This is a genomic window from Bradyrhizobium sp. F1.13.3 (assembly GCF_040548265.1).
GTDB lineage: Bacteria > Pseudomonadota > Alphaproteobacteria > Rhizobiales > Xanthobacteraceae > Bradyrhizobium.
This window is the reverse complement of the sequence record NZ_JBEPRI010000002.1, coordinates 1-54,631: the sequence shown is the minus strand read 5'-3', so window position 1 is coordinate 54,631 and position 54,631 is coordinate 1. Positions and strand designations below refer to the sequence as shown.

Annotated in this window: 60 protein-coding genes and 3 pseudogenes (1 of these 63 cut by a window edge); 34 read left to right on the top strand and 29 right to left on the bottom strand. The window is 59.9% G+C overall.

All coding sequences use genetic code 11. The features are described from left to right. The 3 genes from ABIB66_RS05045 to ABIB66_RS05035 all read left to right on the top strand — a co-directional run. A protein-coding gene (locus tag ABIB66_RS05045) for a phage holin family protein (protein WP_354206310.1) crosses the window boundary here: on the top strand, positions 1–378 show its 3' portion. 39 nt of this gene lie to the left of the window's left edge; the window shows 378 of its 417 coding nt (coding positions 40–417); its start codon lies beyond the left edge, outside the window; its stop codon occupies positions 376–378. Beyond that, positions 375–1,100: a hypothetical protein gene (locus ABIB66_RS05040; RefSeq protein WP_354254323.1), complete on the top strand. Its 726-nt coding sequence runs from the start codon at positions 375–377 to the stop codon at positions 1,098–1,100. Before ABIB66_RS05045 ends, ABIB66_RS05040 begins: the two co-directional genes overlap by 4 nt. A 403-nt stretch (positions 1,101–1,503) precedes the next feature. Next, a complete protein-coding gene (locus ABIB66_RS05035; RefSeq protein ID WP_354254321.1) occupies positions 1,504–1,689 on the top strand; it encodes a hypothetical protein in 186 nt (61 codons plus the stop codon). 48 nt (positions 1,690–1,737) lie between these two features. Here ABIB66_RS05035 and ABIB66_RS05030 read toward each other — a convergent pair whose 3' ends face one another. From ABIB66_RS05030 to ABIB66_RS05015, 4 genes are all read right to left on the bottom strand, one after another. Next, on the bottom strand, positions 1,738–2,865 hold the full coding sequence (locus ABIB66_RS05030) for a YihY/virulence factor BrkB family protein (RefSeq protein WP_354254318.1): 1,128 nt from the start codon (positions 2,863–2,865) through the stop codon (positions 1,738–1,740). 205 nt (positions 2,866–3,070) lie between these two features. After that, positions 3,071–4,201, bottom strand: coding sequence for a PAS domain-containing sensor histidine kinase (locus ABIB66_RS05025; RefSeq protein ID WP_354254316.1), 1,131 nt, complete (start codon positions 4,199–4,201; stop codon positions 3,071–3,073). Then, positions 4,201–4,992 carry an alpha/beta fold hydrolase gene (locus tag ABIB66_RS05020; protein ID WP_354254314.1) on the bottom strand — a complete coding sequence of 264 codons (792 nt, stop codon included), beginning with the start codon at positions 4,990–4,992 and terminating at the stop codon, positions 4,201–4,203. The genes ABIB66_RS05025 and ABIB66_RS05020 overlap by 1 nt, the downstream gene beginning before the upstream one ends. 102 nt (positions 4,993–5,094) lie before the next feature. Further along, positions 5,095–5,460: a response regulator gene (locus tag ABIB66_RS05015; protein ID WP_354254312.1), complete on the bottom strand. Its 366-nt coding sequence runs from the start codon at positions 5,458–5,460 to the stop codon at positions 5,095–5,097. Positions 5,461–5,562: 102 nt separating this feature from the next. On the opposite strand from ABIB66_RS05015, the gene ABIB66_RS05010 reads away from it, so the two are divergent. From ABIB66_RS05010 to ABIB66_RS04975, 8 genes and pseudogenes are all read left to right on the top strand, one after another. Beyond that, positions 5,563–5,775: a hypothetical protein gene (locus tag ABIB66_RS05010; protein WP_354254310.1), complete on the top strand. Its 213-nt coding sequence runs from the start codon at positions 5,563–5,565 to the stop codon at positions 5,773–5,775. Between the two features lie 693 nt (positions 5,776–6,468). Further along, the gene (locus tag ABIB66_RS05005; RefSeq protein WP_354254308.1) at positions 6,469–7,698 is read left to right on the top strand and encodes an ABC transporter substrate-binding protein; all 1,230 of its coding nucleotides are present in this window, start codon (positions 6,469–6,471) and stop codon (positions 7,696–7,698) included. Positions 7,699–7,829: 131 nt separating this feature from the next. Next, positions 7,830–8,144: a hypothetical protein gene (locus ABIB66_RS05000; protein WP_354254306.1), complete on the top strand. Its 315-nt coding sequence runs from the start codon at positions 7,830–7,832 to the stop codon at positions 8,142–8,144. A 466-nt stretch (positions 8,145–8,610) separates the two neighbouring features. Continuing rightward, positions 8,611–8,829 carry a hypothetical protein gene (locus tag ABIB66_RS04995; protein WP_354254304.1) on the top strand — a complete coding sequence of 73 codons (219 nt, stop codon included), beginning with the start codon at positions 8,611–8,613 and terminating at the stop codon, positions 8,827–8,829. 315 nt (positions 8,830–9,144) lie between these two features. Next, positions 9,145–9,306 (top strand): annotated as a pseudogene (locus ABIB66_RS43545) (oxidoreductase); the annotation flags it as partial. Positions 9,307–9,668: 362 nt separating this feature from the next. Beyond that, a complete protein-coding gene (locus tag ABIB66_RS04985; RefSeq protein WP_354254302.1) occupies positions 9,669–9,887 on the top strand; it encodes a hypothetical protein in 219 nt (72 codons plus the stop codon). Between the two features lie 188 nt (positions 9,888–10,075). Beyond that, positions 10,076–10,519 carry a low affinity iron permease family protein gene (locus ABIB66_RS04980; RefSeq protein ID WP_354254300.1) on the top strand — a complete coding sequence of 148 codons (444 nt, stop codon included), beginning with the start codon at positions 10,076–10,078 and terminating at the stop codon, positions 10,517–10,519. A 2-nt stretch (positions 10,520–10,521) separates the two neighbouring features. Further along, positions 10,522–11,037: a DUF1003 domain-containing protein gene (locus ABIB66_RS04975; protein ID WP_354254299.1), complete on the top strand. Its 516-nt coding sequence runs from the start codon at positions 10,522–10,524 to the stop codon at positions 11,035–11,037. Between the two features lie 104 nt (positions 11,038–11,141). On the opposite strand, the gene ABIB66_RS04970 is transcribed toward ABIB66_RS04975, so the two are convergent. Both ABIB66_RS04970 and ABIB66_RS04965 read right to left on the bottom strand, forming a co-directional pair. Continuing rightward, entirely contained in the window at positions 11,142–12,497 is a 1,356-nt protein-coding gene (locus ABIB66_RS04970) for a carbohydrate porin (RefSeq protein WP_354254297.1), read from the bottom strand. A gap of 720 nt (positions 12,498–13,217) precedes the next feature. Continuing rightward, entirely contained in the window at positions 13,218–14,087 is an 870-nt protein-coding gene (locus tag ABIB66_RS04965; protein WP_354254296.1) for a transglutaminase family protein, read from the bottom strand. A 176-nt stretch (positions 14,088–14,263) separates the two neighbouring features. Here ABIB66_RS04965 and ABIB66_RS04960 point away from each other — a divergent pair, with 176 nt between their 5' ends. Together ABIB66_RS04960 and ABIB66_RS04955 are read left to right on the top strand one after the other, a co-directional pair. Next, complete coding sequence (locus tag ABIB66_RS04960; RefSeq protein ID WP_354254294.1) at positions 14,264–15,145, top strand: transglutaminase-like domain-containing protein; 882 nt, start codon at positions 14,264–14,266, stop codon at positions 15,143–15,145. A gap of 625 nt (positions 15,146–15,770) precedes the next feature. Continuing rightward, complete coding sequence (locus ABIB66_RS04955; protein WP_354254724.1) at positions 15,771–15,947, top strand: DUF3606 domain-containing protein; 177 nt, start codon at positions 15,771–15,773, stop codon at positions 15,945–15,947. A 351-nt stretch (positions 15,948–16,298) separates the two neighbouring features. Here the strand turns inward: ABIB66_RS04955 and ABIB66_RS04950 are convergent, their stop codons facing one another. Then, a complete protein-coding gene (locus ABIB66_RS04950; protein WP_354254292.1) occupies positions 16,299–17,090 on the bottom strand; it encodes a YsnF/AvaK domain-containing protein in 792 nt (263 codons plus the stop codon). A gap of 362 nt (positions 17,091–17,452) precedes the next feature. Here ABIB66_RS04950 and ABIB66_RS04945 point away from each other — a divergent pair, with 362 nt between their 5' ends. The 7 genes from ABIB66_RS04945 (at position 17,453) to ABIB66_RS04915 (ending at position 21,384) form a co-directional block, all read left to right on the top strand. Further along, entirely contained in the window at positions 17,453–17,653 is a 201-nt protein-coding gene (locus ABIB66_RS04945; protein WP_354254290.1) for a hypothetical protein, read from the top strand. 499 nt (positions 17,654–18,152) lie between these two features. Further along, on the top strand, positions 18,153–19,073 hold the full coding sequence (locus tag ABIB66_RS04940; protein WP_354254288.1) for a sensor histidine kinase: 921 nt from the start codon (positions 18,153–18,155) through the stop codon (positions 19,071–19,073). Between the two features lie 107 nt (positions 19,074–19,180). Continuing rightward, positions 19,181–19,489, top strand: coding sequence for a hypothetical protein (locus tag ABIB66_RS04935; protein ID WP_354254286.1), 309 nt, complete (start codon positions 19,181–19,183; stop codon positions 19,487–19,489). Between the two features lie 523 nt (positions 19,490–20,012). Next, positions 20,013–20,219 (top strand): hypothetical protein, encoded by a 207-nt coding sequence (locus ABIB66_RS04930; protein WP_354254284.1) that lies wholly within the window; start codon positions 20,013–20,015, stop codon positions 20,217–20,219. A 14-nt stretch (positions 20,220–20,233) separates the two neighbouring features. Further along, on the top strand, positions 20,234–20,653 hold the full coding sequence (locus ABIB66_RS04925) for a hypothetical protein (RefSeq protein ID WP_354254282.1): 420 nt from the start codon (positions 20,234–20,236) through the stop codon (positions 20,651–20,653). Between the two features lie 68 nt (positions 20,654–20,721). Beyond that, entirely contained in the window at positions 20,722–20,943 is a 222-nt protein-coding gene (locus ABIB66_RS04920) for a hypothetical protein (protein WP_354254280.1), read from the top strand. Positions 20,944–20,958: 15 nt separating this feature from the next. Continuing rightward, the gene (locus tag ABIB66_RS04915; RefSeq protein WP_354254279.1) at positions 20,959–21,384 is read left to right on the top strand and encodes a hypothetical protein; all 426 of its coding nucleotides are present in this window, start codon (positions 20,959–20,961) and stop codon (positions 21,382–21,384) included. A gap of 444 nt (positions 21,385–21,828) precedes the next feature. On the opposite strand, the gene ABIB66_RS04910 is transcribed toward ABIB66_RS04915, so the two are convergent. Beyond that, entirely contained in the window at positions 21,829–21,975 is a 147-nt protein-coding gene (locus ABIB66_RS04910) for a hypothetical protein (RefSeq protein WP_354254277.1), read from the bottom strand. Between the two features lie 274 nt (positions 21,976–22,249). Here ABIB66_RS04910 and ABIB66_RS04905 point away from each other — a divergent pair, with 274 nt between their 5' ends. After that, positions 22,250–22,654, top strand: a complete 405-nt coding sequence (locus ABIB66_RS04905) for a hypothetical protein (protein ID WP_354254275.1) — start codon at positions 22,250–22,252, stop codon at positions 22,652–22,654. Positions 22,655–22,772: 118 nt separating this feature from the next. Here ABIB66_RS04905 and ABIB66_RS04900 read toward each other — a convergent pair whose 3' ends face one another. Next, positions 22,773–23,036, bottom strand: coding sequence for a hypothetical protein (locus ABIB66_RS04900; protein WP_354254272.1), 264 nt, complete (start codon positions 23,034–23,036; stop codon positions 22,773–22,775). A 621-nt stretch (positions 23,037–23,657) separates the two neighbouring features. Beyond that, the gene (locus ABIB66_RS04895; protein ID WP_156526997.1) at positions 23,658–23,822 is read right to left on the bottom strand and encodes a hypothetical protein; all 165 of its coding nucleotides are present in this window, start codon (positions 23,820–23,822) and stop codon (positions 23,658–23,660) included. A 280-nt stretch (positions 23,823–24,102) separates the two neighbouring features. Between ABIB66_RS04895 and ABIB66_RS04890 the strand changes: the two genes are divergently transcribed. Both ABIB66_RS04890 and ABIB66_RS04885 read left to right on the top strand, forming a co-directional pair. Further along, entirely contained in the window at positions 24,103–24,276 is a 174-nt protein-coding gene (locus ABIB66_RS04890) for a hypothetical protein (RefSeq protein WP_354254270.1), read from the top strand. Positions 24,277–24,551: 275 nt separating this feature from the next. Further along, the gene (locus ABIB66_RS04885) at positions 24,552–25,163 is read left to right on the top strand and encodes a PAS domain-containing protein (protein WP_354206346.1); all 612 of its coding nucleotides are present in this window, start codon (positions 24,552–24,554) and stop codon (positions 25,161–25,163) included. 786 nt (positions 25,164–25,949) lie between these two features. Here ABIB66_RS04885 and ABIB66_RS04880 read toward each other — a convergent pair. From ABIB66_RS04880 to ABIB66_RS04870, 3 genes and pseudogenes are all read right to left on the bottom strand, one after another. Beyond that, entirely contained in the window at positions 25,950–26,141 is a 192-nt protein-coding gene (locus ABIB66_RS04880; protein WP_354254268.1) for a hypothetical protein, read from the bottom strand. Positions 26,142–27,455: 1,314 nt separating this feature from the next. Beyond that, positions 27,456–27,789, bottom strand: a pseudogene (locus tag ABIB66_RS04875) (arylsulfatase); the annotation flags it as partial. A gap of 321 nt (positions 27,790–28,110) precedes the next feature. Continuing rightward, positions 28,111–28,344, bottom strand: coding sequence for a DUF6894 family protein (locus ABIB66_RS04870; protein WP_354254266.1), 234 nt, complete (start codon positions 28,342–28,344; stop codon positions 28,111–28,113). Between the two features lie 338 nt (positions 28,345–28,682). On the opposite strand from ABIB66_RS04870, the gene ABIB66_RS04865 reads away from it, so the two are divergent. The 3 genes from ABIB66_RS04865 to ABIB66_RS04855 all read left to right on the top strand — a co-directional run bounded on the left by ABIB66_RS04865 (position 28,683) and on the right by ABIB66_RS04855 (position 29,552). Then, positions 28,683–28,808 (top strand): hypothetical protein, encoded by a 126-nt coding sequence (locus tag ABIB66_RS04865; RefSeq protein ID WP_354254264.1) that lies wholly within the window; start codon positions 28,683–28,685, stop codon positions 28,806–28,808. Between the two features lie 295 nt (positions 28,809–29,103). Next, positions 29,104–29,298 (top strand): sulfatase-like hydrolase/transferase, encoded by a 195-nt coding sequence (locus ABIB66_RS04860; protein WP_354254262.1) that lies wholly within the window; start codon positions 29,104–29,106, stop codon positions 29,296–29,298. Continuing rightward, positions 29,283–29,552, top strand: a complete 270-nt coding sequence (locus tag ABIB66_RS04855; protein WP_354254259.1) for a hypothetical protein — start codon at positions 29,283–29,285, stop codon at positions 29,550–29,552. Before ABIB66_RS04860 ends, ABIB66_RS04855 begins: the two co-directional genes overlap by 16 nt. Before the next feature lie 466 nt (positions 29,553–30,018). Here the strand turns inward: ABIB66_RS04855 and ABIB66_RS04850 are convergent, their stop codons facing one another. Then, positions 30,019–30,525 (bottom strand): SgcJ/EcaC family oxidoreductase, encoded by a 507-nt coding sequence (locus ABIB66_RS04850; protein ID WP_354254257.1) that lies wholly within the window; start codon positions 30,523–30,525, stop codon positions 30,019–30,021. 132 nt (positions 30,526–30,657) lie between these two features. Here ABIB66_RS04850 and ABIB66_RS04845 point away from each other — a divergent pair, with 132 nt between their 5' ends. After that, positions 30,658–31,590: a LysR family transcriptional regulator gene (locus tag ABIB66_RS04845; RefSeq protein WP_354254255.1), complete on the top strand. Its 933-nt coding sequence runs from the start codon at positions 30,658–30,660 to the stop codon at positions 31,588–31,590. A gap of 330 nt (positions 31,591–31,920) precedes the next feature. Here ABIB66_RS04845 and ABIB66_RS04840 read toward each other — a convergent pair whose 3' ends face one another. The 8 genes from ABIB66_RS04840 to ABIB66_RS04805 form a co-directional block, all read right to left on the bottom strand. Next, complete coding sequence (locus tag ABIB66_RS04840) at positions 31,921–34,488, bottom strand: DNA-primase RepB domain-containing protein (RefSeq protein WP_354254253.1); 2,568 nt, start codon at positions 34,486–34,488, stop codon at positions 31,921–31,923. 25 nt (positions 34,489–34,513) lie between these two features. Continuing rightward, positions 34,514–34,816: a hypothetical protein gene (locus ABIB66_RS04835; protein ID WP_354254251.1), complete on the bottom strand. Its 303-nt coding sequence runs from the start codon at positions 34,814–34,816 to the stop codon at positions 34,514–34,516. Beyond that, a complete protein-coding gene (locus ABIB66_RS04830; protein ID WP_354254249.1) occupies positions 34,813–35,454 on the bottom strand; it encodes a DUF3102 domain-containing protein in 642 nt (213 codons plus the stop codon). The genes ABIB66_RS04835 and ABIB66_RS04830 overlap by 4 nt, the downstream gene beginning before the upstream one ends. A 16-nt stretch (positions 35,455–35,470) precedes the next feature. Then, entirely contained in the window at positions 35,471–35,854 is a 384-nt protein-coding gene (locus tag ABIB66_RS04825; RefSeq protein WP_354254247.1) for a helix-turn-helix domain-containing protein, read from the bottom strand. Positions 35,855–36,053: 199 nt separating this feature from the next. Next, positions 36,054–36,554, bottom strand: a complete 501-nt coding sequence (locus ABIB66_RS04820; protein ID WP_354129931.1) for a hypothetical protein — start codon at positions 36,552–36,554, stop codon at positions 36,054–36,056. Further along, positions 36,544–37,812 carry a tyrosine-type recombinase/integrase gene (locus ABIB66_RS04815; protein ID WP_354254244.1) on the bottom strand — a complete coding sequence of 423 codons (1,269 nt, stop codon included), beginning with the start codon at positions 37,810–37,812 and terminating at the stop codon, positions 36,544–36,546. Before ABIB66_RS04815 ends, ABIB66_RS04820 begins: the two co-directional genes overlap by 11 nt. 422 nt (positions 37,813–38,234) lie before the next feature. Continuing rightward, the gene (locus ABIB66_RS04810; protein ID WP_354254242.1) at positions 38,235–38,759 is read right to left on the bottom strand and encodes a PaaI family thioesterase; all 525 of its coding nucleotides are present in this window, start codon (positions 38,757–38,759) and stop codon (positions 38,235–38,237) included. 5 nt (positions 38,760–38,764) lie between these two features. Continuing rightward, positions 38,765–39,736, bottom strand: a complete 972-nt coding sequence (locus tag ABIB66_RS04805) for a quinone oxidoreductase family protein (RefSeq protein ID WP_354206396.1) — start codon at positions 39,734–39,736, stop codon at positions 38,765–38,767. Between the two features lie 152 nt (positions 39,737–39,888). Here ABIB66_RS04805 and ABIB66_RS04800 point away from each other — a divergent pair, with 152 nt between their 5' ends. Beyond that, positions 39,889–40,434, top strand: a complete 546-nt coding sequence (locus ABIB66_RS04800; protein ID WP_354206398.1) for a TetR/AcrR family transcriptional regulator — start codon at positions 39,889–39,891, stop codon at positions 40,432–40,434. A 262-nt stretch (positions 40,435–40,696) separates the two neighbouring features. On the opposite strand, the gene ABIB66_RS04795 is transcribed toward ABIB66_RS04800, so the two are convergent. Further along, complete coding sequence (locus ABIB66_RS04795) at positions 40,697–40,921, bottom strand: hypothetical protein (protein WP_275172819.1); 225 nt, start codon at positions 40,919–40,921, stop codon at positions 40,697–40,699. A gap of 228 nt (positions 40,922–41,149) precedes the next feature. On the opposite strand from ABIB66_RS04795, the gene ABIB66_RS04790 reads away from it, so the two are divergent. Further along, positions 41,150–41,635 carry a hypothetical protein gene (locus ABIB66_RS04790; RefSeq protein ID WP_354206401.1) on the top strand — a complete coding sequence of 162 codons (486 nt, stop codon included), beginning with the start codon at positions 41,150–41,152 and terminating at the stop codon, positions 41,633–41,635. Positions 41,636–41,797: 162 nt separating this feature from the next. Here the strand turns inward: ABIB66_RS04790 and ABIB66_RS04785 are convergent, their stop codons facing one another. After that, on the bottom strand, positions 41,798–42,007 hold the full coding sequence (locus ABIB66_RS04785) for a hypothetical protein (protein WP_354206403.1): 210 nt from the start codon (positions 42,005–42,007) through the stop codon (positions 41,798–41,800). 232 nt (positions 42,008–42,239) lie between these two features. Here ABIB66_RS04785 and ABIB66_RS04780 point away from each other — a divergent pair, with 232 nt between their 5' ends. The 3 genes from ABIB66_RS04780 (at position 42,240) to ABIB66_RS04770 (ending at position 47,215) form a co-directional block, all read left to right on the top strand. Beyond that, positions 42,240–44,393 carry a GumC family protein gene (locus ABIB66_RS04780; RefSeq protein WP_354254241.1) on the top strand — a complete coding sequence of 718 codons (2,154 nt, stop codon included), beginning with the start codon at positions 42,240–42,242 and terminating at the stop codon, positions 44,391–44,393. 98 nt (positions 44,394–44,491) lie between these two features. Beyond that, entirely contained in the window at positions 44,492–45,556 is a 1,065-nt protein-coding gene (locus ABIB66_RS04775) for a glycoside hydrolase family 5 protein (protein ID WP_354206407.1), read from the top strand. A 78-nt stretch (positions 45,557–45,634) separates the two neighbouring features. After that, positions 45,635–47,215 carry a hypothetical protein gene (locus tag ABIB66_RS04770; RefSeq protein ID WP_354254239.1) on the top strand — a complete coding sequence of 527 codons (1,581 nt, stop codon included), beginning with the start codon at positions 45,635–45,637 and terminating at the stop codon, positions 47,213–47,215. A gap of 8 nt (positions 47,216–47,223) precedes the next feature. On the opposite strand, the gene ABIB66_RS04765 is transcribed toward ABIB66_RS04770, so the two are convergent. The 4 genes and pseudogenes from ABIB66_RS04765 to ABIB66_RS04750 form a co-directional block, all read right to left on the bottom strand. Beyond that, on the bottom strand, positions 47,224–48,300 hold the full coding sequence (locus tag ABIB66_RS04765) for a M48 family metallopeptidase (RefSeq protein ID WP_354206411.1): 1,077 nt from the start codon (positions 48,298–48,300) through the stop codon (positions 47,224–47,226). A gap of 28 nt (positions 48,301–48,328) precedes the next feature. Further along, positions 48,329–48,793, bottom strand: coding sequence for a DUF2846 domain-containing protein (locus tag ABIB66_RS04760; RefSeq protein WP_354064140.1), 465 nt, complete (start codon positions 48,791–48,793; stop codon positions 48,329–48,331). A 130-nt stretch (positions 48,794–48,923) separates the two neighbouring features. Next, positions 48,924–49,942: pseudogene (locus tag ABIB66_RS04755) on the bottom strand (LLM class flavin-dependent oxidoreductase). Between the two features lie 30 nt (positions 49,943–49,972). Next, positions 49,973–50,902 (bottom strand): LysR family transcriptional regulator, encoded by a 930-nt coding sequence (locus tag ABIB66_RS04750; protein WP_354206442.1) that lies wholly within the window; start codon positions 50,900–50,902, stop codon positions 49,973–49,975. Positions 50,903–51,009: 107 nt separating this feature from the next. On the opposite strand from ABIB66_RS04750, the gene styA reads away from it, so the two are divergent. Together styA and styB are read left to right on the top strand one after the other, a co-directional pair. After that, entirely contained in the window at positions 51,010–52,260 is a 1,251-nt protein-coding gene (gene styA / locus ABIB66_RS04745; protein WP_354254237.1) for a styrene monooxygenase subunit StyA, read from the top strand. Between the two features lie 45 nt (positions 52,261–52,305). Then, complete coding sequence (styB, locus tag ABIB66_RS04740) at positions 52,306–52,791, top strand: styrene monooxygenase NADH-dependent flavin reductase subunit StyB (protein ID WP_354206418.1); 486 nt, start codon at positions 52,306–52,308, stop codon at positions 52,789–52,791. A 579-nt stretch (positions 52,792–53,370) separates the two neighbouring features. Here the strand turns inward: styB and ABIB66_RS04735 are convergent. Continuing rightward, positions 53,371–54,069: an outer membrane protein gene (locus tag ABIB66_RS04735; RefSeq protein ID WP_354254236.1), complete on the bottom strand. Its 699-nt coding sequence runs from the start codon at positions 54,067–54,069 to the stop codon at positions 53,371–53,373. Positions 54,070–54,631: the final 562 nt, after the last annotated feature.

Here is a 54,631-nt window from a genome sequence, read left to right as displayed (position 1 = left end):
CTTCGGACCATCTCCACGCTGGTGGCGGACGCAATGGGGCAGTTCGCCAAGCTGTTCCAGAACGAGATTGACTTGGCCAAGGCTGAACTCAGCGACAGGGTGCAGAAGATAACGGGAGCAGCAGGCCTCATTGCCGGTGGCGCCCTTCTGGTGATCCCCGCCATTGTAATGGCGCTGTTCGCATTGTCGGCCGCGTTGATCTCCGCGGGATGGTCGCAACCGCTTTCCTACCTCACATCGGCGATTCTCGCTGGCGCCATTGCGGGCGTGCTGTTTGCGGTCGGCATCAACCGGCTGGACGCCCGTAATCTTGCGCCGCGGGAGACCATCCGGCAGCTGGAAAAGGACAAGGACACTGTGAAGGGAATGGTCCGATGAGCAGCACGCAAACTGGCTTTTTCGACAATCTGGTCGCAGCGGCCAAGGAAAATCCCCTTGCCGCCGTCCTCATTGGAGGCGGCGCGCTGTGGCTTATGGCTGGGGACGACAGGATCAACGGCGCGGCTCGGTCCACCGCGACGGCCGCCTCCGGTGTGGTCGATGGCGGGATCAGCACGATGCGGACTGCGGCATCGACGCTCCAGCGCACTACGGCCCCTCCCACGGCGCCTGAGATGGATCACGAAGGGTCACTCGATGGCGGCGATACGTTGCGGTCAGCAAAGGACGACGCAGCGGGCATTCTGTCAGGGACGGCGGAGAAGATGAAGGCTCAGTTCGAAGATGGGGTAGATATGGTGCGGGACAGCTTCGCCAAAGTGGGCGGCCAGATTCCGGGCGGCGACGCCGTCTCCAAAGCAAAGTCGACATTGTCTGATGTGCTTGAAAAGCAACCGCTGGTGCTTGGCGTAGTCGGCTTGGCCATCGGCGCCGCAGTCGCAGGGGCATTTAGAACAACCGACATCGAGAATGAGTATGTCGGAGAGACCAGCGATGCTGTGAAGGCCGATCTGAACAGCCGTGTTGGTGCCGTCTCGCAGGCGTTGCGCGAAAACTCCGACACGCTGTTAGCAGAGGTCTCCGATACCGGCGCCGAGGCTCTCGATCGGATCAGGCAGACCGGGATGGATGCAGTCGGAGCAGTGGCCAAGTCGCTGTAATGTTTGTGAACTCGGAAGAAAGTCGTCGCGACGCCCGCGGCGACTCTTCCGAATTTGTCCGCGTACAACATCGGCGCATCATCTAGGTCGCGGTCCCCAATACGTGCTCAGCGCTGCTCGTAGCAGTGCATCGAAGCAGAAGATTTGCTTCGGCGAGCGTGCGCGCCCTCAACGCTCCACCAAGAAGTGGTCATCGCGATGACCGCTTGGGGTCACAAGCCGCAGAACTGGCGGCCGGCCGCAAGCTTCCGTTACCCTTGTGAGCCGACGCGCAGCAAAACCGCCCCAACGGAAGCGAGTGCCAAGAAGCGGCGGTCCGGCCGTATCGCCTGTCAACTAAGCTATCGACCGGGGAACCGCATGGGTCTACCAATGTCGAAACGGAGATTGGCGGAGTCCTCCGGTGAGGCTGCTGACCGAGTACATCGAACGCGCTCTTCAGTTCGAAGAGTTGGCGAAAAGCGAAGCCGATCCAACGTTCAAGTCGGAGTTGCTGAAGCAAGCGACGGCCTACAGGAAGCTGGCGGCTCAGCGAGCGCAGAAGTATGGCCTCCCGGCGCCAAGCCTACCCACGAAGGATGAGTCCTAGCGCACTTTCGTCTCCTGGTCTTTCCGGCTTTGGGCTGTCGTACCCGTTTCATCTTTGTGCAGAACCTACCGTGTCTGCCGCGCGCGCTCCTCTGGCGCCGAGCGGCTTCGAGGCGCCGGTCGTGGTGTCGCGAACGGTCTGGTGCTCCATCTCCGCGTCGATCTCCGCGCCTACCAGAACGACGATGGCCGAGATCCACAGCCAGGTCATGAAGCCGATGATGGCGCCGAGCGAGCCGTAGGTTTCGTTGAACTTGCCGAAGTTCGCCGCGTACCAGGAGAAGGCGCCGGAAACTCCGATCCAGAGCAGAGCGGCGATCGCGCTGCCCCAGGTCACCCACCGCCAACGCGCCGTCTCCCGGCTGGGCCCATAGCGATAGATCACTGCGAGCGCGAGCGTCAGGATGAGAAACATCGCCGGCCACCGTCCAATCCGGAGCAGCAGGTCGCCTGCGGCGGACAACCCAACATAGCTCAGGATGACGGGCAGGACGACGATGGACCCAAGCGCCGCGATCACGAACACGATGCCGCCGAGCGTGAAGCCAAGCGAGACGGCGTTGAGCTTGACGAAGCCGCGTTTCTCGTCCTCGCCATGGACGATGTTGAGCGTGTCGAACAGGGACTTCATGGCCGCATTGGCGCTCCAAAGCGAAGTGCCCAAACCGATCGCGAACGTGATGCCGAGGGTATGAGAACCCTTTGAGGACACCCTGGTGAGTTGCTCGCGTGCAACGTCGACCGCGCCGCCGGGTAGGAACCCGCCCAGCTGATCCAGGTGCCGGGTCATGCTGGTAGGATCGGCGAATAGGCCGTAGACGGCGACCAGCGCTGCGATGGCTGGAAATATGGCCAGGATGCTGTAGTAGGTCATGCCCGCGGCGAGTGCCAGAACGCGATGCTTCGAGATGTTCGCGTAGACCCGCAGAAGGATGTCCTTCCAACCGCGCGCCGGGATCTCGGAAGGGGTGGTCGCCTGACGTCCCCGCGCTTTTCCTTGAGCGTCAGCCTGAGGGCTGGACTGGGGGACAATGGACGGACTTTCGGATCGCTCCTCCCAAAACTGCAGCAAGTGGTCCGAGATGAGCGCGATCCCCACCAACGCCAGTGTCGACGCCACTGTGCGGCCTGTCGGCTGCGGCCTCGAAACTTCGCTTGCTTCCTTGCGACCGAACATCCGGATCCTCATGGGCTTGGAAAAGACCCGATAACAGGCTTACAAGTCGGAACGTTCCTCGCGCGGGAGGCAGTTCGGCAGGCCACATGCGAAGAATGTGGCGCGCTTAGTACGGCCGAGGGGAGATGCCGCTACTTAGCCCGAGGGACGAATGGCCTCGCGCGGGGACAGGAACCGGCCGCAATGATCGCAAACTGGCTCAAAATCATTCAGAGGCGTCCAGCGGCATCGAGAACGTGAACCGGGTTTCCTCCGGAGTCGACGTCACCGACAGCGTTCCTTTGTGAGCTTCTGCGATCTGGGACGCGATATAAAGGCCCAACCCGAGACCCTGACGGCTGGCGCGGGCCTTTCCCCGAAAGAATGGCTCGAACAGCTTGTCCATCGCGTCCGGCGGAATGACATCCCCTGCATTGGAGACCCAAAGTTCGAACTTGGTCGCGGTCGTCTCGGCATGGACCACGACGGGCTTGTTCGCGGACCCGTGCGTCAGCGCATTACCCAGCAGGTTGGATAGGAGCTGACCTATCCTGGTGCGGTCGCAATTCACCGGTCGATCGATGTCAAATTCGGCTTCGATCACCCGTCCGGGCGTCGCCAATCTGAGCTCATCGACGACTTGAGCGAGAGTGCGCTCCAGCGGTTCGGTTGCATTGCGGTCGAGAGATATTCCACCGCCGAGCCGGCCGCGCGCGAAGTCGAGCACGTCGTCGATCAGCGCGGACATCCGCATCACGGTCGTCTGCATCATCGCGATGATTCGGCGCTCCTTCTCGCTCTGGACGGTGCGGTCCAGGATGCGGGCGCCGGCGCTGATCGAGGCAAGCGGATTGCGGAGGTCGTGACCCAGGACCGCAATGAACTGCTCGCGCAGCTCGGAGGCCTGGTTCTCGCGCTGAAGCCGCTCCTCGATCGCCTTTTCGGCCGCTTTGGCCAACTCGCGCGCCGCAAGCAGCTCCTGTTCGTACCGCCGCCGATCGGTCGCCTTGATCAGTGCGAGCCGTATCAGCAGCAGCTTGCCGTCAGCATCCCGGCGCTCGTTGGCGTTCGCGATCATCTGCAGCGGGGTATCGTCCGCGGCAAGCATGTCGATAGCGAATTCCTGAAAGGACCCCTGCATACGCAAAAGCGGCGCGATGTGGGTTTCGTAGTAAATGCGGCCCGGCATGGTCAGGAAGTCGCTGAAGCGCTTACCGACCATCTGCTCGGCCGAACGTCCGCTCCAGTCCAGGAACGTCCGGTTCACCTGATCGACGCGGCCGTTCGCCTGCAGGGTGATGTACCCGCACGGTGCGTTCTCGACCAAGTCCTGGAAATCGGGGCGGGAGACGTCCACTAGACGAATGTCCGCATCGCCTCAACCACTTCATCGGGCGCGCTGAGGTTGGGACAGTGGCCTGTCGCCTCCAGGACAATCATCCGACTCTTGGGAATGTTGCGGTTCACGTAGTCGCCGACCTCCTGCGACGCGATGATGTCTTCGGTACATTGCAAGACCAGGGTCGGGACGCTGACGCCCGGAAGATCGTTGCGATTGTCGGACGTGAAGGTCACCCGGGCGAACGCCTTTGCGATCTCGGGGTCCGTTCGGCAGAAGCTGTTGGTCAGCTCCTGGCCAAGCTCCGGCCGATTCGGATTGCCCATGATCGCCGGCGCCATCTGGGCGGACCAGCCCATGTGGTTGGATTCCAGAAACTGCAGCAGCTCCTCGATCTGCTTGGCGCTGAAGCCCCCCACATAGCCCTCATCGTCGATGTAACGGGCGGAAGGGCCGATGAGCACCAGCTTTCCGAACATGCCCTCTGACTTTTGCTCGGCGAGCACACCGATCATGCTGCTGACGGAATGCCCGACGAACACCGCATCTTTCAGCTCCAGTTCGCGGCCGATCTCGACCACGTCGTCGGCATAACCCGCGAGGCTCGAATACTTGGTGCGATCGTACGCGGAAAGATCCGAACCGCCGGCGCCGACGTGATCGAACAAGACCGTCGTGAACTCCTTTTCGAAGGCCGCCGCCACGAAGCGCCACATGTTCTGGTCGCATCCGAAGCCGTGGGCGAAGACCATCGCCCGATCGCCCTCGCCGCGGACGTGCACATTGTTGCGTTCGATCACACCTGACATAGGCACTCCTGACTCGTTGCGGGCCTGTCGCCTCACCTTAGCCGTGCTTGTTGGGAAAATGCGAGTGCCGGGCGCGCAAAAGAGATGCCCACATCGGCTGGTCTAGTGCGAGATGTTCCGGCTTCCCCTCGCCATCTCTCGCACGGCGCTGACGATCGCGTCGGGATGGTACGGCTTCTGCAAACATCGGCTGCCCGGAACCGGACGGGCCGCGACCGGAGAGTAGCCGGTCGCGTAGATCACGGGCAGGTCGGGATCGTGCTCGCGGCAGCGCTCCGCGATCTCCCATCCATCGATGCGGCCCGGCAATCTGATATCCGTGACGAGAAAGTCCGGCTCGTGCCCTCCGCACCAGGCCAACGCCTGCTCCCCGTTCTCCGCCTCGACAACCTCGAATCCTTGCTCGCGCAACGCCTCGACGACGAATTCTCGAATTAGTTCATCATCTTCGACGACAAGTATGCGCACAGGCAGTGCCTCAAACGTTTGATTGGTGCGGAATCAGGAACGGCTGGCGACTTGGGATGTTCCGGCCCGGTGCGCAGGCACTCAGGCAAGGGTCAGCAACCCGTGGATTCGCTGGTCGGGCGTAACACTGTGCTGCAGTTGCTCAATCCGGTCTGCAGGATGCACATCCAGCCGCGGCGAGAAGGGAAGCTTTCGATCCAGGCAGACCGGGCGGCCCAGGCCACGGTGCTGGTCGGCGATGACGATCCGGACGTGCGTGCCTTCCTGACAGATTCGCCTGCCGCATCGCTGCTTCTCGATTTGAAGCGGCATTAACCCAACAATCAAGTCGCCTTAATCCAGGCCAAATGTCGTCTATGGTTTGGTGCTCCGAGGTGGGCATCGCTGTGATCAAGGTCGTCGTACTTGGACTGGTTTGCGTCGGGGGTATTGGTGCTATTGCTGCCGCCGCCTCCAAGTCTGCTCCGGCGCCGACACCTTCGATCGCTTATCCTGTTGTAGCCGGCAACAAGGCTGATCGGCTATCGCTGGTCAGCATGCAGGACGTCCAGCCAACTGTTGAGAAGGTTGCCCCCGCCTTTACGACACCTTCCGAGCCGCCGACGTCGCCGCCAAAGGAAGTGGCCAATGCGAAGGCTCCACAATTCATTGCTCGCCACTGGCACGATCCTAATGACACCCGAGTCAGCGCGAGAAATCCAAAGTCGGAGCCTTCGAGAAGCACCTCACGGAACGGCCTGTCCGGTACCAAGTTGGCTGACGCGCAAGAGTGCCGAGTCGATGGCCTAAGCTCCATGCTGCGCAAGCTCAACTTGCAGCCCGGCTGCCCCCGCTAATTCCTGCGGAAGGAATTGTGCGCTGCGTCTAAGCTTGGCTTTCTCCCTCTGAAGTCAAACGGCTTGCACGTTTCGTTGCTGCCGCGCGCTGTTCTCATGCATACTCGCTAATGCGCGGCTGAACAGCTCACAAGAATGGCTGAAACAGTTTGTGCTTTAAGGGAGGACAACGATGCGTCGTTCTTACGTTAGCTTTGTCTATTCGACCGCAATCGCGTTGGCACTTGCGGCCACGCTCTCCTCGACAACCTACGCCCAGAAAAAGTACGATCCAGGAGCAACCGACACTGAGATCAAGATCGGCAACATCATGCCGTACTCCGGTCCAGCATCGGCGTACGCTACGATCGGCAAAACTGAAGCCGCCTACTTCACCAAGATCAATTCTGAAGGCGGTATCAACGGTCGGAAGATCAACTTTATCTCTTATGACGATACGTACAGCCCGCCTAAGACGGTCGAGCAAGCTCGTAAGCTCGTTGAGAGCGATGAGGTGTTGTTGATTTTCAATCCGCTAGGGACGCCCGGCAACACCGCTATTCAGAAGTACATGAATTCGAAGAAGGTCCCGCAACTGTTCGTATCGACAGGTGCTGCCAAATGGAACGACCCGAAGAATTTCCCCTGGACGATGGGTTGGCAGCCCAGTTACCAGGTCGAAGCGCGCATCTACGGCAAGTATATCCTGCAAAATTACCCGGGTAAGACTGTCGGTGTGCTTTATCAGAACGACGACTTTGGGAAAGACTACGTCACCGGCTTGAAGGATGGCCTTGGTGACCAAGCCAGCAAGCTGATTGTAGTTGAAGCTCCTTATGAGACGAGCTCACCGACAGTCGATTCTCAGGTCGTGCAGATCAAGGGTGCCAATCCGGACATCTTCGTAAACATAGCGACACCTAAATTTGCCGCCCAGGCGATAAAGAAGGTCGCTGAAATGGGATGGCATCCGGTGCAATTTCTGACAAACGTCTCTGGCTCCATAGGCGGGGTCATCAAGCCTGCGGGCTTCGAGGCCAGCCAGGGCATTCTGTCTACCGCATACCTCAAGGACCCCAAGGATTCAGAGTGGAAGAATGACGCATCGATGAACGAGTGGCGTGCTTTCATGACAAAGTGGTACCCTGAGGGTGATCTCGACGACTCTGCGACTGTCTTTGGCTACGGTGTGGCTAAGGGCCTGGAGCAAGTCCTACGTCAGTGCGGTGACACGCTGACCCGTGAGAATGTAATGAAGCAAGCAGCCAACCTCGATTTTGAGATTGGAATTTACATTACGGGCACACGTATCAAAACAGGCCCCGACGATTTCGCCCCGATCGAGCAGCTCCAGATGATGCGATTTAAGGGAGAAAGCTGGGAGAGGTTCGGGCCGATTATGAGCGGTGCGCGAGGATCCTGATCGACCATTTTGCGGTTGTACTTTGGCCCGCACCGCTCGTTAATCGAATAGGTGCGGGCCAGAGCGGCCGACTGTCATTCTTCAAGAATCTTTTGAGAAGCGCGATCGGGGCATCCAATCTGCGAGTCAAAATGACACAGGCTGAAATCGAGACCGAGCTGCTCGCCTTGCGCTCCGAACTTAATGAGCAAGCTACCAGAGCTAAATCTCGCGAGATCGAGTGGCGCAGGCTTGGCTTAATTGCGAAGGGAAGCAGTATATTAGCTTCATTGACCGGCCTGGGGTTCATCATTACGAATCTGATGATCTCGAAGACGCCATCCAATGGCAATTTTCACGACCAACTTGTTATGATGAGTATATTTATGATCTTACTTGCCGTTCCCCTGATGCTCATAGGCCAGGCTTTGCACAAGTCGCCGCAACTGGTTATCGGACGATCCTGACCGGTAGAGTTGTCGGTGGCCTGGGTCGAAGTGACGTGCCGCACATACAGGACCTCAGTAAGCTCCCATTGTACTGGCACAGACAAGCAATAGGGCGGTCTGACTTGGGACCACGAACATGACAAGCTTTCGTACAGGGCTACTCGCTATCGCAACTGCGGCCATTTCGACCGTCGTCTCGGTCTCCACTGCAAGTGCAGGACCATATGATTGGATGAGCAACAAACCATATGTCGCTTGCGTGCAACAGGCTTACAGCCACGGCCAGGTAATTACGCAGCTCTATGGTCATACGGCCGGTGTGATCGCCTACAACCGGGACCGTCGCTCTTGCAACAGGGCGAATGGCTACCCGGATGCCTGATAGTGTTCATGAGTGAGCCGGTAAATTCGCAATCGGCTCACCATGATTTCCGAACGTGCGCTGACACGAACACTTCTGTTGCTCAACAGTGGAATATCTCAGATGCGCTGGTTTCTTTTGAATGTTATTGGCGCGTCGATCGGCTTAGGGATGCTGCTCATTACGGTGTTTGATAACTGGATGAGGGGTTACAGCATATTCTGGTGGGTTATGCTCGCGCTTCTCTCGATGTTCTCGATCCTAATCAACGCACTGATGTTGGTTGTGCAAATTAAGCGATCCAGCGCAATAGCATCACCCGCGGCGGTTCGGGAGAGCTAGCCGGACCCACGAAAGTTAGCTTCAGCCCGCTACTAGCGTTGGTGGCCTAATCCGATCCCAAGCTTCAATGCTTTCTGGCGCAAGAAACCTACGGACCTCTTCGTCAGCTTTGCGATCTTGGTAACTGGTGTTCTTGCTTTCGAATGAGCCAGCAACTCCTTCACATCTTCCTTGGTGTATTCCCGCCTGACTGTCTTCTTTGATGTTTGGCCATGTCGACTCCGATTAACTGGAGTGGCCTTCTACCATGATTGGCTTGATGAGCAACTTGATTGCACGAAGGCTAATCAGTTTCGCTATCTGCACTCGACCAGCGTCAATGGCCTGCGCGCCTGCTGCCTGATGCCGGGCGAGGTGGCGACCACGATCCTGAAGCTGCGCCCGGTGGTGCCGAGCGAGGAGGAGCAGGCCAGGATGCTGCAATCCGAAGATCTCGGCCGCTCCATCGCCTTCATCGCGCTGCCAACGCCAATCTGTTTTCCCGCCTGTTCGACGGCCTGGACGATCCGAAGCGCCTCGCGATCGAGACGCATGATGGAGGGCGCATCCATTTTTATTCACTGCCGTTGGGATGCAGATAGGCAATGCGATGGATAGTTGCCGATAAGGCGGTCTTTGATGTTTATGGAATTTGAAAGTTTAGATGCTGGGCTGGATTGTGCCAGCCTTGCGGCTTGTGAACCATCATATCTCCGTTCTGTGCGAAGTGCTGGTAGCCGCCGTTACACCGGCGTCCATGACCGACATGAAATGCCGTGCCTTGACTTCAAGCTACTGCGGGAACTGCCACCTTTTCCTGGCGTTAGCCGAGGGGAATCGGTGCGGAGAGCAAAGCCTTTATGCAGAACTTCGCTAATGCAGCGTTTTCGCCGGACGTGATCGCTGCGATGACCTCCGCTCTTGAGGCTGCCGTCGCGAATTTGCCGGAGCCGGTGCATTTGTCTCACGTCAACCTTCTTGCAGAGTCAATCCTCCGTACTGCAGGTGCAGGGGAACGCGACCCCGCGGCCTTGCAGAGGCTGGCGCTCATTGAGCTACAACTGGTGCGCAGAGATTAGCTTGACCAAGGGAGCCTGACGTCGGTGTGCCATCTGAAAAGGGGCGGGGGAGTTGATGAGGCGTGCTTCGCGACCTTTTGAACAGGCTTTAAGGGCTTGTGCGTGACGCCAGGGCGAGCGTGCGCTCTCAGTTCCACAGAATGGAACTCTTGTCGGGCCGCAACATTGTACTCGGAGAGGCCAAGACCATGAGCCACCAACCATCCTCGATTTCCTCATTCTTTGGTAATCTGGCCAACGAGACTTCGCTTGCGGCTGGGCGCGCCTCAACCTTCCTGTTAGCCGCGGGTGTGGTGGTAGGATGGGGCATAAGCGGCCCGCTCTTCCACTTCTCGGACACTTGGCAGTTGGTCATTAATACTGGCACCACAATCGTAACTTTCCTTATGGTATTTCTGATTCAGAATTCGCAAAACCGGGACAGCGCCGCCATTCAGGTAAAGCTTGACGAACTCATTCGCGTGAGCGCAGCGCGCAATAGTCTCGTTGGAATCGAGCACCTCACAGACGATGAGATTGAGGAGCTTCGCTCAAAATGTGAAGCGCGTGCCAAGGCCGAAAAAGCCGGAGATGAGACACTCGACCGGACCCGACAGTCAGCGCGGCGAGCCGCCGAGCAGATCGCCAGCTGACGATGTCAACGCCGACATCATCGAAAAGACCGGTAGAAAATATCGACGCCATCCTGCGGCTTGAAAAGCAGGATGAGGAAAAGATCGCTCTTCATCATCGTTTTTTTCATGCCATCGGATCGTTTGCGGGCACTCCGCAGTTCGTTGTGCTGCAGTGCGGGGCGGTGGTGTGTTGGATTGCGTTCGGCGGGGTATTCCCGGATCGCGCGCTTGATCCATTCCCGTTCCCGCTGCTCGGGACATTCCTCGCGCTAGAGGCGGTACTTCTCACCTCCTGCGTCCTCATTCGCCAAAATGCGACCGACCGCATTTTGGAGAAGCGGGATCGTCTAGAACTTCAGATTAATCTGCTCTCTGAACGGGAGGCGACGCGGTCTTTGAGAATATTGCAGAAGCTTGCCAGGCGGCTGAATGTCGATGACGAGGATTGCCAACAAGACGAATTGGCGCAGGAGACGTCTGTTGATCAACTTGCCCGAGGCTTGCGCGAGCGCGAGCAGGCTGAAAAGGCTCAATGAGATGTCCGCCCGGAAGACGCATAGGGTCGCTCTGATGCCACCTGCGCCATCGTGTTCATCTGCACGAGCTCTTCCTGAGCAGAGTCCGTGCGATGCGCACGGTGCTAGAATTTGAGCGCGGTTCTGAGCCCGAACACCGACGCGTTTTTAAGGGCCTTTCCGGCAAATGGCGTCGCCGGCCCCGTGGCGCCGCCGCCCGGATGGATGATGTATTGGAAGTTTGGCTGCAACGACCAGCCGTCCTTTATCTGGTATTGGTAGACCGTCGTCAGCAACCCCTCGAAGTTTCGAGAGGGCCAGTTGGCATTCACCAGCATGCGGTAGTCGGCGTCGAGCGCCTGCGCCCGTTTGGACACATGGGCATAGCCCGCGGCGATCCCGAACTTGTCATCGGGCCGGTCGTCACGAAGCCCGATGAACTCGACGCCGGCATCAGCGTAGAGATCGATGAGGTTGCGATCAGCGGGCGCGCCGGCGGCCCTTGCGAACACACCAATCCCGCGATCGTCGCTGTGAGGCACGCGGTAGATCTGTTGCTCAAAGACCGCCCAACCACCGATGTCTCCTGCGAGCAATAGCGGCTCGCCGCTGCTACCGGGAGCGGCGAGCGAGCTGCCGTTCGACGCGAGCTGTTGATCCGCGAAAGAGCCAAAGTGCCGCCAGCCGCCGAACTTGATCTGGCCGGTCAGGTTGGGATCGCCCTTCTTGTTGTTCCAGGCGTACTGGATCTGACCCAGTAGCAACGGCGGATCGTTGACGCGGAAATTGACGCCGTAGCGATTGCGCTCCTGCGGGTCGCCGCCCCGTCCGGGTCCGGCTTGGTCGCCGTCGAAGATCCCGCCCAGAACGGAAAGCTGGTCGGTCACGTTGACCAGTAGCCTTGCGCCCATAGCCGCCAAAGGTGGCGAAGGTCCGCCGCTGGGAAGATTGAGCGACGTGATCGCAGGCCAACCCATTGAGGCGTTGGTGAACACGTCTGTATATTTGGTGTTGAAGAACTCGCTGTCGGCGGCAAGCTGACCCACCTTGAGCGAGATCCTCTTCGCGCCCCACTGCTTCTCGAAATAGGCTTCGTAGAGACGCGTTGCGGGCAGAGCCTCGATTCCGCTGACGACAAAGAAGTTCTGAAGATTGCTCCGGGACAGGCCGTCGCCATGGATCTGGAACATGTTGGCGTGAAAAGTGAGCTTGTCGATGCCGACGAGTTTCTGCAGATCGACATCCACCGCAAGGTTGAGACGGCCTTCGTAGATAGCGCCCTGCTTCAGGCCGCCGGAGGCGTTACCCAACGCCTCGCCGATGTAAGTGGCAGCGAACTTCACGCCATACTTCTGCAGTGGGTTAGGAAGAAGGCCGAGCGTCTTTTCCTCCACGGTGCTCTCACCCGTGTCCGGGTCGGCAGGCTTATCGTCGTCGGTTTTCTTGTCCTCCTGCGCGATCGCACTGGCTGCAAGGAGCAAAACTATCGACACCGAAAGAGCAGCTTTCCGATAAGGCCCTCTTTGTCGGGACACGAGAATTCCTCGTTCTGAAATTGTCTGACGGAATGCCTGATCTTTGACGCGAAGTCCACCGCCCCGATTGCCTCGGAATGCCGCTGGCCGAGGCCGAGCCGGCCTGCAAGTGCCAGTGACGAGCTTCTTGGACGAGGCTGTACCAAGAAGTCGCGGACGAACCTGCTCTTGACGAGCACCAAGTCGTCGACCAGCCGGTGACGTACGGCCGGGAACTGCTTGGTGGAGTTGGCGAGGAGAGCCCGGAGAAGCGATCTGCGCAAGAGAACAACGACCAAAGGACATGCGCGCTATGGGAGTGAGCGCCGTCGATGATCGCACGATAGTCAGGAAAACTGACGAATCGCTCCGAGGAGCTCCGGGAGTACATGGAAGAATGCGAAGGGCTGGAAAACGCCCCAGCCGAATTTGTCTTGAACCATTTCCGAAACATCCGCGTCGCAACGATCCCAAATCGGTGGTCGCTGAGGAACAACTGTACCATCCGCATAACGAGCCGAGGCACTTCTAGGGCAGGTACCGGATGCTGACGTCACGCCAGCCGCGCGCTGCCGTGCGTCGTAGGCAGCAGCAACCTTTGCTCCTCGTCGCTGGTGACCCTGGTGGCGCTCGGGTGGTCGATAGGTGCATTCAAGGGACATCTTCCAGAGTGAGCCCGTCGGGGGGCTACTCCGACTTTACGTTCACTGCAATTTCCATCCCAGCCTCGTCGGCAGGATCGCCACGATAAGTGCCAGAAAGCGGGATAGCCTGAGCTGGGGTCCGAGCGACGCCAACTCTAATGAGGTCCCGATTTCCAACGATGCCGTTGGTTGGATCAAATTCAACCCAACCGGAGCCTGGGACGTAGATCGAACACCAGGCGTGCGTTGAGCCGCCTCCGAGTCGAGCCGGGCCATCACGATCTGGCACATAGACGTATCCGGTGATGAAGCGAGCTGCGAAGCCCAGTGAGCGGGCGCATTCCATCATCAGCAGCGCGAAGTCACGGCAGGTCCCCCGTTGAAGCCCCAGGGTTTCCTCAGGTGTTTGGGTGCCTCGCATTGTGCGCCGCTGGTAGGAAAATCCCTCCGCGATAGCTTCGTTGAGGGTCATGAGCAACTGGGCCGTAGGGCGGTTCACGCCGAGCGGCACGAACTTGGAAAGCCACTCGGGGACTGCTGGATCGGCTGGATAATGGCGACGGATGTATGGGCTTAGATCCGGCAGCTCATTGTCGTCATAAGCGAACGGATGCTCGCGAGCGTATTCCTCAATCCGAAAGTCTGGAGCATTCTCGGGGGTATGCTCGAGACGGATCGTTGTTTCAAACTCCAGCACGTCTGAGAAAGTGTTGAATTCCACCAGCGTGATGCAATTGCCAAAGACGTCGTGTATCCAGCGGATTTCGACCGGCTGCGGACTTATCGAAAGTTCGCAGTCGAGTAGCCGTTGATCGAAACTGTCCCTGGGTCGAAAGAGCAGCTGATGCTGACCAGGCCTTACCGGCCTGCGGTAGCGATAAACGGTGCTGTGGTGAACAGTATAGACGGTCATCGCTTCCACTCGGTAGCGCAAGATAAGACGCGGTCTTAACCAATGTTCGCAAGGGAAATGTTGTTGTCCGCACAACTGCCTTTCATTTCAGCAGGATAGCGGATGAGTTCGCGGAACAAACACCAGCTGGGCGGGCTTATCCGCGACGTCAACGGTGACGGGTAGGGGAGACGGCTTTGAAGATCCGCGCAGGCTACGATATGGCGTTTGAATGCTCCCAAGACGTGCCTATGGTGCTGATGCTCAGTGTCCATCCGTCTCGCCAAACGGATCTCCTTAGTGCCCATCGAATCCATTTCTCGCCGAATGTCTCGGCCGAAAATTACACCGATATGTTTGGGAATATTTGTACGCGTCTCGTCGCCCCGGCCGGGCTGATCGAGATTGGCAACGAATTCGTTATTCAGGACAGCGGACTACCGGATGCGGTAGTAGTTGATGCTGCGCAAGCCCCGGTTCCGGAGTTGCCGGACGGCGCTTTGGTGTACTTGCTGGGTAGTCGGTACTGCGATACGCAACAGCTTTCAGATCTTGCTTGGTCCCTGTTTGGCTCGATCAATGGCGGATGGCAGCGGGTTAAGGCGGTTTGCGACTATACCCATGATCGCATCCAGTTCGGATATGACTTTGCTCGAAGCGATCGCACAGCCTCCGAGGCTCACGAAGAGCGTAGAGGCGTATGTCGCGACTTTGCGCACCTCGCGGTCGCACTTTGCAGGTGCATGAACATTCCCGCGAGATACTGCACAGGATATCTGGGGGATATTGGTGTTCCACGAGACCCTGCTCCGATGGATTTCAGTGCGTGGTTCGAGGCATATATCGGTGGACATTGGTATACATTCGACGCTCGGCACAACCATCCCCGCATTGGTCGGATTGTAATTGCTCGCGGGAGGGATGCGGCGGACGTCGCCATCTCAACGGCGTTCGGGCGATCGCAGCTTGTGCGGTTCAACGTGGTGACTGAGGAAGTGTCCGGTAGTGACGCATTTCCGCTTCAGCCGAGCATGGGCGCGTGGCGCAGCATGGCATCTTCACAGCCGCAGACCGTTTGAGGTGGCAGCCGCGCTCGAAGTACCTTGACTGCTTCGTCAACGAGATATTGTGACAGCGTTGTGGTGGACACTTCAGCACTGATCCGGCGGCTGCGGCGCGCTCGTCTGAGAACCGTCCGCTGCACCTTGTGCATCGATATGGGTTGACCAGCTTGCCTTGCTCGCGCGCGCTGTGCATTACCAGACTACTATTCAGAATAAGACGGCCCCTGTCGGTTTACGATAGGGGGCCCGCGGATGGATGGCATGAGGCCAAGCCGGGGCTTAGGTGTCACGCCGAGGAGCCGCACCTTCGAAACGCCAACAGCAGCGTTGAAGATCAGTGGAATTTGTGGGCAATGTGCAGAAACTTTGGACGCGGCGGCTGATCACACTGCCGCGCCCGGACCTCATGTCCGACTTAGCGGTACTGATCTCCCGCCGACGGGGTGCGCCGCAGCGCGCGCGTTACTGAGAACGAATTGTCACATAGCGTTGACTTAGTGTTCGGCTTTGTTCTCAGAAACACAACTGTCAGAACTGGAGCGGTTGTATTGCCTCCGCGGAGCACGGTGCCGCCCCTTCGCGGTTGGAGACTTGTCAGTAAGGTTGGTAGACTTCCCGCCGTCGGCTCCAACTGATGAAGATGAGCGACAATCTCACTAAACGGGACCAGCGCGATCGTAGCAAGATCAACATGCACGAAGATTTCGAGGTTAAGTATTGGACCAAGCAGCTTGGTGCCTCGAAAGACGAGCTGCAGAGCGCCGTCGACAAGCTGGGCAATTCGGCCGCTGCTGTTCGCAAAGAGTTGGCGGCGTAACCGAGGCGCGCGGTATGCTTGCGATCTCTGGAGCAAGGCCCGCGCGCTTTTTCATGCCATGATCAATCCCAAGTCCCATCTTTTTCGGCTTAGGCTTTGTGTCTGCGAGAAACTGGAGCGAAGAGCCGGTGTCCGTGCGCCTCCAGATGCCACGCGTTTCGCGTATTGGAACGATGTTTCTGCCCGGCAAGCTTCTGACGTGGCCCGAGGCGAGAACGCGGCGAACACTCTCCAACACATCGTGATGTTGTCGTCCGAGAACCTGCCCGTCTCACGAGATCCATTATCAATCAAGAGAGCCCCAGCTTCACGAAGCAGTACAAGCTGGAGCTTTCTTGGCAGACGCTGCTGCTAAGGCTTCTTCGGGTCCAATTCAGCCTTCGTCTTCTTCACCGTGTCGGCAACGCGCTCGGTTCGCTCCGTTGCTTCTTTGCGAATGACCAGCTCCTCGCCAGCGCGTACCTCTTTCTGAACCACAGGTTCTTCGTGCACCTCGCGAATTTCGACTTCGCTTTCTCTAGGGATGCCCTGCGCTGCGCCTGTGGCAGGTCGCCGTTCCACCACTGTTCGCTCATCCCGCAGTTGTACGTCTCTTTGAACCGGCTGCTCCACAACGTAGGTCCGTATTCGCTGCACGCGTTCCGTTGCGCGCTTACCGACCTTCAGTTCCTCCTCGGGTAGGGGGATGACCTGCTCGTTGTTTCCGGCCGCGCTGGAAGACGGAGCCGTGGCCCTTGTGCCGTGCGCGTCCAGCGATGACGCTGTGGAGGTGGCGCGAGCTGTCCCCATAGCTGAGCCGACATTCTCGTCATGGATCTCGACAGGGTTGTACTGGTCCAGGAGCCCTTCGACTTGATCAACGTTTGCGATTGAAGGTGCGTCCACCAAAACCGACAAAACAGTTCCGCCGCCCGCCATCCGATCACTATAAACGCGCCTCTCATTCTCCGGCACGTCGCTGCCAAAGAGCCAGTCCCAAAAACTGCCATCACTACTGCCGGTCGTCTCACTCGTCGTCTGCGCTCGTTGCTGCTCACTCAGCTTGACGTGGTCTTGCGGAATGCCCGAGCTGAGCACGGCTCGGTAGGCTTGCTCGGCATCGCTACGCGAGCTGTATACGGCGACAACGCACTGTCCTTGCATCTTAGTTCTCCTCTTGGACGCTCTGCCCTGTGGCGCAACGTGAGCCAAGTGGATTGGTTCGGGGCTCGCCTCGATCTTTTCGTCGAGGCGGCCGCGGTACATCTGAATAGCCAAACCCGCTGGGCGGCGGGTCGCCCGGAACTGTGCGTTGGCCTGCCGCGCCAAGTCACGTAAGTCGCGGCCATGGAAAGTGTCGGTCGTATGCCGTTGCAGATGCGCGGCTCCGCTCCTTCGGCGCCCGCGCCTCCAACAGGCGAGCTTCGTTCCTCCTCTCCGGAGATATTTTTCGTCTCAGTAACTTGGGTGAATCCCAGTCTGAGCGGGTTCAGCCAAGATGCTGCTTTCACTCGGGGGGACCTCCAATGTTCGACGCTGAGACCACCGCGCTTTTGCGCGCGGTCCACGATGACGTGTGCGAAACCGTGTCGCGTCATGAGACCTCGGTTCGCAGGCACGTTGCGTCCGTGATTCTCGAAGCTGCCAGTAAGGGCGAAACCTCGGTTGACGGCTTGAAGCAGGTCGGCCGGAGAGCGCTTAGCGAGGCGCCCATCTTGCGGCATTGATTTATAATCGAGCGAGAGCCAGCGCACGGCCATCCACCCCCAAGAACTGGATTATTGACACTCACTTTCATCAAGAATGGACTAGGGGATCAACTGTCCCTATCCGCTAACAGAGCGACGCTTCAGATCAAAAGGTCGTAGCAGCGCAAGACACTCTTCCGGTCTCGTGGGTTCTGTGCATGCGGACCGGGAGATCAGCGCTCTCGCAGCCAAATCTCGGCCTTAACCGAGCATCCCAAGCGCCTACCGTGGGTCGGCTTAAGTCAGCGTCGAGATTGCATTTTTGGGAATTTTGGCTTTTAGCTTGCCAGCAGGAAGATATAGTTGCGCGTATGGGAGAGGATGCACGTAATCATTTCTTGTCGGGGGGCGGCGAACTGGGCTCTCTCATAAGAGCGTTTGACTGGAAAACATCAGTCGGCTCCCCGGAAGAGTGGCCGCAAAGTCTTCGGGTCACGGTGCGGCTCGTTCTTACGTCGCGCCACCCGATGTTCATCTGGTGGGGACCGACCTCATCCAGTTCTATAACGATGCGTATCGCGCAACGATGGGTCCCGAGCGGCATCCGAGTGCTCTGGGAGCGCGCGGCCGTGAATGTTGGGATGAAATATGGGACATCATCGGTCCCCAGATTGAGCACGTCATGGCAGGTAAGGGGGCGACTTGGCATGAGGATCAATTGGTGCCTGTAACCCGACACGGTCGGCGCGAGGATGTCTGGTGGACGTATAGCTTCGGTCCAATTGATCTCGAAGATAAAGTCGGCGGCGTACTCGTTGTCTGCAAGGACGTCACCTCCGAGCACATGGCAAGAGAAGCCCTGAAGCTTATCAACGAAGAGCTAAAGCACCGCTTCAAGAACACCTTTGCTGTGCTTGGTGCAGTTGCCAGCCAAACATTTCGTGACGTATCGAGCCAGGCCGATCTTGAAAAGTATAAGGCACGACTTGCCGCGTTCGGACGAGCACACGCCTTGCTGACCGCGGCCAATTGGGCTGCTGCCCCACTTCGAGATGTCGTCAACACTGCCCTGAGCCCCTACAGAACAGGCGAAAGCCGGATCACGACGTCCGGTCCTCCGCTTGTTCTCAGATCGCAACAGGCTCTCGCCCTTTCCTTAGCGGTTCACGAACTCGCCACCAATGCAGTGAAGTATGGCGCTCTAAGCGTCGCGAGCGGCCGCGTGTCCATCGTGTGGTCAACCGAAGATCAGGCGGGTGATCAAAAATTTGTCTTCGTCTGGCAAGAATTCGCCGGTCCATCTGTGTCGGAGCCCGCCGCCAAAGGCTTCGGTTCGCAACTCATTTCGGGGGCGCTGGAATACGACTTCAGAGGATCGGTTGCGGTGTCCTATGAATCGACCGGACTCACTTGCCGCCTCGCCGCCCCGCTCGAAAATCTAGAAATTCCACCACTATAGCACCATAGCGGAAGCTCCTTACCCGAGCCACGTTCACCGGGGTGCAAGACGAAACCGCCGTCAGCGAAAACGTAAGGCTCGGGAGTACGTTCGCCTAGGACCCCGGTATGGATGCGAATGCGCCCGCTTCCTCGGCTTCTCTGGAGGAAGACGAAGCCGGGGAACTGTGTGGCCTCGGCGCTGCTAAGGTCGAAGTTGAAATAACCCCCGGCTTATTTGGCAAAACAGGAACGCAGAGTGCTTCTGTACGTTTGTGCGCGATGAACGATGCCCGGCGACTTCAAAGGCTTTGCGAGAAGCAGGCCGCTCTCACCGACACCGAGCGGGTCAAAGTGGTTCTGCGGGAGATTGCGGAGGAGTACCGCGTTCAAGCGGAACGTGAAGACGAAAGGGAACCCCGTGTCCGGAAGCGGTAGCGAGGCCGCGTACATCTTCACAGCAGCCCATTGCAGCTGGATCCAGACGCAGGCGGCTTCTGATCCTCAGGGTGTTGGCGCCCTTCTAACCTAATGAACAGTGGCACAAGAATAGAACGGCCACATAGCCGGTCGGCATCGAAAGACCACGGGCGATCCGGGCGTTGCGGGGCTAAACCTTCACCTGCTGCAGCGAACGCCGGCGCCCCTCCACGAATGGGAGGAGCACGGCTGGGCGAAGAACCGCGCCGATTGGCATGCGCAGGAGCGCGCGGTTGATATCGCCAGGCGCGGGCCACCTGACGGCTTATCTCCGGATCAGGCTGTCGCCGAGGATCTTCTGGCACTATGCCTGCGCCGAGTAACCTCTTACGGTGAACTAGGGCGCCCAGACATATCCCTCCCCGGAGGAGAGGTGGCCGGCGCGGCTCATCACCCTCTCAGGGTGGGGTCTCATTAACCGTGTTCTGATGCACGAATCGATGCTTCGGAACGAAGCAGTCTTGTCGCCGATTACTGCACCATGGATGAGCTTCATCAGTTTTCGACGGCAATGCTTGCCGTCGTGTTTGCAGCGCTAACGCTGGTAGCCGGCCAGCTCTACATTGAACGAGCCTCGTCGCGCGAGCACACGGCCGGTGCTCAAGTTGAAGGCATTTCTCCGCGCTTGGCGCTGGCGCGAAGCCAAGCTGACCGGAACGCCTTGAAGGTCCGGGTCGGTTCAGAATAACCCGGCTTCGGCTCTTGGCTGAGCGCTGGCCGCAACGCGCTGACGTTCTCGCGGGCGGCGGCTCGCTGGATCAGCCGCACCCTATCGCCTGCCAGCATCGCCGCCAGCGTGTCCAGGTCAGCGCCCTTGTCCAGCGACGTTCCGGCGAGGCGATCAATGTCGTCTCCGAGGGCTTCGGCCCGGGCGACGTCGCGGGCTACCGACGCTCTCCCCGTCCACTTTTGGCCGCGGTGTCATCGATGAATGCACTCGGTCTTTCAAAGTCTCAACTTGAGACTTTGATCGGCGGTTGTCCCCGGATGCGCATCCTGATACGCCTTCTTCCGGGCCTTCAACGCCTTTGCGCGTTCGGCAGCCGTCAGGTCGGCACGCATCAGGTTTTCGTCGATCGAGGCCAGCTTATCGGCACTGGACAGATGAGCAAAATTTTCTGAGACTAGGAACACTACTCCGACCCGCGTGGTTTTTCTACGCCGAGGCTAGGATCGCGGAGTTCTCTTCAATGGCTACCCAGATCGTGATGGACCGTACGGGCGACAGCAGACATCTCTTTGATCACCACGACCCGACGGGTTTGGCGGAGGCTGAGCAGCGCTTCAAAAGCCTGACCGGTCAGGGCTTTACGGCTGCCACTCGGACCCGGGCCGGCGATCTCAAGGTCGTGCGGTCGTTTGATCCCACTGCGGATGAGACGCTATTCTATCCGCGCCTCGTCGGCGGATAGCCATGCGGCACGGCAATGTTTTTGTTCAGACGGAACGGCGTTGCTAGTGGTGCCCGTTTGCACGCCGTGCGTTCGCTTTATTCGACCTTCATCGAGCAAAATGGCCCAGAAACGCGTGCGCGGCGTCTGCTGCGCGACTGGTTATCTCCAGAGCAGCGCGCGCAGTTCGATACCAACAACTATTTCGACGTCACCGGTTCACACACCGGCAGACGCTATCGAGTTCACTATGGTACAATGAGCAATGTTGTAGAGGTCGACGCAGATGGGCAGCCCGCGATCGGCTGGTGTTTCGTTCCCGAACGTGCTCTGGCGCCTGGCGATGTGATGCTCGCCCAGAAGATCGCGCTCGAAACCGACGAAGCCGGAGTGCTCGCGCTTGCCCACCGGTTTTCTCCGAGACCCCCCTCCCTGCCCCGAGCAGTGCGACGTGCTTACTAGGCGCTCATTGGGCGGGGCCGCCGCTTGTGATGGCGGCGACCCCTTGCCGCGAAGGCACCGTTTTTACGCGAGACATTGGCACCTCCGCGACTAAAGGTAGCTTCAACCTACCGATCGCATTCTGCAATCTGGTCTACTCGTTAGCCTTACCGCGCGGCGCGCTGTGGCCGTCTCCTGTGATGCTCTCTACATCGTCCATGGTTCGGGTGAACGCTTCGCGTAACTGCTCCGCGTGAGCAGGGCTCGCCGGCTCAACGAGATATGCAAGCTTGATCAGCAGTCGGTTCAAGAGGTACGTGACCCGGAGATTATCAGAGTGACGGCTTCGCAGAGAGACGATCTGTCGACGCATCTCGACGAGATCGAGCGGTTCATGGTGCGGCTGCTTTGCCAATCTGGAGCTCGCATCGTTGGCGGTAAATCTTCATGTAGATGAAGCCGAGTTCAGCGGGTCTTTGAGTGCTGAGCCGCCACACTCTGCGCGCGGCGCTCTTTCGCATCGGCGCCAAGGCGCGCGATCGTTGTGACGATCGCCGCCAGCAGGGCGATCCAAAAACAGACGCCGAACAGGACCGATAGAAGTCTGCGCATGAGGCGGCCTCGCGTCGATAAAACGAGAACCGCCGCGTCGAATATGATGGCGCGACGGCTCCGCCTGGGTGTTCCCGGACGGGGCAATGTCCGGTGCGCAAAAGCTATCCCGCCCACGCGTCGCCGCAACCGAAGCTTCAAGTTAAGCTTGATATCCGCGCTGGAAGTTAATTCGGGAACGAGAAGGGACACCGGAATGTTTTAACCCGGTGAATGCCGAGGAACGTCCAGGCTCGCGTCCGAATTCTTGACTCAACACCAGCTGCCAACTTCGATGCGCTGCTACATCTTCACGGTCGACGACTACGGCAGGACACTGAATGCGCAAGAGATCGACTGCAACAATGCCGATGAGGCTCTACAGCTAGGCTCTGCCGCGGTGGCGGACGACCATGTCGAGGTTTGGTGTGGCTCACGCCGTCTCGCTCGCTTCGAGCCTGAGCGGAGGCAGGAGCGGCCGCTTGGGCGGCTGGCCCAGCGTTTGACCCTAGCCGAGCGCCGTCTCCGGGAAGGCGAGCAACATATCAGGCAGCAAGAGAGGGTCATCGCCCAGCGCCAGCGCGAGGGGCGCGATCTAGCTGTTGCGTTCTCCATTCTCGACATCCTGATTGAGAACCAAAAGGCTTATTTACAGGAGCGGGATTTGATCGTGGCCGAATTGGCAAAGCGATCTGGCTAGGGAGGCTCGCGCAGTCACAGCTCACGATGGAGGACGCCGAATGCTTCCGCTCTTGACCGGCACCGCTGCGACGCTTTTTGGCGTTCGCGACGTTCGTCATTTCCCACCGGTTCGCGGGCTATCGGGGCCGGCTAAGTTCTGTCAGACCGGCTTCGGTCATACGATATTCGACACCTTCGCCCGTTGAGCGTTGCTCCATCCATCCGTTTCGCAAAACAGCGAGCGTTGTTCCTGGTTGATCGGGAAGCTTCGAAACAGACACCCAATCGCGGTCACGAAGAGGATCCAGCATTTGCCGGTGAAGCTGATTGAACATCGGCCTGCGCTTTTCCTGCTGACCGATGTCTTGACTTTCCGTTTCAAGCGGGCGTTCGGCTTCCATGGCCGTTTGTTGCCACCGCATCGTTTACGATCAGTTACGGATCGGGAACAGCCGGCAATGTTTTCTAAATGGTTCATGGGTATTGTCCTGCGGCATGGATCACGAGGACGCATCCGGTTGGTTCGTTCCCGCGCTTAGGCGAAGCTATGCTCGCTTAGCGGCGTGGATGGTGCGCGATAGTCGATTGCCGGAGCCCAGCCGCTTGCCGGCACCTACGCGGCTCGAACGACCAAGCCGAATTCCTGACCAGCCACGGCGGCCGGCACCGCCGCGCCTTTGATCGTTGCAGGCTCGCGAATGACGAACGATCGTTCGCTGACACGCCCATGGTTGCCCGCCGAAGAAGCGGAGTTGCTATCGCTGTTCGACGCAGGGGCGACAGCGGAGTTGGCTGCCGAGCGGCTTGGCCGAACTCGGCAAGCGGTTTACGCTCGCTTGCAGCGGTTTCAAAAGCAGCAAGGTCGAGCGAGTAGAAGGAGTGGTCAGCTCTTTGCCCAGTTGTTGAAGTAAAGCAGGTCATTCTGCCGATCCGGCTGCGCAGCCGCTGGCCAGCATTCCAGTGCGTCGCGCGATAGAGGCAGAAGGGAACGGCAGCTGTTGACACGGCGCTCTGCCCGTCCGTCAATACGTCCGCATCTTGGCTTTTAACGCCTCTTCGCCCTTGGAGGTGATCTGGTACTTCCGTAGACCCTTGCCGGCCTTCGTCTCGACCCAACCTTTGCGCATCAGCTTCAGAATGGTCACCGGACTAGCGTGATAGTTCGGATCGCCGCGGATCGCGTCCATGGCGGCTCGTTCAACATAGCTGGGAACGTTGGTGGGCGGTGGTGGCATTTCTAGAAAAGGGTGAGATGTTCGCCGAGGCTCCTAGACTGGCCGTTTCGGTCTAAAGCCTAGTAAACTTTGGGCGTCATGACCGGCCGGGGGTGGCGGAGTTTGATTGCTCTTAGCAGTAGTCGCCCGCTCCCTTCTGAAGCGAGCGCGCGTTCCGCTGCTCCGGTCCCAGTGTGCCTTCCCAGGGAACAAGCCCCTCCGCTCCTTCATTCTCGAGGGAAGGAGGCGCCGCGTGTCTCATCCCGATGCTGACCGGTTCAAGAGCAACGCTGATGAGTGTCGCCAGATGGCGCACGCGGCCGAGACGGAAGATGCCCGGGAAGCATGGCTGCGTCTGGCGGCAGAGTGGGACAAACTTGCAGAGCACGCGCGGAACCGTCGCGGAATTTTCGATCGCTACGAGTAGCAGTGCTATGGACAAATGGCACCTCGCCCCTACCGGTGTTTTGGTAGTCATCACCAGAACCTTGGCGATTGCCGGCGGCAGAGACGCTACTGCGCTCCCGCCTCCGCTCGCAGGGCGGCATGGAAAGGCCAGGCCACGCCGATCGCGGCGGGGCCGCCGGATCAGCGGCAGCCGATTGTGCTTTGGAAACCTGTCAACCGAAAAGATCAGATGTTAACGGGCCTTTAGCCGAGGGGTCCTAGCCTGCTGCGTCCCAACCTCGAGGCGTCTTAGCTATGGACTTTCAGAGCGCAGCGCCCGCGGTCGTGAGGGCGATCCGCCAACGCGATCTACTAAACACCTGGCTTCGGCTCTATGCGCGCGGGCAGGGCCTCCCCGCCGTATCAGAATATGTGCCCGGCCGCCTTGCGGAAGAAGCAGACGATCTCGTTTATTACGTCGTCGATACCGCCCAGTGGCCGCCAATTCTCACGATAGAAAGTGAAGGCACCCGAATGTCCGCCGCGTACGGCAAAACCGGCAAGGGGCGCCGCCTAGACGAATATGTGGGCCCTCGATTGGCCCCTTCTGTCATGCCGGTTTACCATCTCTGCGTCGCACGACGATGCCCAGTCTACACGGTCTCCGAACTTGAGGACGCTGCCGGGCACAAGGTGGAATATGAGCGGCTGCTCCTGCCATTCGGAGCCGCAAGCGAGGTCACCGAAATAATCGCCTCTCTGAAGACGATCAGCATCGACGGCCGGTTCGAAATCCGGGACTTGATGACGCGCACCGACCTAGTAGCAGCACCGGCTGTACGCGCGGTTATTGACCGAGAGCTTTCTCATAGACTGCCGATGCGAACGGGAGCGATATCGATAGCGGACGACCTAGTGTTCGATTGAGCGCCTAATCTCAATTAGACGTCTCGCCCTCGGGAGTGGTGAGCATGACCTGCATCGCCTTGGCATTGACCACTCGGTTCGTCTTTCGTCCGCAGTCCGTTCCTCTTTTTGGAAACGAGTTGCCCTTCTTCGGAAAGTCTTTTCCCGACGTTCTGGCTCGACAGAACGGCTTCTGGCCGTGGTGGGCAGTAAGTTTGGCCTCGTGCCTTGATGCGCCCAGAGACACCAACCGCCGTGACGCTCATTTATACCGAAATGGCCGGCGGGCATCACTGCCGCCGGCCATCGCTTGCGCTACCTTGGGCTGGGGGCTAATTGGCAGCGCTCCGCAAGCCTGCCGACCGCCGATTAACAAGCCATTAGCCAAATCGGGCAGGCTCTGGCTATTTCGCGGGCAACAACGCGGCGGTGTGCCGGGGGCCAACACTCATCGCGTCATGCCAGGCGGTGTCCGCCGAATGTCGTCATTGGCGGTGCGCGACATAGAAGCGATGGCGGCATGTCCCTCGTAGAAGACCCGGCGCGTCTTACCAGACAAGGACGCGTCGGGCCGCGAGTGCGTAAACGATCCAGCCGGTAGATCAGGACGCCACGTAGGTCCATCTCCACGCTTCTCCCCGACGGTGATCTTCACAGGGCGGCCGTGGACGTGCTCAGGCGTCGAACTTTCATTAGGAGAGTGTCGGCTCTACCTGAGCCAATCGATAGAAGGGATGAAGCGCCTTATGAACGCGGAGCTAGTCAGGCGAAACATGACGGCGTAGCCACCGGGCGTCCTAGGCTTTTCTACGTGCCGGCACGATCTGTTCCAAAGGGTGATACTTCCCCATCCAGCCATTCCTGCTCCTCGGCTAAAGCTCGCCACGCCTCTTCCATGCGTCGGTACCGCTTGTAAGCCGGACTATCCTTAGATGCTTCTCCTTCCGCGAGCATGGCGCAGTTGTCTGCGTTCTCTTTGTAAATCTTTGATGGCTTCATCATCGGGCTCCTGCGTAATGCTTAGGAGAGGAGTCTGAAAAAAATGTGCTTTCGCCCCTCCCAGTTCGAGACGTGAAAGTAACCCGCTAGAAAGCTTCAGCCGTCGAGGCAATCAGGTTCCGGGCACATCAATAGTCAAAGCATCGCATTGGCGGTGATGACAAGGTTCTATTTCGACTGCCAGGACAGCCCTGCCACGTTGCTCGCGGAATTGCGAGCCAGCGCTAAGCAAGCGGCCTCAGCTCTGGAAGGGTGATAAGCTGAGGGGCCGCTAGCGCTCGGAACGGAGGCGAATCCAGACCGAGGCTTGGTATGCCGTCCTTAAGTTGAAGCCGGTCCGCTTGTGAACTCCGGCCAGGGATTGTTCGCCCGTGCTTTACAAGTTGTAAAAGGCGGGTAATGCCCCCCGCCAGCTCCGCTCGGGGCGGCCCGCTCTTCAAACGCCGACGGGAAGCTTTCAACAGCCTCGCGGGCGCGGACGTCAATGATGACAAGGCCGTTCGAGCCGCTTCCGAGGATCGGCCTCTCGCCATCGACCTGAGGCACTCGAAGAACTTGCCGGGTTTATGTTCGTTGTCGCACATCTCGCAATAGTGCTGTGCCGATGCATGAACATCTTGCGCGTTATGATGCAGGCTATCTCAGCAATTCTTGCAAATCTTTTTCACTGTTCGGTCGACCTTAGTGTTCTCTTGATCGATCTTGGCGTCGGTGTCCCTTTGATCAGTGGTTGTTGCCCGGCCGATTCCGCCGGCGGGTGCGGCCTCCTGTGTGTTGGCGGCTGGCGTCCCAGACGAGCCAGCAGTACCGGCAGTGTTGGTGCCGGGGCTTGTCACGACGCCCGCCCGGTCACCACCTGCCGTTCCTTGGTTGAGTCCCGACTGGGGCGTCGGAGTGCCATTGGCGATGCCGGTTCTTGAATCGGTAGTTCCCCTCGTTGGATTAGTATTTGCATTTGGGGCAGCAGCTGGCGGGCTTGCCGTCGCGCCCGAGTTCGCCGTGCCCGCTGCTCCCGCGCCTGGAGATGTTGCACCCGAAACTCCCGTACCCGCGGAGGACGCCGCACCGCCAGCGCTTCCACCGGCAGATCCGCCGGCTCCGCCACCGCTGCCGCCTCCACCCCCGCCACCCCCACCTTGGGCGAACGCTGGGTATGAGCCAGCTCGATCCTTCGATCGGCGGCCTGCTCAAGAACCTCGGGCTACGCCACCGGTCAGTTCGGCAAGAACGCATGTCGGGAACCGAAACGAGTCGCGGCTACAGGTCCTTCCGTAGGTCTGAAGAAATCGGCTGTCGGCCTTTGTCTCGGCCGTCCTTCCCGGACGCCTGTTGCCGCTTCATATAGTCGATTGCGGCGGCGGACGTTTCGTCGTCGATGGTTTCCATTCGCTTCTTCGTGAGAGCGCCGGTGTCCTCGATGCTCTGCTTGCCGATCTTGCCGAAGCGCGGCTCGATCGTCGGATCATCCCGATCGGCGGTTCGGGCTCTTCCTCCGCGTTAAGGTGGTACAGGTTGCCGAAGAACTCGTCGAAGCCGTTGACCGTCGGCAGCCCATGCCGGGGAAGCCGACCTTAGTGAGCCCTGTCCGGATGCCGTGTTGGCCGGTCAGGAAGGCAGCGCCCCCGGCGGTGCAGGACTGCTCACCGTAATAGTGCTGCATCTTGAGGCCGTTGCGGCCGACGAATCCGATTCGAGCTTCAAGGTTCAATTGCTTGCCCAAGCGCATCCTATCGGAAGCTGGCGGCGAAACGGGCAGCGGAAGTATGCAATAATCTATATTGAGCATGTGGCAATCCGATTCAGAAGGTAGACCGGTCTTCGCTCGAATTGTTAGCGCGTAAGTCTATCAGGTCTTTGGGAAGGTTGAGAAAGCGCGGCAGTCGGCTTCTCAAGATCGATGATAGCCACCCTTGGCTTGCTCCAGCATCGCCATTTTGGCCGACGGCGTGAAATGTTTGCATGCCTGCGCTCAGATATCGTCGACTGGAATGACGCAGACTGCCTTCCCATGTTCGTCGACAACATGGATTGAGCAATTGCGTCCGACGAGCTCGGGGCGCGTCTCGCGTAGCGAGCGCGCCAGCTTGATGGCCTCGATCTGCGCGGCCGTCTCGTCAGCCAGATCGTGCCCGCCGTGATCTGAGATAATACGGCTGTCGACGAGCTTGAAATGAAAATCAGTCATGGAGGAGCGCAGCTGCAAATTCCTTGCCACACCTGTCTGCCTAAAAAGGATGCTTCCAGCATTGGAACAGGGGGAACGCGAGGCGATTGCTTAGCTAGATCGCCGTTCGTCGCGTGGCGTCTCAAATGCTGTTCGTCTCGCAACGGAGCGGGCGATGTTCTTGATGTTCGAACGATTGTCTCTCGGAAAAATGCGCCATCGGGAGTTCAAGTGCCCTCGGTGCGGGGCGTGGCCCCGACTTGTGAAAGTCGATCCACACCCACACGGGTCCGATTGCCTCTACGAATGCAGATGCGGCGCTCATATCCAGTACCACGCACTGAATGATCCCCTCAAATGAGCAAGACGGAGCCTCCATGTTGCTCGCTTATTTCCCGCTGATTGTGCTCGATAGCTTCGCAAGCATGTTGATCGTTACGCTGCAACCGACCCAGTCGCAGAAGCCGAACAGCTCTGAACCCACGATCATTCTGCTCGAGTGAGCACTGGCCGAGCCAAAGGGTTGATAATCGGTACCCGACTGGAGTCCGCACCTAGCCAGCGTCGGGACTTCGCACAAGCCATTTTTCGTCTGGTTTAACGGCACCCGCATGCACCTGCGTACCCACGCTCGTGCCGAGCATCGTGGCCGATACACCCACGGCGACAGCGAATACATCGATGGCATGATGGAACACGACGACACCGTCGGCAGCTGCTCCAGGCGCTGGATGACATGGGCATCGCGAACGACACCATCGTCGTGTACTCGCGCGACAACGGGCCGCACATGAACACGTGGCCGGACGGCGCAATGACCTAGCTCCGCGCCGAGAAAAACACCACTGGGAAGGCGCTTTCCGGGTGCCCTGCCTCGTCCGCTGGCCGGCGGTCATCAAGCCCGGCACCGTGAGCAACGAGATCATGGGTCATAACGACTGGATCCCGACGCTCTGCGCCTCGGCGGGGAGCGCGACGTGGTGGGCAAGCTGAAGACCGGCTACACGGCAAACGGCATCACCTACAAAGTCCATCTCGACGGCTTCGACCAGTCGGCCTTCCTGCGCACCGTCAGCGGTACGGCTGCCAAAAACAACCGCACCAAGAGCGCGCGCGACAGATTTTTCTATGCCGACGACGACGGCCTGCTCGTCGGCATGCGGCTGGGAGACTACGTTTTCTCCGAGCAGCGGAAGGAAGGCACGATGGGCGTTTGGGCGGAGCCCTTTACCACGCTCCTTCTCTAGAACATATTCAACCTGTTCCAGGATCCCTTCGAGCGGGCCGACATCACCTCCAACACCTATAGGGACTGGATGCTGAACCACGTCGGCCCGTGTATGGAATGAACGCAGAAGTCTTGGCCTTCATCGCGACATTCAAGGATTCCCACCGCGTTCCTTCCCGCCGAGCTTCAATCCCGCGAACATCATGGAAAGCACCATCGTTCCATGAAGCAGAAGAAGGCCATAGTCGAAGGAGTCGATCTCGACTGAATGCGAGGTAATCTGAACAAGATGATCGATCAGCAGTTCCAGCAGCGGGGCGTTTGATAGCGTTGTGTCGTCTTGTTAGTTTACACGTCCGTTAGTGCCTGAAGACGTGTCATGTCGGCTTCAGGTGCAAACCCGACAGCAGCATCGCGTCTAGCGCTGCTTTTGACCCCCGACCGGACATGCCGACGGAGGTCTCAGAGGGTGCGTGACGGAGCTCTCATCTAGGAAGTGGCGAGAACGGGGCGACCAGCGTGTTGTGGAAGGCCGCAATCTGCCATACCCCCGCATCTTTCACGAAGACGCGCAAGCTTAGCTCCTGATGTGAAGGCAATGCATGGCCGTCTGGTGCAACCAAGCCGCTCAGCTCATTGGTTACATTTGCGAGCGCAACATCGGGTCGTATGAATCTGAGCGTCACATCCATCGTTCGCTGCGTCGCGTTCTTCGCCCTGCTCGTCAGTATGGCCGACAACCCTTTCTCAATTCCCGCCTGACCATTCATCATGTCACCCCGGACGCTGACAAATCGGGCATCCAGCGCGTACATACGTGCAGCAGCTTTTCCGTCGTGATTGTTGAAACCTTCGGTCATTTCCACAATGACTTTGCGAATGGCGACTTCATCCTCGTTGCTGCCGGCTTGCTGTGCATCTGACATGGATGCTGTCCCAAACACAGCCAGACCGAGGGCTATAATGGCGGCAAGAGCATTGATTTGATTCATTTCTCTCCTCCTTCGTTGGCCAAATCCCGGTACAGTCCAGCCTGGCTGATGCAGAGGTGCGTGTAGCATGAGATGTCAGCTGACAGCAGCCGCAAGACTGCGTGTCGGTTTGGCAAAAATGCGGGTAGTACGATGTTCGATTGGAACGACCTGCGTTATTTTCTGGCTATCGCGCGCGGCGGCAGCATCGGGAATGCTGCAAAAGCCCTAGGCGTGAATCAATCGACCGTTCAACGCCGTTTACGGGCTCTTGAAACAGCTCTCGACTGCTCACTTGCTGAACGACAAGCCGGTGGATACCAACTGACGGCGCATGGCCAAAAGCTGCTGGCCCACGCGGAGCAGGTTGAAACGACCGTTAGTACTCTGCAACGGCAATCGACAACTCTCGACAATCGCACGACTGGATTGGTGAAGCTGACGAGCCACGTGACGGTCGGGCAGCGCATCATAAAATCCGGCTTCCTTGATCGCTTTCATTCGGGGCATCCAGGCATCACGGTTGAGTTAATCATGGAGCAGCGGGCGCTCGATCTTTCCAGGGGTCAGGCAGACATCGCAATCCGCGGCGGAACCCTCGATGATGATCTTGCGCTGGTCGGACGAAAAATTACAGAGGTCCCCTGGGGAATTTACGCCAGCCGTGCATTTGTCGAACGCCACGGCCGACCGTCCACCCCGGCCGACCTCGTCGGCTTCAGCATTGTCGAGCTGGTTGATGAGATTGAGGCATTACCAGCCGCACGGTGGATGAAGACACATGCGCCGTCGGCGCGGATCGCAGCGCGCTGCAGCAATATTCCCAGCGTACACCTAGCAATCAAGTCTGGCGCCGGTATTGCTCCTTTGCCGGCAGTGTATGCGGCCGCAGACGACGAACTTGTCTGCGTGCTTGGTCCGTTGCCAGAACTGGACTATCCAATGTTCCTGCTTACACACCGCGATCTTCGCAAGATACCGCGCATAAATGGCGTGTTTGAGTTTTGCCTCAGCGAGCTGAAGAGCGTTCTGATGCGCGGTGAAATGAAAAAAAGTGAGACTTCGACCTCCGTTGTGGGCCCTTAGCCGAAGAGCCACCAAAGCCAGAGCCACGCCCGCTGCGGAGCAGTAGCGGCCGTTGTCCGGACCATGCATACCCTAAACCTTTCCAAATTAATTTTCTGCTGCGAGCGATCCGCGCGCCCGCACTGACCGCATTGCGAAACTTCCCGGAAGGACCCGTGACGAGCGCGGGGGATGCGGGCAATTGCGGGTAGTATTTTGGCTAACGCCAGCAACCATCGTTCAAAGTCATTCTTTCAATATCAGCTCTCGAAGAGCTCACCTGATTGAATAGCTTTCGACTACAAGGGCTCCAAACCTACCCGCAACTACCCGCAGTCCCCGCAGAAGGGCTTAAGCTTCCAAAATTCTATACTCTGCGGATTTAGCATGCTTGTCCTGCCGCACCTGCAGCGTCAATCCTCCAATGATCTTGGAGTTATGGGACTTTAGGTAGCGTCCGAGTGAGATCGGATTAGGTTTCGGCACGGCAGCGTAAAGAATATCCCGCAGATCGCCGTCCACCGCCTCTGGGTTGTCAGCCTCTTTGAGGAGCTCCGCTGCCGTGAACCAGTCTCCCAACATCGCATCGTAGACAGCGGCGAAAAACGCGGCCAACTGCGCTTTGATTGGGTCGTCTGCCACCACGTGCTTGCGCGTGATACAGGGGTCCGGCTCTCCTAGCCACACTAAGGCACCCCGCACCAGGTTGCTCCACGCTTCGAAGCTCCCAAAGGGCTGTAGGTTGCTCAAGCCCGGACGACCTGCACAGACGAACGCGCGCAGGACGGTCAGACCCGCAGCGACCAATTCAGGTCGGTGAGCAGGTACCCATGAACGCAGATCCTTGTCGAATGCGCGCCCCTCTGGGTTCTCCAGTCCGGCATCCATGCGACAGAGCAGCGCGCGGCGGGTCATGTCGCCGCCGAAGACAAGATTGTTGCCCGTTACCGTGAACAAGGCGTTGGTGTTGACCGACACGTTGCGCGACTCCCCCAAGATGCGGGATTGCCAAGTCTGTTCCGTAAGGACTGTACAGAGCGCATCGCCAGAAATCGGGCGTGTCACGTTGTCGATCATAATCACGCCGTCCCCTTGCTTAAGAACGGAAAATAAGCGCTTTTCGTCTTCCTCTTCGCTTGCGCCCTGTGACATGGCGGTTACCTGGCGACCCAGCACAATTGTCGATGCGGACTGGATCGCGAGCGTCTTTCCCGTGCCGGGAGTCGGAGCGCTCACGCCGTGAACAGGGGCTGTAGGTAAGGTTCGACGAACAAGGCCGGTAAGCACCATAGACAACAAAACGGCACGGCTAGCGCTCGAACCGTTCGGACCGTCCTTGATGCACGGGAAGTCTTTGAATGGTTCTTGGAGCATCTTTAAAGCAGAAAGTGCCGCCCCGCGCGACGGCTCCTCTCCAATTGTTGGGAACGTGATCCCTCCCGTATCGAGCAGAAGGCCAGACTTGGGATCATAGCCGGACGTCACCAAAAGCGTGCCATCGGCGCGGAGCGTCGGGGCAGAAATGATGCCGTTAAGAGTGGGGAACTGCCAAAGATCGGGCGCAGCCAAGCAGAGCTTGGCCAAGCTCTCCGGAGCGGCAAAGGGCGTCACTCCCCCGCGCGACATCTTCACGAACCGCGTGTGCTCGATCATGAATAGCTGCATCCGGGGCGACCTGACGTCCTCCACGGTCAAAGCACCGGGCGGTCGTCGGACTTCATCCCCGTCGGCCTGGTTGGTACGGACCGGATAGACCACGCGACCGCCCGTTTGATAGATGGGTGCGCCGCCATCCAACATGCGCCGCTGAACGTAGGCGACCATCTCGTTGGCTAGGATCATATCCCACATCATCGGTTCGTCAGCAGCGCGCCCTCCTTCGGCCACCTCTTCGTCGTCGATCGGCGGAAACTCGGAATCCGCATCCAGTTTGCGCAACGTCGGCTCGCGAACGCCATGGTCGCGGCAGATCTTCTTGAGCGTTCCTGTGCCCCGAATGGAATGCTTATCGAGCCGGAATGAAGCCCAGCGAGTTAAATTGGTATCCCGACTGTAGCTATGGTCTGTGTCCTGGTCGCTCCAGTCCATGCACGCATCCCGGACATCGGCATTAGCGCCCGATGCGGCATGCATCGCCATCATCAAGCTAAGCCAGGAATCGTTGTCCGCGAACTTTGAGACGTCGAGCTGCCCCAGAATGTCGGCAGCCAGTTCCGCGGTTAGGGTGCCGATACGCGTCGGCCGCGATGCCAATCGCGGCGTTTCGAACTCAGGGAGGAAGTCGAAGTCGGAAAGCGGGTGGGGCGGGTCAAACGTATTCTCGACGATGACCCGCACTTGGAATGGCTTGTCTTTTTGATGGAAGAAGCCTGGCACACGGAAAACGTGCGTTGCGTCGTGAACCGAACGGTCGCCCTGATAGTAAACCGCCAAGCAATGGGCGATCTTCTCCACGCGCGCAACGTCGGTTGTCCGCTCAATGACAAAGAAGCACTGATAGCGGCCCGAGCTTGTTTCCTGGATCCAGTGCGGTTGAACTTCCCAGCTTTCCGGCAATGGTGCGCCATCTAGATCTAAAGGGATGACGTGCGCAGCGACCAAGTTCTCCTTTTTGCGCCCCCGGCCGTCGAACTCGTTCAACGCGACGAAAATGCCATGGCCTGACATGTTCATGCGCTGAAAGAGCGGGGCGAGTGCCTGCAGCGAACCCGGGTAGTTCCGCCGCTTCGTCTTCATCTCCTCCGCAGACAAGCGCGACAATCGCTCCATTGCTTCGGGTGATTCGGGGAGCGCGCGGAATTGCATCGTAGCATCTGCATCACCGCGCATGAGTTCGACAAAACGTGCGGCGGCAGCGACGTCAAATCGGGAATCATTCGCGTCGAGTGTGTAACTGCTGGCTTTCGCTTGTTGGGTCATAATTTTTCTCCAAATGTGTGAAATCTTAGCAATGAAGGTCGTGATGGTCGGGGAAGTAATGTCCCCTCCACTCAAGAGGGCCTGGCCGTGTGCCGATTTGTTCCAAGAGCTTCGCTGTCGGCCTGAAGACGAGATTGTCGTTCAGGTCGCGGTCGCTTACCGCGTAGCCGAGCTCCTCCAGGGCAACGAGGCAGCGATTGGCGAAGTCTCTCTTTTCTGCGGTGTCTGCCTTGTCGCGAAAGGGGTGCTGCAGCAATATGTCAACTGAAGCCCACACGGTGGTCTCGACGAAGACTTTCGTCTTCCGCCCGATCTGATCACGGTTCATTTGTGATGCTCCAATGCCAGGAGTGCGGGTCCGCGAGCGCCATGAGCCAACGCTTGGCGCAAATAGTCGCAAAGCGTTGGCCAATGGCAGTTGACCAGGGCAGACGAGAGGTCTTCCCCAAGCTTGGTGTGCAACGCGAGCGCAAGTTCGCTTGCTTCTTCGTGGTTCTGGGGTGGAACGCTTGGACGCGACTCGTCGCGCTGAGCCTGTTGAGCTTTGATGAGTTCAACAATCTCAGGCTCGGTCGGCACGTTACCGTTGCTGAGCATGCGAACCACGGCATTAACGACGCCTTCGGACGTCTTCGGCGCAGCAAGCCGATACAGAGCCGCTGGCGTCAGAAGCGAAACGATTTCGTATTTTGCTGCAAGCGCGGCTGCCAGCATATAGTTTTGCGCCGTTCGGGCCGTAAACCCGCATTGTTCAGCCGCCCATTTCGCGAATCCGCCGTGCTTGATGCGTTCCTTGCCGCGCGCTAAGGCGACGCCAATGGCAATAACCGCGGCGGTCGTTGAGCGTGATCGATCGCGGATCTCTTCTGCGAGCTCCTGTAGAAGGTCCTCGGTGGGCAAATCGCGCTCAACCTTCTGTTCGGGGAAGAGCACGACGATGTTTTGGCTTTCACTTGAAACGGACATAATTATCGCTTTCTGCTTAACGAGGGGCCTGTTGACGCGTGGGAAGCTGGGATAGCCAGCGGATGACGTCGGATCGCCGATAGCGGATCCATTTACCGTCGCCCGACCAAGGCGGGCCTTGTCCTCTGGAGCGCATCGCACACAGATGCTCTGGCGCAACTCCAAGAAGCTCCGCGCACGCTTTGCTGTTAATGAAGGGCCGGCTCTCTAAAGCGCCGGCTTTAGCGAGGGTCGCTTCGACAATGCGTTCGATTAGCAATTCAAGATGGGGAAGAGGGTAGTTCGGCGGCGGCGACGTTGGCGTACGGCTGATATCCGACATGGCGTTTCCATCGGTCTGTGCCGATCGAGAAGCGCGGTCGAAAATCGCGAGATGACGGGAAATGTCAAAAGCGACCATGCGACAACGCCTCCCAATCGCGATTGGGTTGCATTGCCGGGTCGCTTGATGGCCTGTGCCTCGATTAAGAGGCAATCGCTACCGGTTTGTCTGACCACCTAGCCATTTTCATGGTGGTCGGTGGCGAGAGATATGCAGTCGCCACATCATTGGTTTACGCACAATTGCCATGTGGTTCAATCTTTCAACGCCCAGATAGTTAATGGGCCTTGTGAAAGATCAAACAACGTATCCTGAGTCCAAATTTGGGAACAGCCTCGGCAGCGAATAGGGCGCGTTCGACTTCGAGACGAAGCGACGTAGCCTTACCGTCCCACGCTACTTGTCTGTGTTTCATCCAAGCACGCGCAAGAAGCTTTCCTTGTTTCGATGGAACGCCATCTACTTCCCAGCATACGTATAGATCATGTCCATCATCTACCGGATCCCTTAGCGGGCCGTAGTCGAATTCTCCGACAGCATTGTCATAGCGGTCGTGGACATCACGAACAGTTAGCTGTGGTGTGCCGGACGCCACCAGCTTTGCTGCGATGTTTAGAAAACTCTTCGTATCCTCTTCGGGATAGGGACCATACAACCAGCCGTAGTTGGGAAATGTGATGATTCCTTCTAAGTCGCGGACACCAAGTCGCTGCAATAACTCAGTCGCCCGCTGCGTAATCGGGCTATGGTGCGAATTATCCAAGATTTCAGGGGGCATCGGAGGGCGCGGCCTTTTGCATAATCAATTGCGAGATGCTCTCTTGAGCCTCCCGCAGAGATTCAAATAGTGCGGGCACATTGGCGTATGCATCAGTGACGTCGTCATCAATGGCGTGGTTCATCAAGATTTTGAGCCGGAGCCGGTCGACTCCCGCCGCGCCAGCAAGAGTTCGAAACGAGTGCCGCAACGCATGCCCAGTGTGCGACAGCTTCTGCCGGCCTTCTTCCTTGACTTCTGCAACGTGGCCGCCGAGCGCCGGAAAAATCCACTCCTTGCTCTCCTCCGGAAAATACGTGCGTCCCGCTTGTCGGGCCCGCTCCAGGCATTCAATCATCGCATTGGAGAGCGGCAGCTCAAATGCGCGCTCGTCGCCTCCTTTTGGCGAGGGCAGTTTAAGAGAGGGCCGCGCAAAGTCGAGGTTCGACCAGCGCGCCGTGACGACGTCGGTGCGACGCAAGCCCGATAGCAATGTGAAGAGGTGGAGTTCGCGGCGGATCGGGTTAGCCAGCGCCTGGAGCTGAGCCCACCAAGCTGGTAGCTCGGACACGCCCATGCCCGTGCTTCGCGCCTTCTCTTTGTGGAAGAGTTTGCCGGAGCGGAACGGGTTGCGCTCGGGAAGGCCGGGCGTTTCGAGCTCGTCCTTGGCAAAATTCCAGACGGCACGGGCAAAGCGCATAGTGCCGTTGGCGGCATATTTCCCGCTGGAATATTTTTGGCCGACGCGGGCTTTTCGTGCCCGTTCGGTGATGGCGGCGTGTTCTTGGACAACGTCTTCGCGTTTGATGCTGCTCAAGGGTCGCTCGTGCCAATCCTTGAGGTGGCGGTCGAACTTGTCCTGGTAGTCGGCAATCGTACGGATGCTTTTGCCTTCTTTGGTAATCGCGGCCTTGTAGGCCTCCCAAGCAGACTTGAATGTCAGGGCTGGTGCGGCTTCCGGGACGGCGGCGACGACGAGACGGGGGATGGCCTCGCCCCGGGCGCGCAGCGCCTGGATCTCGAGGGCCTTGGCCCTTGCCTCATCTGCGGTGGCGTGGGGATGTTCACCCAGCCACTGGACCATCGTGGTGCCGCGCTTGCCGCCGACCCGGGGCGTCTCGTATTGGAGCCGGTAGGTCTTGGTGGTTTTGCCGACCCAGACGTGAAAGCCTGGGATACGGGCATCACGAACGATCTGAGGCTTGGCCTCGGCATAGGGCAGGCCTTTGACGGCCTTGTCGGTGAGCAAGATGCGGCGGGTAGACGTAGCGGACGACATGGTACCTCCTGCACGGTATTTGCACGTATGCAGAAGCCCAGTACCGCGCGTCGCAATCTGGAGGTGTAGCGTCGGTTTGACTAAGGAAAGTTAATTTCCGTCGTCAAATCCTAGGCTTAGCCTTCCCCGGCACGTTCTTGCTTAACGACCCTTAACCAGGATTTGCCGCCTGGCTAAAACTACGAATCTGAGGGTCGGACGTTCGAATCGTTCCGGGCGCGCCATTTACGCCAAAGCACGATATGGACGGCCTGCGGCTACCGTTCGACGCAAGCGCATCTTGATCTCCGCCATTTTTCCCACAGCTCGCGCGCTGTTTGACCAGCTATATAGCTCTGATTTGGTCTGGTTGGCGCTGTGATGAAGTAGCAGTCACTAGCTCGCAGCAACCGACCTTTCACGGCGGCAGCGATCATGCGACGTCACGGTTCTCTATCCGGTACCACCTCGAAGATCAGGCAGGTCGTGCTCGCCTGGGCGAAAAGCCTGCCACTCGCATCCGACAAGCTCGCTTCCGCCATCGCTGTCTGCCGGCCCAGATGGATGACGCGCCCGACCGCCTTCATTGGTCCGGAGTCGCGATTGACGCCCCGGAGGTAATTCACCTTGATCTCCAGCGTCGTGTACGCCCGTCCGAAGGGAAGCTTGGTGTGGACGGCGCAGCCCATTACCGAGTCGAGAACCGTGGCGATTATGCCGCCATGGACTGAGCCGATCGGATTGTATTGCGACTCTTGCGGCTTCAGAACCATTTCAACGCTGCCATCCCCAACTCGGTCGATGCTGAAATCGACCAGACGGCAGATCGGCGGGAGCGGAACGTCGCCTCGAAGCATAGCTTCGAGGAAATCTCGCCCGCTCATCGTCTGACCTGCTGCGGCCAAGGCTCGCGGATCGTCCCAGCGAATTGTGCGTTCGCGCGGGAGCTGTGCGGATAGCGTTGGCATGTCCATCATCCAGCCAGGACGACTTTGCCAAACGGTCGATCCTCGATCAGATGGCGCAGGGCTTCGCCCGCTTCACCGAGGAGATAGACCCGCTCGACGACAGGTTTGACTGATCCGCCCACGATCAACGGAATGATGTCCCGCCATGCCGCGGCAACGTCGAGCGGTGACTGGGCGAACAAAGAGAAACCGCTCATACGCGCGCCTTTCCAGATCAGGTCTGTCACATCGATCGTGGTCTTGCGTCCGGCGGAATAGCCCAGCGTAATCAGGACACCGCCGAGTGTGAGGGTGCTCAGCGCCTCACTGGTCACGGTGCCGCCGATGCCATCGATAACGATGTCGACGCCCTTGCCGTCCGTTATCCGGCGTACGCCGTCGGCAAGATCTTCCGCGGAAAGGTCAATCACGTCTTCGAAACCAAGCTCGCGTGCTCTGGCAGCTTTCGCAGCGCTGCCGGCCGTTGAAATCACCTTGCCGGCGCCCTGTGCCCGCGCGAGCTGATAGGTCGCGTTGCCCACCGACCCACCGATTGCCGGAGCCAGCACCGATTTGCCCGGTTTGAACCCTGCGAGCGTCAGCGTGATCTGCGCCGTCAGATAGGCCACCGGGAGGCTGGCCGCGACGAAATTGTCGATCGCGTCGGGCACGAGCGCTGCATCTTTGGGGCTCACCAGCAGCCATTCTTGCCATGCGCCGTTTTCGCGAACGCCATAGGGACCGGCGAACATCACGCGACTTCCCACCGCCAAACCGGAGTCGCCGGCATCCTCGATCACGCCGACGCCTTCATTGCCGAGCACCAACGGCGCCTTCGCCCGGGGCAGCCCACCCGACAGAATTGTGTGATCAAGCGGCGTGACGCCGGCGGCCGTGACGCGAACCAGCAACCTGTCCTTTGCCGGTTTCGGTTTGAGCAATTCGATCTGCCGCAGCCCGCCATAGCCGGAGAACGTTTCCGCCTGCATCGCACGCATCGATATTTCTCCATTAAAGTTACAGACCTGTTAGTAACTTGAATATTACGGACAGGTCTGTAACATTGTCAAACGATAAGTCGCCAAGGCGAGAGCAAGCGGATATGGAGACAGTAACCCGACCCCGGCGGGGCGCCCCGCCAAAGGGCGAAGTGAGCGCCCGCGAGCGTATCCTTGCGACGGCAAGCGAACTGTTTTACCGCGAAGGCATCCGCGCCATCGGCGTAGACACGGTCGTCGAGCGATCCGGTGTCTCGAAGACGAGTCTCTATCGCCTTTTTGAATCGAAGGACGCTTTGATTGCTGCCTTCGCCGCCGAACAGGATCGGTTGTTCTGGGCGTGGTGGGATCGTATTGAAGACCAGCACGCGGGTGATCCACGCGCTATTCTCGAGGCTTTGCTATCCGGTATCGCAAAGCAGATCACGCACCCCGCCTATCGCGGTTGTCCCTTCCTCAACCTAGCGACGGAATTTCCTGACGACAACCATCCGGGCCGGGTCATCGCCCGGCGCAACAAGGAGGAAATGCGGACGAGGCTTGCGGCCGTGCTTGGCAAACTTGGCGTCGGTGATCCCAACCGCACCGCGTCACAAATAGCGCTGATCATTAACGGCGCATACGTCACGGGCCTCATCGCACAACCGGCTGATCTGAGGGGCGACCTCAGCGATGCCGTCATGAAGTTGTTGGTCTAATGATTCCATCGCTTGAGCGCGCTAAATCACAGGCGATCACACGTCTTCGGGTTCTGACGTGATTTTGAATACAGCATCATAGCGCCACGGCGAAGCAATAGTGCCCATCTTCATCGGGCGCGGCGCGCCATTTCGGAATACGCGATCAGCGCCGATTTCCCCACCCGACCCGTTCGGTTTCATCCCCAGCGGCGTACGCGATGTCGCGATTATAACTCGCTGCACTGCTTCCAGGATTCCGCGTGCCGTAACAAAGCCCGCTTTAGCGCCGCCCAACTTCCTGCGCTGCCGGGTCCGAACCGAGCCCCTTGCTCGTCAGCAAACGGCTGAACTGATCGGCGGAAAAAAGCTGCCCGTCCGGAGCCGTGATCGAAACCACAAAACCATTCACCGCGTGCTTGCGGGCCACGATCACCGCAACGATCGCGCTGTCACGGAAATCCACGGTGCGGCAGTCGTCTTTAATAGCTTCGATGATAAATGACATTTGGCCCATGACCACAATTGGCACGCGCCAATTGCGCGCCTGACAATTCAACGCCGTATCGGTGAAAATGATATTGCCGACAAGCCAGCTATTGACCCGATGGAACAGCGACCATACCCATATTGGGGGAAACAGCAGACCGGTCCTGCCTCACGCGCGGTGCGCCACTGATACATAGAACCGGCTTGTGGGCGTCGAACCGGAAATCCGTAGAAGCGGGCACTGGCCATGGTTGGTACGACTGAAGGCGAGGAAATCGCGTCGGATTTGATCCGAACCGTCTCTCGCCACTCGCTGGCCTACATGCTGTGCGCAGCCAGCGAAATGTTCCGCCACTACGATTTCGATCCGCTGGACTTGATGATCATTCATGCGGTCTTGAACGCCAACGTTCTCAAGATCATGAAGAACCCCGAACTGGACCGGCAATTTGGCAGCATCCAGGCGGTCGAGCCGGACAAGATCAAGCAGGGCGTTTCCCGTGCCGCCCTGTCCCGCTTTTTCGGTCTGCCGATCGAAACCGTGCGGCGGCGCGCCGATCGCTTGAAGAAGCAAGGCATTTTCCGCGAGACCGACCAGGGACTGATCGTCACCGAAGCCAACCAGTTCAAGTTCGGCAATAATCACGAGCTGCAGAGAACCAACATGCTCCTGGTGCGGAAATTCCTCCGTGACCTGACGGAAGCGGGCGTCGAGCTTCCCGGCGGGATTTGAGGGCCGGATTATCCAGCGTTTGTTTGCCCGCGGCATCATGGCTCGAAGGCGAGACAATCCGGTTGGATCTACTTCGCGCATCGCTGCCCTGTGAGGTTCGGCACGCAACATCACCTGTAATCTGCTTCACACGCAAACGCGCCCAATGACACTCGATGGGAATCAGGCGCGCCTCCACGCGGCCTGTTCGGAGCTGGCGATGATGGCTGCACTGGCAAAGGCGATATCCCGGGAACGAGAACCGAAGTTGATGTTGAAGCTCTGAAAGTCCTCGTGATCTTCTCGGGCGCGTGCTTGCTGCTCTCTCTGGTTGCCGCAATGATCTACGGACAGGCTGCCAGCGCCGCTTTGTTTTGAGATCCGGCGCGGCATAATCCGGCGCCTGGTCGTCGAAGCGCACAAGAAAACTCATTCGTAAGCGTGTGCATTCGGTGTCGCCCGGTGCCCGGACGCGCGGGACCGCTCTACGCGCAGGGCCGTGCGTCGTCTCTTAACGAACCGTTTACCGAGCTTCGCGGCCGCCGTAACCGCGGGTTAACCATGGATATTTACGGTGTAGCAAGTCTCTAGGCTGTGCCTGTCAGTTGATTTCGAGTCCAATTCCATGGCGTTCGGTAGAAGCGCATCTCCGCGAAGCATCGCCCCGACGGAGCCCGCGGCTTCGTGGGAAGCGCCGCGGGCTGCGGCGGCGACGCCCGACAACACCGCACCCGCGCTGATCAAGGGATCGCTGACCCTCACCGGCGCGTTCTCTTTCCTGCACGAGAACGGCCGGCGCATCCTGATGCTGGCGCTGGCACTTTTCGCGCTCGGCCTCGTCGTGCTGATGGTGCTGCCGGTCCGGTATGCCGCGACGGCGCTCGTCGTGGTCGATCCCCGCGAGCTGCGCGTCACCACGGATCAGGACGTGCTGCCTGGCATCGGCCAGGACGCCGCTGCGCTTCAGAGCCAGATCGAGATCGCCAAGTCGGACGGCTTTCTCCGGCCCTTGATCGAGAAGCTCAAGATCGCCGACGACGAAGATATCGCAGGCGGTCATACCGACATGACCCGCCTGCTCGAAAAACTCCGCAGCCGTCTTGATATCTCGCGTCGCGGCCTGACCTACGTCATCGCCATCTCGTTCACCTCGAACAGTGCGGAGCGGGCGGCATATTATGCCAATGCCATCGCAGAGGCGTTCGTCGCGACCCAGAGCCGCGTCCGCAGCGATGCGACGGACGAGGCGGCCGACTGGCTCAAGGACCGGCTGAAGGCGCTGAACGAGCGCCTGCGCGTCTCGGAAGACGCCGTCGCAGCCTTCCGGCTCGAGCACAAGATCCTCAATGCCGGCAAGGATTCCACCACCCAGCAATTGCGGGTGACTGACCTGAACCAGCAGGTCTCCGCCGCTCGCGCGCGCACCGAGGAAGCCAAGGCGCGTTACGAGCAGGTGCAGCGCGATCTCAAGGCCAATGTCGAAGGTCCGGTGAAGCAGGATCTCCTGAGCATGCTGCGCGCGCAGCGCTCGACCCTGAACGACCAGATCGCACAGAAGAAGGCGGTCTACGGCGACCGCCATCCTGATCTTGCGATTTCCTACAGCCAGTTGGCTGACATCAACAGGCAGATCGAGGTCGAGCGCAAGAAGAACATCGACACCGCGAAGTCCGAATACGAGGCCCAGCTCGAGCAGCAGGCTGCGCTGGAGAAGCAGCTCAAGGCGGTCGAGACGCAGATGCTGGTGGACGGTCAGGCGCTCGTGAAGCTGCAGGAACTGCAGCGCGATGCCGATGCCAACAAGAACATCTACGAGCAGTTCTTGTCGCGGTTCAAGACGACCAACGAGCAGCGTCAGCTTCAGAGCTCGCAGACCAAGATCGCCTCGCCCGCGATCCCGCCGCTGCGCTCCACGCGTCCGCCGCTCGCGCTGCTGCTCGCCGCGCTCGCGATCGGCTCGCTGCTGACGTCAACCGCTGCGGTTGCGGCAATGACGAGCATGTCCGACAAGTCCGATCCTGCCGAGGCTCCGGCTCGAACGCCGGCGCATGCGGAGGCGAGGGAGATGCTCAAGCGGCAAGTCCAGCGTCCGGCTCCGGCCGTGCAGCAACCCGAGGCGATGCCGAACCTTCCGGTCTGGTCCCGCATTCCCGAACTGATGTCGGGAGCTGCGCCCAACACTGTCTGGCAACGACCGATTGCCGCCACAGCCGAGCTCGATCTCGGCACTTACTTGCGTCCGCTGCTCGAGCGTATCGATCGTGCCCCGGTGCGTGGCTGCAAGGTCGCACTCGTGCTGTCGGTCGGCAAGAGCGCGGGCGGCAACACCGTTGCGCGCTCCCTCAACCGCGCGGCGGTCAATCGCGGGATGATGAGCGTGCTGATAAGGCTGCAGCCGGAATTCGCGGGCGCCCAGCCGCCGGTGACCGAATGGCAGGACGGCTCCACCACTGCGGGGCTCCAGTCGATCGACGAGCTGCTGAGCGCCGGCAGGAAGGCCAATGCGCGGCCACAGGACGACATTCGCTCGGAGTTCGACCTGATCATCGTCCATGCGAACAATCTTGCCTTGCAGCCAGATGCGATCGCGCTCGCCGCGCACGCGGACCTGATCATCCCGGTGGTGCGCGCCGGCGAGCTCGGTTCGGCGGCGATGCGACGGGTGACCGCCGCGCTATCGAAGTACGACACCATCGCGACCGGCCTCGTCGTCAATCACGCGCCCGCGGGCTCTGCCGCGCCTCACCCCGGCGGCGGCCCGCTTAGCAGGGCGATTTGACGATGGCGACGTGCCGTCGTCTGCTCCTCTCCACGATCTTGCTGTCCACGATCTTGATGCCAATGTCGCTCGCATCAGTGGCATCGGCCGAAACTTGCGTGCCTGTCCCGCAGACCGTCGCGCCGGACAGGCTCGCCGCGCTGTCGCGCGGGTTCAATGCCGACGGCTGGATCAATGGCGAAAAATCCGCGCCTCCAACTCGCGAGTTGCTGCAGCAACTTCGCAAGGCAGGGATGAGTCATGTCCGCTTGCCGGTACCGGCCGAGCGCGTGATGCTGCGCTTCACCTCGAACGCGGAACGCGATGAGACGCTCCGGGCGCTCGACAAGGCATTGAAGCAGCTCATCTCGCTCGGCTATTCAATCTCCGTCGATCTTCATCCCGGCGATCGTTTCAATCGCCTGCACAAGGACGACGCCGACGCGTCGCTGCGCGAGCTGGAGGATGCATGGGGCACGCTCGCGCGGGTCATTCAATCGTTTCCGGCCGACCGCGTCTTTGCCGAGCTGCTCAATGAGCCCGACATCGAAGCCGATAGATGGCAAAAGCAGGTCGAAACGCTCGCTGCCTTCGTTCGACAATTGCTTCCCGCGACCACGCTGATCGTCGGCCCGGTCGATTGGCAACGCGCCGACTCGCTGCCGCGGTTTCGCCCGTTGCCGGATCCAAACGTCGTCTACGCCATCCATTTCTACGATCCCATGGTGTTCACACACCAGGGCCATTGGGACGTGCAGGATCCGCTGCACGACATCACGGATCTGCCTTATCCGATCAGCGCCGGCGATCCCGGGGTTCGGGCGCTCCGCCGGGACTTGCAGGACAGAGGCGCGACGAAGGCGCTCGGCATGCTCGACACGGCGATTGCCGTCGCCAGGGACAAGCCGGATGTCAGCCGCTGGCTCGAGCCCGCGATCGCGTGGCAGCAGCAATTTTCGCGCCCGATCATCATCAACGAATTTGGCGTGTTGAAAGCCGCGGCACCCCGGGACAGCCGCGCGCGCTGGCTCGCGGCCGTGACCGCATATGCGCGGGCGCATTGCTGGGGCTGGACGCATTGGGAGCTGGCGCAGGGATTCGGCCTGCTCGAAAACGGCACAGGCAAGCCCGATCCCGACGTCATGCGCGCGCTGCTCGGCGCGACCAGGCCCGGCCGGCGCTGAACCCGGTCCGCCATCGTTAACGAATCCTTACGCTTCCTGCCGCTATCGTGGCCGCCGCGCTGCGCCAAAGGACGAGTCATGAGTGGCGGGACCTCACCGCATCTTCAAGCCGTGCAGGCGGGCTGTCCCGAGCCAACGCGTTCGCCTTCACGTTCGCCTTGGCGCGAGCTGATCCCGACGCTCTGCATCGCCATCGCAACCATCGGCTTTGTGCCGGTCCTGCACGTGGCGAGCCCGGTCCTGTCTCTGACCGTCGAAGTTCTCGTCGCCATCGCCATCGTGGTTGCGGTTCCAACCTACGCGCCGGCCATCGCTATCTTCGTCCTGTTTTTCCAGAACCTTTTCGTCTCGATCCTGTCGCCGCTGATTTCGGCGCCGTCCGACCTGGACTTCATCAAAGGCTACAATTTTCTCGTCTGCTCCGTGATGTGGCTGACGACGTTTGGGCTGTACGTCGCCGGCCAAAGGAACAGGTCGACGGACGTCAATCAAATCATGCGCTGGGGCGTCGTGACCCTCGCCGTGGTGTCGTTGTATTTTGCGATCGGCTTCGTGCAGGATGGCCAGGCGGCAACGGTCTATCTGCGCAACATCGTGCTGCCGCTGTTCCTGTTCCAGCTCTCGCTGCTGACGGCCGCGACCTATGAGGTTCGCGCCACGCCATTCCTGGTGACGCTTGGAGCCATTCTGATCCTGTGCGGATACGTCGAGTTTGCGTTTCGGGATTTCTGGCTGGCCATAACCAACGGCTACACGTTCTGGGGTTTCGACGAGCTCAAGGCGGCCCGTTCCGGCGTTTGGGAAGCCGAGATGCGCGCTACCGGCAACGTACCGGTCGATCTGAAGGATCGCTTCAGCTTCGACTTTCTCAATACGCCCCTGCTCGAAGGGTTCGGCCTGTCGAAGATCCTCCGCATCCATGGACCGAATATGCACCCGATCAGCTTCGCGTACGGGATCGCTTTTTTCGGGCTTTTCCTTTTTTCGGTAGGACGGCCGGTTCTGGCCCTTGTGGCGTTGCCGCTGCTGATCGTTTGCAGCGTCAAGGGAGCGCTCATCGTGGTGGCTTTCGTGGCTGCGGCCTGGATATCGACCCGTCTGCTCGGCGCCGTGGTGACGCTATGGCTCGGCTTCGTGGCGTTGATCGTGTTTGCAATTGCCGCGATCCGCGTTGGCTTGCAGATCGGCGACTATCACGTTCTTGGCCTCATGGGCGGCTTGAACGGATTTCTCGAAAAGCCGTTTGGCCGCGGCCTGGGAGTTGGCGGAAATCTGTCGGACGACTATTTCTCGATCGACTGGAGCGCCGCGCAGGCCGCCGGAACGACCAACGGCGCCGTCGAGAGTGCGATCGGCGTCCTGCTGTACCAGATGGGCATCGCGGCCCTCGTTCCGCTGGCGTTTCATTTCGCGGTGGCGCTGAAGGCCTGGCGTCTTTATGCGTTCTCCGGATATTTGACGCAGGGGCTCGCAGGCTTCGGCGTCATGGTCGTGCTGCTGAATGGATTGTTTCAGGAAGAGGCCTTGTTCGCGCCGCTGGCGCTTGGGCTCATGCTCTCGCTCACCGGGCTGGTCATCGGCAGCCACATCAGGGCGCAGACGGTCTCGGCTCCGGATGCCGACCCGGAGCAGCTGGCACACTACCAGCCCGCGACGTAGCCCGTAGCTCACCAGCCGACGGTCACCCAAGCCCGCGCCTTTTTCCGCCATTCGTCGTCGAAGCGGGCCGCGATGTCCTTTGCCGCGCCCTGCGAGAGAAGCTGCTCGATAGCGGATGTCTCGATGTCGCCAATATCGGGAACGCCGGTGTATCCGAGATTGGCAAGCCGCTTGGCAAAGGGCGGGTGCGTCGCGTCCGGATCGTGCTCGCGCGTCAGGCCGGCGACGGCAGCCGCGGTCATCGGCTCAGGCGCCCTGATGTCCCCGAGCTGGTTCGAGACGCGCTCGAAGGGCGGGCGGGGTGCATGGATGGCGCCCAGCACCTCTTTCTCCAAAGGGGCGTAGATGAGATCGGTGAGACGCGTTCCGCACGCCTCCATCAGGACCAGCGCCCGCGCCATCTCGGCGCGGCCAACTTGTTCGGCGGCCCCGAGATCGGCGTAAAGCTCGTTCTCTCGCGACAGGGTGCGATATTCCCTGTCGAGCCATTCGAGCATGGAGCGGAGCAGGGCTCGGGCAATGCGTCCCGTGATGGTGTGGTCCGGATCGGCGTAGAACAGCACGTTCTCGGAGGCCGCGATGAAATCCGAAAGGTTGATGCTTCCCGAAGTATGGCGAAGCCGGGCATGGGCCACTTCATGGGCGATGACCGCGCGAACTGCACGCTCATCCAGGATGATCAGCAGTGGCAGGCCGACGATCATCGTGATCTGCCGCCCGAACAGCCCGGCGTATCGGCTGACCTCGCTGATCGATGCGTTGAAATTGGTGTCGATCCGCAAGCTGCGGTTGGATCGGACGAAGCCATGGTCGAGCTCCTTCCACGCCGCCCAGAGGCCTGGGGCGGTCTCCTCGCTCGCCTCGAAACTCCGATGCTTTGGCGTGGGCAGGAGCAGCAGGCCAATGGCGACCGCCACCGCGGCCGTGAATATGGAGAACACGATTGGTGCGGTCGCCAGCGTCGCGACCGTGTAACGATCCATTGCCATCAGCCAGACAGCCAGCATCACGCAGGCCAGTGCCACGACCGGAAGAACGGCGTAGCGGCCAAGACGCAGGATGATCGTCAGGGCAAGGCGTCTCATCAGCGCTTCGAGAGCGGAACGATTCGAATCACGCCTTGCCGCACGACCCGTTGCTCTGATGCAGGCTGGCGACGTCCGCGCGACCCTGGTCCTCCGTGACCTGGATCAGCGTGATCGCGCCTGGTGTCACGATCCCCATCTGCGGCTGGGCGGAGAGATAGGTCGTGCTGCCGGCGCGCAGATCGAGGCTCACCTTCTCGCTGCCCTGTCCGAACAGGTTGGTGCTCAGCGGCAGATTGTTGACGGCGACCTCGTGGCGGCCCGGAGGCAGCTCGCACGCCACGAATCCTGCGGCCTGGCTGCCGCCAATCACGCGCCCGTCGACCACATAGTTGGGCTGAACCGCAAATCCCAGCGCCGACGTCCGATAGACCACAAGCCGTGCAGTATTTGACTTGACGTTGTCAGTGAGAGCCGCACTGCCCATCGGCCCCGATGCGCAGCCCGCAAGACACGCGGCCACGACCAGAGCCCCCAGATAACCACCCCGCATTTTCGCCCCTGATGAATTCCAAATCCCCGGCAGCATCATTGTCAGGGTAGTGACTGAAGTCAACCGCGACTTCAGGTCGTGCGACTGCGGCTCCCGTCGGGGTCACACGGACCTGGCTTTGCCCTTCCCGTCACCGCCACCCGAGCGCCGGCGCCACGTGCGTGAGGATCGCCTCGATGGCGTGCGCGCAATAGTCGACGCCCAGCTGGTTCGGGATCGTGAGCAGCAACGTATCCGCCTCCGCGATCGCCTCGTCCTGCCGGAGCTGCTCGATCAGCACATCCGGCTCTGCCGCATAGGAGCGGCCGAAGATCGCGCGGGTGCGCGGGTCGATGAAGCCGATCTGGTCTTCGCCGCCGCGCTCGGAGCCGAAATAGGCGCGGTCGCGATCGTCGATCAGCGCGAAGATGCTGCGGCTGACGGACACGCGGGGCGGGGGTGGCCGGCCTCTTTCCAGGCTGCGCGATAGCTACGGATCTGCGCGGCCTGCTGCACATGGAAGGCTTCGCCGGTCTCGTCGTTCTTCAGCGTCGAGCTCTGCAGATTCATGCCGTGCTTGGCGGCCCAGACCGCCGTCGCGTTCGAGCCGGCACCCCACCAGATTCGTTCGCGCAGGCCTTCCGCATGGGGCTCGAGCCGCAACAGCCCCGGCGGATTTGGGAACATCGGCTGCGGGTTGGGTTTTGCAAAACCTTCGCCGCGCAAGATGTCGAGAAAAACCTCGGCATGACGCCGGCCCATGTCGGCGTCGCTCTCGCCATCGGCGGGCTGGTAGCCGAAATAGCGCCAGCCATCGATCACCTGCTCGGGCGAGCCGCGGCTGATGCCGAGCTGAAGGCGCCCACCGGCAATGAGATCGGCAGAGCCTGCGTCCTCCGCCATGTAGAGCGGGTTCTCGTAGCGCATGTCGATCACGGCCGTGCCGATCTCGATCTTGCTGGTCCTGGCGCCGACGGCGGCAAGCAGCGGAAAGGGCGAGGCGAGCTGCCGCGCGAAATGGTGCACACGGAAATAGGCGCCGTCGGCGCCGAGTTCTTCCGCCGCAACCGCAAGCTCGATCGATTGCAGCAGCGTGTCCGCGGCCGAGCGGGTCTGCGATTGCGGCGAGGGCGTCCAGTGCCCGAAGGAGAGAAATCCGATCTTTTTCATGGGCGTCATCTAATGATGGCCGGGATGGCGTCAACCGCCGGCGCTGGCGGTACGGGTATGCGACGAGGCCGGCGCGAAGTGCTCGGCGCGTTCGACCAGGAGGTTCAGGAAGCTTCGCGCGCGCAGCGACATCCACTGCGTCTCCGGATAGACCGCATGCAGGGGCAGTGCGGCGATGGCGTAGTCCGGAAGCAGATGCTCGAGCTCGCCGCTGCGGAGGCCGTCCGCCGCGTTCCACTCGGGCAGGATGGCGATGCCGAGATGATGCATCGTTGCCTCCTGCATCGCGTCGGCATCGTCGACGTGGATGGGGCCGTTGATGGATGCGACGTGACGGCCATGCTCGGATTCGAAGACCCATTGCTGCGCCGGCGTCATGCGCGAATAGACGATGCACTGGTGTGAGCCGAGATCATCCGGCGTCCGCGGCATCGGACGGCCATGCAGATAGGTGGGTGTCGCGACCAGATAGCGCTGCACGGTGCCGAGCCGGCGGGCCACCAGCGTGCTCGCCTCCAGATTTCCAATCCTCAACGCGAGCTCAATGCCTTCTTCCACCAGATTGACGAAGCGCTCGCTGAAGCGGATGTCGACCCGAACCTCCGGATAATTCCGGACATACTCGGCGATGACCGGCATCATGTAGCGTCGCCCGAACGAAGATGGCACGCCAATCCGGAGCGTGCCGGCGGGGCGTGGCGCTGCCTGTTCGACACTCGATCGCGCCATGTCGAAGCTGTCGAGAATCTGCCGCGCGAGATCGTAGATCCGGTGCGCGTCAGCCGTCGGTTTCAGCGTGCGCGTCGTGCGCAAAAACAGCTGCGTGCCGAATTCGCCTTCCAGCATCGCGATGCGCTTGCTGATGGCGGGCTGACCGATGCCGAGCTCCTTGGCCGCAGCCGAGAAGCTGCCGCCCTCGAGGGTGCGAACGAACGCGCGTAGGCAATCGATCCGGTCCATCATTCATTCCGATCCGGAATAAATTATATCCCATTTATTCCGTAGTGTGCAACACAGCGGGCGGCTAGGCTTCCTCGAAACGAATAATCACAGGGGAGGACACGACGGTGGCACGCAACATCGGCATCATCGGCGCCGGAATCGCCGGGCTGCATCTCGCGCTCTACCTGCAGAAGCATGGCGTGGACGCCACTGTCATCACCGACCGGCCGCCTGATGATTATCGCAATATCCGGTTGCTCAACACCGTCGCGCATCACCACGTGACGATCGCGCGCGAGGACTATCTCGGCGTCAATCACTGGACCGATCCGAAGGATCATTATTACTACCACGATCACGTCTTCAATTTTCCGCAGCCGCTGAGCTTTCGCGGTGACTTCTCGAAGCCGAGCCGCGCCGTCGACTATCGGATCTATCTTCCCGCGTTGATGAAGGACTTCGTCAGCCGCGGCGGCAGGATCGAATACCGCCGCATCGAAGAGCGCGACATCCGTCCGCTGGTCGCCCGCTTCGACCTGCTGGTCGTCTCGACCGGCAAGGGGCCGCTGGGCCAGCTCTTCACCTACCGTCCGGAGCACACGCCCTATTCGCAGCCGCAACGGCGACTGTGCGTCGGGCTCTACACCGGCGTGCGGCAGCCCGATCCCATGAATGTCACGCTCTCGGTGTCACCCGGGCACGGCGAGATGATCGTGATCCCGACCGTCACCTTCGGCGGTGTTGCCAACGCGCTGCTGATGGAAAACGTGCCGGGCGGCGACATGGAAGAGCTGGCGACGCTCAGCTACGACGACAACCCGAAGCACTTTTTGAAGGTGCTGCTGGGCAAGCTGGAGAAGCATCACCCGACGACCTACGATCGGATCGACACGGCGCGCTTCGATCTGGCGCAGCCGCAGGATCTGCTGCAAGGCGGTGTGGTGCCGACGGTGCGCCACACGGTGGTCGAGTTCGACGACGGCAAATGCGCGATCGCGCTCGGCGACGTCCATGCCATTGTCGATCCCATGATGGGCCAGGGCGCCAATATCGCCTCCTATGCCGCCTTCGTGCTCGGCGAGGAGATCGTCCATTCCGACGCGCTCGACGCGCGTCTTTGCGAGAAGATCGATCTGAGGCGGCAGGATCGCGTGCTGGCGGCGTCGCGCTGGACCAACGTGATGCTGCAGCCGCCGACGGACGCGCTCGGTATGCTGATCGGCGCGATGAGCCAGAATCCCGCGCCGGCAAACGAGTTCACCGAGAATTTCAACTTCCCGGACCGTCAATGGGACCGCATCTCGACACCGCAGCGCATCCAGGCCTGGATCGAACGCATGTCGGCGCCGCCTGAGCCCGTCAGAGCCAGTGCGTGACGATCGATAGTGCAACGCTCCTCCACCTCGCGAGCGGAGACTGAGATGCAACGCGCCAATCCGGCGTCGTTCCGCGAAGCCGCGTCGCGCTTTGCGACCGGCGTCGCAGTACTGACTGCGCTGGACGAGCACGGCCGTGTCTGCGGCATGACTGCAAACAGCTTTGTCACTGTCAGCCTGTCGCCGCCGACCGTGCTGGTCTCCATCATGCTCGGCCGGATGCACCGGGCGATCTCCGCGACCGGACGCTATTGCGTCAACGTCCTGCCCGACCATGGCCGCGACCTGTCGCGGCATTTCGCGAGCCAGCCGCACACCGGCGCCAGTCCGGATTACGACATCGTGGACGGCCTGCCACGCCTTCGGGGATGCATCGCCTGGTTCGGCTGCGAGGTGACCCGGCACGTCGATGTCGGCGACCACACGCTGATCATCGCCGAAGTCTCGACCTGCGACCATCGCGACACCACGCCGCTGGTGTTCTTTTCCAGCCGGTATCATCGCGGGGCGGGGGTGCCGGTGGAGAGGTGAGGGGGAGGGCCTTGGTCGCTCTCAGGGAATGCTGTGACCACGGATGTCCGCAACACGCCAGTCTGCATAATGTATGCGATAGGATAAGCAACGGGGCGAGCGGCGGTAAGCCAGGGAATTTGCGCGCCTGACCCGCTCGGGAAGTGCGGCTCGCATCGGGCGCTTCAGGTTGCTCCACCATGCATCAGACATGCAAGTGTGTTCGATGGGCTCGAAGGCGCATTGGACGGCAAGTGATGCCATCTGCTCTCTGGCTCGGGCGGCAAAGGAGCGGACGAACTGCTCCGCTGCGGAGTTGGCTCGCAGCCAAGTGAATGCCAGGACTGCCGCGCCGTCAGCGCAAGCAAGTGCATCCGCGTACCCGTTGGGGCCCGGCTTCTCTTTCAATTCATATGTCCGCTTCTGGTCCACAGCTTGCCGCGCGCAGCCGGTCGCGGACCGCTGTTGCCCGGTAGCTGACCTCGAGTAGTTGCTGGAGAGCTTGGCAAAACCGCAAGGCGCCAACTCGCGCCAGCCATTCCGGCTTAGGAGAAAGGGCCAGCCCGTATGGCTGGCCCTTTGAGTATATTACGTAAGCCGTCAGTAACGAGAAGCCGAGGCGGCACCCCAATTGAACCGGTAGTTCAGGCCGGCCTTGATGGTGTGCTCGTCATTGCGGAAGCCGACGGCGGTAACAACACCACCGGCGCTGGTGAAGAGAGCGTTCCGCGTGCCAAAGTCGTAGTACTGATATTCGACCTTGCCTGACCAGTTCTGGGCGAACATGTATTCGAGACCACCGCCCACGGTGTAGCCGTCGCGACCACCGCCGCTGTTGGTGAATGTGCCGCCGCCGAAGCCGTTCGTAAGGCGGGAGTCGGCCCAGGCATAGCCGCCTTTGACGTACAGCAGCGCCGGACCCCAGGTGTAGCCGAGGCGACCGGTGACCGAACCGAGCCCACGGTTGACGAAGGCATTGTCATTGGTGTCGAGGAAGCTGTAGTTCGCCTCGATGCCCAGCACCCAGTTCGGTGAGAACTGATGGTCGTAACCGACCTGCACGCCGCCCATGAACACACCATCGTTGCTGTTGGTGCCGGTGAAGCCGGGGGCCAGAATGTTGTTGCTGCCGCCGAATGCGCCGCCGACGTGACCGCCGATGTAAAAGCCGGTCCAGTTGTAAATCGGCGAGGCCTCCATCGGTGGGGCTTTGGTGTAAGGACGCGCGGCCATATCAGCTGCCGATGCTGTACCCGCTAAGGCGGCGAAAGCGACAGTAGCGAGAAGGAACTTTTTCATTTCGAGTCTCTCAGGTTTAAGAACGTGTGCCAAACGCTACCCCACCTCACCGGATTTGCTGTAGCGCGCCAGACACACGTGTCCGATCTGCGTGAGGAACGTTCTGGTCATTTGTTAATTGGGGAACCGTGTAGACCCGCAACCGGGCCTCTGAGCCACGAGTCGGCGGTTCCGCTATCGCGAAGTACTGATCATTGTGCATTCCAAAGCTCCGGCACGATCCGGGCTTTTTGTGCCGTTCATACTGGAAGCTCATCAATCGGGGACGTCGCATCTTGGCCCGAGCCGACCTGCCGCGCGCAGCCGGTGCAGGACCGCTTGTGACCCGAAGCAGACGAACTTGGGAAGGTGCACGACCCCCGAACTGCCGAGCCGAGCCGAATACTGAGCGCAGCGCAACGGCGCTCGCGGTGACCTCTTAGCCGGTATTTTTGACCGCTTCAGCCAGTATCTCGTAAAGCTGCTGTTTGCTGAATTGCTTAGGCTGCTGCCTCTCCGCTGCGTTCCGCGACACCTTCTTTGCGACTGGAAGGGCGCAAGCTGCCGACGACGTCGCCCTCAG

What these genes read in the sequence shown, in the direction of transcription:
- ABIB66_RS04945 (WP_354254290.1), top strand. Translation starts at nt 17,453, where the DNA reads ATGTTCGACGCTGAGACCACCGCGCTTTTGCGCGCGGTCCACGATGAC.
- ABIB66_RS04985 (WP_354254302.1), top strand. Translation starts at nt 9,669, where the DNA reads ATGCAGAACTTCGCTAATGCAGCGTTTTCGCCGGACGTGATCGCTGCG.
- ABIB66_RS04805 (WP_354206396.1), bottom strand. Translation starts at nt 39,736, where the DNA reads ATGCGTGCGATGCAGGCGGAAACGTTCTCCGGCTATGGCGGGCTGCGG.
- ABIB66_RS04735 (WP_354254236.1), bottom strand. Translation starts at nt 54,069, where the DNA reads ATGAAAAAGTTCCTTCTCGCTACTGTCGCTTTCGCCGCCTTAGCGGGT.
- ABIB66_RS04815 (WP_354254244.1), bottom strand. Translation starts at nt 37,812, where the DNA reads ATGTCGTCCGCTACGTCTACCCGCCGCATCTTGCTCACCGACAAGGCC.
- ABIB66_RS04795 (WP_275172819.1), bottom strand. Translation starts at nt 40,921, where the DNA reads ATGTCATTTATCATCGAAGCTATTAAAGACGACTGCCGCACCGTGGAT.
- ABIB66_RS04810 (WP_354254242.1), bottom strand. Translation starts at nt 38,759, where the DNA reads ATGCCAACGCTATCCGCACAGCTCCCGCGCGAACGCACAATTCGCTGG.
- ABIB66_RS04830 (WP_354254249.1), bottom strand. Translation starts at nt 35,454, where the DNA reads ATGTCCGTTTCAAGTGAAAGCCAAAACATCGTCGTGCTCTTCCCCGAA.
- ABIB66_RS04880 (WP_354254268.1), bottom strand. Translation starts at nt 26,141, where the DNA reads ATGAAGCCATCAAAGATTTACAAAGAGAACGCAGACAACTGCGCCATG.
- ABIB66_RS04950 (WP_354254292.1), bottom strand. Translation starts at nt 17,090, where the DNA reads ATGCAAGGACAGTGCGTTGTCGCCGTATACAGCTCGCGTAGCGATGCC.
- ABIB66_RS04955 (WP_354254724.1), top strand. Translation starts at nt 15,771, where the DNA reads ATGAGCGACAATCTCACTAAACGGGACCAGCGCGATCGTAGCAAGATC.
- ABIB66_RS04910 (WP_354254277.1), bottom strand. Translation starts at nt 21,975, where the DNA reads ATGCGCAGACTTCTATCGGTCCTGTTCGGCGTCTGTTTTTGGATCGCC.
- ABIB66_RS04835 (WP_354254251.1), bottom strand. Translation starts at nt 34,816, where the DNA reads ATGAACCGTGATCAGATCGGGCGGAAGACGAAAGTCTTCGTCGAGACC.
- ABIB66_RS04825 (WP_354254247.1), bottom strand. Translation starts at nt 35,854, where the DNA reads ATGGTCGCTTTTGACATTTCCCGTCATCTCGCGATTTTCGACCGCGCT.
- ABIB66_RS04995 (WP_354254304.1), top strand. Translation starts at nt 8,611, where the DNA reads ATGCGCTGGTTTCTTTTGAATGTTATTGGCGCGTCGATCGGCTTAGGG.
- ABIB66_RS04920 (WP_354254280.1), top strand. Translation starts at nt 20,722, where the DNA reads ATGGCTACCCAGATCGTGATGGACCGTACGGGCGACAGCAGACATCTC.
- ABIB66_RS05040 (WP_354254323.1), top strand. Translation starts at nt 375, where the DNA reads ATGAGCAGCACGCAAACTGGCTTTTTCGACAATCTGGTCGCAGCGGCC.
- ABIB66_RS04930 (WP_354254284.1), top strand. Translation starts at nt 20,013, where the DNA reads ATGGATGAGCTTCATCAGTTTTCGACGGCAATGCTTGCCGTCGTGTTT.
- ABIB66_RS05030 (WP_354254318.1), bottom strand. Translation starts at nt 2,865, where the DNA reads ATGTTCGGTCGCAAGGAAGCAAGCGAAGTTTCGAGGCCGCAGCCGACA.
- styB (WP_354206418.1), top strand. Translation starts at nt 52,306, where the DNA reads ATGCAACGCGCCAATCCGGCGTCGTTCCGCGAAGCCGCGTCGCGCTTT.
- ABIB66_RS04840 (WP_354254253.1), bottom strand. Translation starts at nt 34,488, where the DNA reads ATGACCCAACAAGCGAAAGCCAGCAGTTACACACTCGACGCGAATGAT.
- ABIB66_RS04820 (WP_354129931.1), bottom strand. Translation starts at nt 36,554, where the DNA reads ATGCCCCCTGAAATCTTGGATAATTCGCACCATAGCCCGATTACGCAG.
- ABIB66_RS04845 (WP_354254255.1), top strand. Translation starts at nt 30,658, where the DNA reads ATGTTCGATTGGAACGACCTGCGTTATTTTCTGGCTATCGCGCGCGGC.
- ABIB66_RS05020 (WP_354254314.1), bottom strand. Translation starts at nt 4,992, where the DNA reads ATGTCAGGTGTGATCGAACGCAACAATGTGCACGTCCGCGGCGAGGGC.
- ABIB66_RS04905 (WP_354254275.1), top strand. Translation starts at nt 22,250, where the DNA reads ATGCGCTGCTACATCTTCACGGTCGACGACTACGGCAGGACACTGAAT.
- ABIB66_RS04900 (WP_354254272.1), bottom strand. Translation starts at nt 23,036, where the DNA reads ATGGAAGCCGAACGCCCGCTTGAAACGGAAAGTCAAGACATCGGTCAG.
- ABIB66_RS05005 (WP_354254308.1), top strand. Translation starts at nt 6,469, where the DNA reads ATGCGTCGTTCTTACGTTAGCTTTGTCTATTCGACCGCAATCGCGTTG.
- ABIB66_RS04980 (WP_354254300.1), top strand. Translation starts at nt 10,076, where the DNA reads ATGAGCCACCAACCATCCTCGATTTCCTCATTCTTTGGTAATCTGGCC.
- ABIB66_RS04965 (WP_354254296.1), bottom strand. Translation starts at nt 14,087, where the DNA reads ATGACCGTCTATACTGTTCACCACAGCACCGTTTATCGCTACCGCAGG.
- ABIB66_RS04780 (WP_354254241.1), top strand. Translation starts at nt 42,240, where the DNA reads ATGGCGTTCGGTAGAAGCGCATCTCCGCGAAGCATCGCCCCGACGGAG.
- ABIB66_RS04915 (WP_354254279.1), top strand. Translation starts at nt 20,959, where the DNA reads ATGTTTTTGTTCAGACGGAACGGCGTTGCTAGTGGTGCCCGTTTGCAC.
- ABIB66_RS04850 (WP_354254257.1), bottom strand. Translation starts at nt 30,525, where the DNA reads ATGAATCAAATCAATGCTCTTGCCGCCATTATAGCCCTCGGTCTGGCT.
- ABIB66_RS05000 (WP_354254306.1), top strand. Translation starts at nt 7,830, where the DNA reads ATGACACAGGCTGAAATCGAGACCGAGCTGCTCGCCTTGCGCTCCGAA.
- ABIB66_RS04750 (WP_354206442.1), bottom strand. Translation starts at nt 50,902, where the DNA reads ATGGACCGGATCGATTGCCTACGCGCGTTCGTTCGCACCCTCGAGGGC.
- ABIB66_RS04865 (WP_354254264.1), top strand. Translation starts at nt 28,683, where the DNA reads ATGTTGCTCGCTTATTTCCCGCTGATTGTGCTCGATAGCTTCGCAAGC.
- ABIB66_RS04975 (WP_354254299.1), top strand. Translation starts at nt 10,522, where the DNA reads ATGTCAACGCCGACATCATCGAAAAGACCGGTAGAAAATATCGACGCC.
- ABIB66_RS04935 (WP_354254286.1), top strand. Translation starts at nt 19,181, where the DNA reads ATGGATGCGAATGCGCCCGCTTCCTCGGCTTCTCTGGAGGAAGACGAA.
- ABIB66_RS04785 (WP_354206403.1), bottom strand. Translation starts at nt 42,007, where the DNA reads ATGCCGCGCCGGATCTCAAAACAAAGCGGCGCTGGCAGCCTGTCCGTA.
- ABIB66_RS04885 (WP_354206346.1), top strand. Translation starts at nt 24,552, where the DNA reads ATGGACTTTCAGAGCGCAGCGCCCGCGGTCGTGAGGGCGATCCGCCAA.
- ABIB66_RS04790 (WP_354206401.1), top strand. Translation starts at nt 41,150, where the DNA reads ATGGTTGGTACGACTGAAGGCGAGGAAATCGCGTCGGATTTGATCCGA.
- ABIB66_RS04765 (WP_354206411.1), bottom strand. Translation starts at nt 48,300, where the DNA reads ATGAGACGCCTTGCCCTGACGATCATCCTGCGTCTTGGCCGCTACGCC.
- ABIB66_RS04760 (WP_354064140.1), bottom strand. Translation starts at nt 48,793, where the DNA reads ATGCGGGGTGGTTATCTGGGGGCTCTGGTCGTGGCCGCGTGTCTTGCG.
- ABIB66_RS04895 (WP_156526997.1), bottom strand. Translation starts at nt 23,822, where the DNA reads ATGGACGCGATCCGCGGCGATCCGAACTATCACGCTAGTCCGGTGACC.
- ABIB66_RS04770 (WP_354254239.1), top strand. Translation starts at nt 45,635, where the DNA reads ATGAGTGGCGGGACCTCACCGCATCTTCAAGCCGTGCAGGCGGGCTGT.